The sequence below is a fragment of the Rhizobium sp. BK008 genome, assembly GCF_014197345.1.
Classification (GTDB): Bacteria; Pseudomonadota; Alphaproteobacteria; order Rhizobiales; family Rhizobiaceae; genus Rhizobium; species Rhizobium anhuiense.
Genome location: NZ_JACIFK010000006.1, coordinates 204,796 through 262,466 on the forward strand (window position 1 = coordinate 204,796; position 57,671 = coordinate 262,466).

51 protein-coding genes (2 of these 51 only partly in view) are annotated in these 57,671 nt (G+C 59.9%); 16 read left to right on the top strand and 35 right to left on the bottom strand.

Features of this window, described 5'->3' with window-relative positions; all coding sequences use genetic code 11:
• On the bottom strand, positions 1-652 hold the 5' portion of the coding sequence (locus FHT69_RS23220) for a YeiH family protein (protein ID WP_063473749.1). 374 nt of this gene lie to the left of the window's left edge; the window shows 652 of its 1,026 coding nt (coding positions 1-652); it begins with the start codon at positions 650-652; its stop codon lies beyond the left edge, outside the window.
• 100 nt (positions 653-752) lie between these two features.
• Between FHT69_RS23220 and FHT69_RS23225 the strand changes: the two genes are divergently transcribed.
• The gene (locus FHT69_RS23225) at positions 753-1,676 is read left to right on the top strand and encodes a LysR family transcriptional regulator (protein ID WP_063473750.1); all 924 of its coding nucleotides are present in this window, start codon (positions 753-755) and stop codon (positions 1,674-1,676) included.
• A gap of 82 nt (positions 1,677-1,758) precedes the next feature.
• Here the strand turns inward: FHT69_RS23225 and FHT69_RS23230 are convergent, their stop codons facing one another.
• The 9 genes from FHT69_RS23230 to FHT69_RS23270 form a co-directional block, all read right to left on the bottom strand.
• Complete coding sequence (locus FHT69_RS23230) at positions 1,759-3,384, bottom strand: GMC family oxidoreductase (protein ID WP_063473751.1); 1,626 nt, start codon at positions 3,382-3,384, stop codon at positions 1,759-1,761.
• On the bottom strand, positions 3,381-4,907 hold the full coding sequence (locus FHT69_RS23235) for an FGGY-family carbohydrate kinase (RefSeq protein ID WP_183906020.1): 1,527 nt from the start codon (positions 4,905-4,907) through the stop codon (positions 3,381-3,383). The genes FHT69_RS23230 and FHT69_RS23235 overlap by 4 nt, the downstream gene beginning before the upstream one ends.
• A gap of 31 nt (positions 4,908-4,938) precedes the next feature.
• A complete protein-coding gene (locus FHT69_RS23240; protein WP_063473753.1) occupies positions 4,939-5,781 on the bottom strand; it encodes a class I fructose-bisphosphate aldolase in 843 nt (280 codons plus the stop codon).
• Entirely contained in the window at positions 5,754-7,502 is a 1,749-nt protein-coding gene (locus FHT69_RS23245) for a glycerol-3-phosphate dehydrogenase/oxidase (protein ID WP_063473754.1), read from the bottom strand. The genes FHT69_RS23240 and FHT69_RS23245 overlap by 28 nt, the downstream gene beginning before the upstream one ends.
• 12 nt (positions 7,503-7,514) lie before the next feature.
• On the bottom strand, positions 7,515-8,510 hold the full coding sequence (locus FHT69_RS23250) for an aldo/keto reductase (protein ID WP_047619220.1): 996 nt from the start codon (positions 8,508-8,510) through the stop codon (positions 7,515-7,517).
• The gene (locus FHT69_RS23255; RefSeq protein ID WP_183906021.1) at positions 8,507-9,511 is read right to left on the bottom strand and encodes a sugar-binding transcriptional regulator; all 1,005 of its coding nucleotides are present in this window, start codon (positions 9,509-9,511) and stop codon (positions 8,507-8,509) included. Before FHT69_RS23255 ends, FHT69_RS23250 begins: the two co-directional genes overlap by 4 nt.
• Before the next feature lies 1 nt (position 9,512).
• Positions 9,513-10,505 carry an ABC transporter permease gene (locus tag FHT69_RS23260; protein ID WP_183906022.1) on the bottom strand — a complete coding sequence of 331 codons (993 nt, stop codon included), beginning with the start codon at positions 10,503-10,505 and terminating at the stop codon, positions 9,513-9,515.
• 28 nt (positions 10,506-10,533) lie between these two features.
• Complete coding sequence (locus FHT69_RS23265; protein ID WP_210304325.1) at positions 10,534-12,075, bottom strand: sugar ABC transporter ATP-binding protein; 1,542 nt, start codon at positions 12,073-12,075, stop codon at positions 10,534-10,536.
• A gap of 65 nt (positions 12,076-12,140) precedes the next feature.
• Positions 12,141-13,169, bottom strand: coding sequence for a substrate-binding domain-containing protein (locus FHT69_RS23270; RefSeq protein ID WP_047619177.1), 1,029 nt, complete (start codon positions 13,167-13,169; stop codon positions 12,141-12,143).
• A 392-nt stretch (positions 13,170-13,561) separates the two neighbouring features.
• Here FHT69_RS23270 and FHT69_RS23275 point away from each other — a divergent pair, with 392 nt between their 5' ends.
• Positions 13,562-14,479 (top strand): DMT family transporter, encoded by a 918-nt coding sequence (locus FHT69_RS23275; protein WP_183906023.1) that lies wholly within the window; start codon positions 13,562-13,564, stop codon positions 14,477-14,479.
• A 113-nt stretch (positions 14,480-14,592) separates the two neighbouring features.
• Entirely contained in the window at positions 14,593-15,042 is a 450-nt protein-coding gene (locus FHT69_RS23280; protein WP_047619183.1) for a pyridoxamine 5'-phosphate oxidase family protein, read from the top strand.
• Positions 15,043-15,160: 118 nt separating this feature from the next.
• Here FHT69_RS23280 and FHT69_RS23285 read toward each other — a convergent pair whose 3' ends face one another.
• The gene (locus FHT69_RS23285) at positions 15,161-16,417 is read right to left on the bottom strand and encodes a DUF763 domain-containing protein (RefSeq protein WP_168332687.1); all 1,257 of its coding nucleotides are present in this window, start codon (positions 16,415-16,417) and stop codon (positions 15,161-15,163) included.
• 118 nt (positions 16,418-16,535) lie between these two features.
• Between FHT69_RS23285 and FHT69_RS23290 the strand changes: the two genes are divergently transcribed.
• Positions 16,536-18,032, top strand: a complete 1,497-nt coding sequence (locus FHT69_RS23290; protein ID WP_183906024.1) for a phospholipase D-like domain-containing protein — start codon at positions 16,536-16,538, stop codon at positions 18,030-18,032.
• Here FHT69_RS23290 and FHT69_RS23295 read toward each other — a convergent pair.
• Positions 17,979-18,941 (bottom strand): lysylphosphatidylglycerol synthase domain-containing protein, encoded by a 963-nt coding sequence (locus FHT69_RS23295; RefSeq protein WP_183906025.1) that lies wholly within the window; start codon positions 18,939-18,941, stop codon positions 17,979-17,981. The two genes, FHT69_RS23290 and FHT69_RS23295, sit on opposite strands and share 54 nt — an antisense overlap.
• Positions 18,942-19,095: 154 nt before the next feature.
• Here FHT69_RS23295 and FHT69_RS23300 point away from each other — a divergent pair, with 154 nt between their 5' ends.
• Positions 19,096-19,824, top strand: coding sequence for an endonuclease/exonuclease/phosphatase family protein (locus FHT69_RS23300; protein WP_127431088.1), 729 nt, complete (start codon positions 19,096-19,098; stop codon positions 19,822-19,824).
• 23 nt (positions 19,825-19,847) lie between these two features.
• On the opposite strand, the gene FHT69_RS23305 is transcribed toward FHT69_RS23300, so the two are convergent.
• Positions 19,848-20,369: a hypothetical protein gene (locus FHT69_RS23305; RefSeq protein WP_183906026.1), complete on the bottom strand. Its 522-nt coding sequence runs from the start codon at positions 20,367-20,369 to the stop codon at positions 19,848-19,850.
• Positions 20,370-20,795: 426 nt separating this feature from the next.
• On the opposite strand from FHT69_RS23305, the gene FHT69_RS23310 reads away from it, so the two are divergent.
• On the top strand, positions 20,796-23,303 hold the full coding sequence (locus FHT69_RS23310; RefSeq protein ID WP_183906027.1) for a methyl-accepting chemotaxis protein: 2,508 nt from the start codon (positions 20,796-20,798) through the stop codon (positions 23,301-23,303).
• 38 nt (positions 23,304-23,341) lie between these two features.
• Here the strand turns inward: FHT69_RS23310 and FHT69_RS23315 are convergent, their stop codons facing one another.
• The 3 genes from FHT69_RS23315 to FHT69_RS23325 all read right to left on the bottom strand — a co-directional run bounded on the left by FHT69_RS23315 (position 23,342) and on the right by FHT69_RS23325 (position 27,043).
• Positions 23,342-24,478 carry an FAD-binding oxidoreductase gene (locus tag FHT69_RS23315; protein ID WP_183906028.1) on the bottom strand — a complete coding sequence of 379 codons (1,137 nt, stop codon included), beginning with the start codon at positions 24,476-24,478 and terminating at the stop codon, positions 23,342-23,344.
• 96 nt (positions 24,479-24,574) lie between these two features.
• Positions 24,575-26,113 (bottom strand): amino acid ABC transporter permease/ATP-binding protein, encoded by a 1,539-nt coding sequence (locus FHT69_RS34590; RefSeq protein ID WP_028757529.1) that lies wholly within the window; start codon positions 26,111-26,113, stop codon positions 24,575-24,577.
• Positions 26,114-26,215: 102 nt separating this feature from the next.
• The gene (locus FHT69_RS23325; RefSeq protein WP_028757530.1) at positions 26,216-27,043 is read right to left on the bottom strand and encodes an ABC transporter substrate-binding protein; all 828 of its coding nucleotides are present in this window, start codon (positions 27,041-27,043) and stop codon (positions 26,216-26,218) included.
• Positions 27,044-27,226: 183 nt separating this feature from the next.
• On the opposite strand from FHT69_RS23325, the gene FHT69_RS23330 reads away from it, so the two are divergent.
• Both FHT69_RS23330 and FHT69_RS23335 read left to right on the top strand, forming a co-directional pair.
• The gene (locus tag FHT69_RS23330; RefSeq protein WP_097543755.1) at positions 27,227-28,297 is read left to right on the top strand and encodes a LacI family DNA-binding transcriptional regulator; all 1,071 of its coding nucleotides are present in this window, start codon (positions 27,227-27,229) and stop codon (positions 28,295-28,297) included.
• A gap of 163 nt (positions 28,298-28,460) precedes the next feature.
• Complete coding sequence (locus FHT69_RS23335) at positions 28,461-29,564, top strand: helix-turn-helix transcriptional regulator (RefSeq protein ID WP_183906068.1); 1,104 nt, start codon at positions 28,461-28,463, stop codon at positions 29,562-29,564.
• Between the two features lie 105 nt (positions 29,565-29,669).
• Here the strand turns inward: FHT69_RS23335 and FHT69_RS23340 are convergent, their stop codons facing one another.
• The 4 genes from FHT69_RS23340 to FHT69_RS23350 form a co-directional block, all read right to left on the bottom strand.
• Positions 29,670-29,930 carry a hypothetical protein gene (locus tag FHT69_RS23340; RefSeq protein WP_029868066.1) on the bottom strand — a complete coding sequence of 87 codons (261 nt, stop codon included), beginning with the start codon at positions 29,928-29,930 and terminating at the stop codon, positions 29,670-29,672.
• Positions 29,931-30,052: 122 nt separating this feature from the next.
• Positions 30,053-30,283: a hypothetical protein gene (locus tag FHT69_RS34345; protein WP_028757534.1), complete on the bottom strand. Its 231-nt coding sequence runs from the start codon at positions 30,281-30,283 to the stop codon at positions 30,053-30,055.
• A gap of 181 nt (positions 30,284-30,464) precedes the next feature.
• Entirely contained in the window at positions 30,465-30,713 is a 249-nt protein-coding gene (locus FHT69_RS23345) for a hypothetical protein (protein ID WP_097543809.1), read from the bottom strand.
• 118 nt (positions 30,714-30,831) lie between these two features.
• The gene (locus tag FHT69_RS23350) at positions 30,832-31,122 is read right to left on the bottom strand and encodes a hypothetical protein (RefSeq protein ID WP_029868068.1); all 291 of its coding nucleotides are present in this window, start codon (positions 31,120-31,122) and stop codon (positions 30,832-30,834) included.
• Between the two features lie 207 nt (positions 31,123-31,329).
• On the opposite strand from FHT69_RS23350, the gene FHT69_RS23355 reads away from it, so the two are divergent.
• Entirely contained in the window at positions 31,330-31,773 is a 444-nt protein-coding gene (locus FHT69_RS23355) for a DUF5086 family protein (protein WP_183906069.1), read from the top strand.
• Positions 31,774-31,853: 80 nt separating this feature from the next.
• On the opposite strand, the gene FHT69_RS23360 is transcribed toward FHT69_RS23355, so the two are convergent.
• The 4 genes from FHT69_RS23360 to FHT69_RS23375 are packed head-to-tail and all read right to left on the bottom strand — an operon-like array spanning position 31,854 to position 36,873.
• Positions 31,854-32,999: a CaiB/BaiF CoA-transferase family protein gene (locus FHT69_RS23360; protein ID WP_183906029.1), complete on the bottom strand. Its 1,146-nt coding sequence runs from the start codon at positions 32,997-32,999 to the stop codon at positions 31,854-31,856.
• A 43-nt stretch (positions 33,000-33,042) separates the two neighbouring features.
• The gene (locus tag FHT69_RS23365; protein WP_183906030.1) at positions 33,043-34,707 is read right to left on the bottom strand and encodes an electron transfer flavoprotein-ubiquinone oxidoreductase; all 1,665 of its coding nucleotides are present in this window, start codon (positions 34,705-34,707) and stop codon (positions 33,043-33,045) included.
• A gap of 43 nt (positions 34,708-34,750) precedes the next feature.
• Positions 34,751-35,638, bottom strand: a complete 888-nt coding sequence (locus tag FHT69_RS23370) for a 3-hydroxybutyryl-CoA dehydrogenase (protein ID WP_029868072.1) — start codon at positions 35,636-35,638, stop codon at positions 34,751-34,753.
• Positions 35,639-35,697: 59 nt separating this feature from the next.
• Entirely contained in the window at positions 35,698-36,873 is a 1,176-nt protein-coding gene (locus tag FHT69_RS23375; RefSeq protein ID WP_029868073.1) for an acyl-CoA dehydrogenase, read from the bottom strand.
• A gap of 116 nt (positions 36,874-36,989) precedes the next feature.
• Here FHT69_RS23375 and FHT69_RS23380 point away from each other — a divergent pair, with 116 nt between their 5' ends.
• From FHT69_RS23380 to FHT69_RS23395, 4 genes are all read left to right on the top strand, one after another.
• A complete protein-coding gene (locus tag FHT69_RS23380; RefSeq protein WP_183906031.1) occupies positions 36,990-37,916 on the top strand; it encodes a LysR family transcriptional regulator in 927 nt (308 codons plus the stop codon).
• A gap of 181 nt (positions 37,917-38,097) precedes the next feature.
• The gene (gene ppc / locus FHT69_RS23385) at positions 38,098-40,854 is read left to right on the top strand and encodes a phosphoenolpyruvate carboxylase (RefSeq protein WP_183906032.1); all 2,757 of its coding nucleotides are present in this window, start codon (positions 38,098-38,100) and stop codon (positions 40,852-40,854) included.
• Positions 40,820-41,905, top strand: coding sequence for a C-terminal binding protein (locus FHT69_RS23390; protein ID WP_246780753.1), 1,086 nt, complete (start codon positions 40,820-40,822; stop codon positions 41,903-41,905). Before ppc ends, FHT69_RS23390 begins: the two co-directional genes overlap by 35 nt.
• Positions 41,906-41,941: 36 nt before the next feature.
• The gene (locus FHT69_RS23395; RefSeq protein ID WP_176707321.1) at positions 41,942-42,922 is read left to right on the top strand and encodes a phosphotransferase family protein; all 981 of its coding nucleotides are present in this window, start codon (positions 41,942-41,944) and stop codon (positions 42,920-42,922) included.
• Between the two features lie 333 nt (positions 42,923-43,255).
• Here the strand turns inward: FHT69_RS23395 and FHT69_RS23400 are convergent, their stop codons facing one another.
• From FHT69_RS23400 to FHT69_RS23440, 9 genes are all read right to left on the bottom strand, one after another.
• Positions 43,256-43,807, bottom strand: a complete 552-nt coding sequence (locus tag FHT69_RS23400) for an NADPH-dependent FMN reductase (protein WP_029868078.1) — start codon at positions 43,805-43,807, stop codon at positions 43,256-43,258.
• Between the two features lie 53 nt (positions 43,808-43,860).
• Positions 43,861-44,979 (bottom strand): alcohol dehydrogenase catalytic domain-containing protein, encoded by a 1,119-nt coding sequence (locus FHT69_RS23405; protein ID WP_176707323.1) that lies wholly within the window; start codon positions 44,977-44,979, stop codon positions 43,861-43,863.
• Between the two features lie 108 nt (positions 44,980-45,087).
• A complete protein-coding gene (locus FHT69_RS23410; RefSeq protein ID WP_029868081.1) occupies positions 45,088-46,302 on the bottom strand; it encodes an amino acid ABC transporter substrate-binding protein in 1,215 nt (404 codons plus the stop codon).
• A 59-nt stretch (positions 46,303-46,361) separates the two neighbouring features.
• Positions 46,362-47,363, bottom strand: a complete 1,002-nt coding sequence (locus tag FHT69_RS23415) for a VOC family protein (RefSeq protein WP_047618948.1) — start codon at positions 47,361-47,363, stop codon at positions 46,362-46,364.
• A 99-nt stretch (positions 47,364-47,462) separates the two neighbouring features.
• On the bottom strand, positions 47,463-48,818 hold the full coding sequence (gene eno, locus FHT69_RS23420; RefSeq protein ID WP_246740093.1) for a phosphopyruvate hydratase: 1,356 nt from the start codon (positions 48,816-48,818) through the stop codon (positions 47,463-47,465).
• A gap of 6 nt (positions 48,819-48,824) precedes the next feature.
• Positions 48,825-49,268 carry a cupin domain-containing protein gene (locus FHT69_RS23425; protein ID WP_245294526.1) on the bottom strand — a complete coding sequence of 148 codons (444 nt, stop codon included), beginning with the start codon at positions 49,266-49,268 and terminating at the stop codon, positions 48,825-48,827.
• A gap of 139 nt (positions 49,269-49,407) precedes the next feature.
• Positions 49,408-50,115, bottom strand: coding sequence for an ABC transporter ATP-binding protein (locus tag FHT69_RS23430; protein WP_047618937.1), 708 nt, complete (start codon positions 50,113-50,115; stop codon positions 49,408-49,410).
• Positions 50,105-51,847: an ABC transporter permease subunit gene (locus FHT69_RS23435; protein WP_183906033.1), complete on the bottom strand. Its 1,743-nt coding sequence runs from the start codon at positions 51,845-51,847 to the stop codon at positions 50,105-50,107. The genes FHT69_RS23430 and FHT69_RS23435 overlap by 11 nt, the downstream gene beginning before the upstream one ends.
• 2 nt (positions 51,848-51,849) lie before the next feature.
• Positions 51,850-52,695, bottom strand: a complete 846-nt coding sequence (locus tag FHT69_RS23440) for a branched-chain amino acid ABC transporter permease (protein ID WP_176707320.1) — start codon at positions 52,693-52,695, stop codon at positions 51,850-51,852.
• Between the two features lie 379 nt (positions 52,696-53,074).
• On the opposite strand from FHT69_RS23440, the gene FHT69_RS23445 reads away from it, so the two are divergent.
• Positions 53,075-54,076 carry a LacI family DNA-binding transcriptional regulator gene (locus FHT69_RS23445; RefSeq protein WP_047618932.1) on the top strand — a complete coding sequence of 334 codons (1,002 nt, stop codon included), beginning with the start codon at positions 53,075-53,077 and terminating at the stop codon, positions 54,074-54,076.
• A 200-nt stretch (positions 54,077-54,276) separates the two neighbouring features.
• On the opposite strand, the gene FHT69_RS23450 is transcribed toward FHT69_RS23445, so the two are convergent.
• Together FHT69_RS23450 and FHT69_RS23455 are read right to left on the bottom strand one after the other, a co-directional pair.
• The gene (locus tag FHT69_RS23450; protein WP_245294525.1) at positions 54,277-54,867 is read right to left on the bottom strand and encodes a carboxymuconolactone decarboxylase family protein; all 591 of its coding nucleotides are present in this window, start codon (positions 54,865-54,867) and stop codon (positions 54,277-54,279) included.
• A 118-nt stretch (positions 54,868-54,985) separates the two neighbouring features.
• A complete protein-coding gene (locus FHT69_RS23455) occupies positions 54,986-55,759 on the bottom strand; it encodes a fumarylacetoacetate hydrolase family protein (RefSeq protein ID WP_047618929.1) in 774 nt (257 codons plus the stop codon).
• Positions 55,760-56,313: 554 nt separating this feature from the next.
• Between FHT69_RS23455 and FHT69_RS23460 the strand changes: the two genes are divergently transcribed.
• Complete coding sequence (locus FHT69_RS23460; RefSeq protein WP_246780754.1) at positions 56,314-56,715, top strand: hypothetical protein; 402 nt, start codon at positions 56,314-56,316, stop codon at positions 56,713-56,715.
• 346 nt (positions 56,716-57,061) lie between these two features.
• On the top strand, positions 57,062-57,671 hold the 5' portion of the coding sequence (locus FHT69_RS23465) for a hypothetical protein (protein WP_132574987.1). It continues 578 nt past the right edge of the window; only the first 610 of its 1,188 coding nucleotides appear in the window; its start codon is at positions 57,062-57,064; its stop codon lies off the right edge, out of view.

The following is a 57,671-nucleotide window of genomic DNA, read 5'->3' on the forward strand; positions in this document are numbered from 1 at the left end:
TGCTGACGGCGCCGGCGGAGGCCGTCGCCGCCAATACCTGCGGCACGGCATAGGCTGTCAGCCCTGCGAAAACGCCATATTGTACGGCGCTGAGACCCAGGAACAGATGCAGAAGCGGCAAAGTCAGCACCGCACCAACGCCGAGCAGCGCGGTAAAGGCTATCGAGGCGGCGATATCGTCCGGTTTGGCGCCGATCACAGGTGCTGCCGCGGCGATCGCAGAATTGCCGCAGATCGAGTTGCCGCAAGCAACCAAGGTCGCCAGGCTGGTCGACAGCCCGAAGAGCCGGCCAAGCAGAAAGCTGCCGGCCAAGGACAGCGCAACCAGGACGGCAATTCCACCGACAAGCGGCAGTCCGGCCTGCCGGATGGCGGCCGTGCTGAGCGAGGCGCCCAGCAACACGACGGCAATCTCGAGAAGCGTCTTGGCGGCGAAGTGAATGCCGGGAGTGAAGGTCTGCGGCAGGCGGACCGAGGAGCGCATGGCAATGCCGATCAGAATGGCCAGCACGAGGCTCTCGATCCAGTGCGCGCCGAAAATCATCAGCTGCAACTGCTCAACCAACTGCGCAATGAGCGTGACCGCCACACAAAGGACAAGTCCCGGCAGGACGGCAGGAAGCGACGGGGAACGGGAGGCGGAAACGAGCATCGGCAAGACCTTGCGGAATGCTTCACTGTCCCATACTCAATTGTCGACTTCCATTGAATAGTTTAATATAGTTCATTCGGTAAAATCGAACGATTGCATCATGACTTTCGAACAGCTCTCCATTTTCGTTGCGGTTGCGGAACGCGAGCACCTGACCAATGCCGCCGCGGCGATCGGCCTCACGCCGTCGGCCGTCAGTTCGGCCATCCGCAATCTCGAGGCCTCCTATGGCGTCGAGCTTTTTCACCGTGTCGGACGCCGCATAGAGCTGACATATGAAGGGCGGGTGTTTCTGGGGGAGGCACGAGCCACACTCGCGCGCGCAAAAGCCGCAGCACTCGTCTTGTCCGATCTCGGCGGCTTGCAAAAGGGTGAGCTCGTTGTTTTTGCCAGCCAGACGATCGCAAGCTATTGGCTGCCGGCGATGCTGATGCGTTTCAAGGTCCGCTACCCGGGCATCGACCTCAAGCTGATGATCGGCAACACGACCACGGCGGCGAAAGCGGTTCTCGATGGATTGGCGGAAGTCGGTTTCGTCGAGGGCAGCGTTGACGAACCGGCGCTGAATATTCGGCCGCTCGCCGAGGACGAACTCCTTATCGTCGTCGGTCCGCGCCATCCCTGGGCGCGTGGCAAACCGATCGCCCCGGCGGAGCTGGTTTCGGGCACGAAATGGGTCATGCGGGAAAAAGGGTCCGGAACCCGGTCGGCTTTCGAGGCGGCGATTTCCAATCTCGGCATCGGCCCCGCAGATCTGACAGTCGCGCTTGAGCTGCCGTCGAATGAAGCAGTCATATCGGCAGCAAGAGAAGGCCTCTGCGCAACGGTCGTTTCCGGCGCCGTGGCCGCGCCGCTCTTGACGCAGGGTCTGCTGGTTAAGGCGCGCTTCCCTTTGCCGTCCCGCCAATTTGCAATCCTGCGGCACAAACAGAGACACTCCAGTCGTGCCTCGTTGGCGCTGGAAACGATTTGCAGCGAGGACAAAGCTGCCGAGGTCCAAAATCGGGATGACTGGGCGCTTTAGATCGAAAGCGGTTCGGCCGAACCCCCTGTTATGACGCCGATTCCCGGCAAAACCGCTTCGCGCTTCGCCTGGGAAAACCGCGTTAAGCCTCTGATAGAATGCTTTCCGCGGCCTTTTCGGCAATCATGATTACTGGCGAGTTGGTATTGCCCGAGACGATCGTCGGCATGATCGAGGCATCGACCACCCGCAGTCTCGCAAGCCCATGCACCCGCAATTGCGGATCGACAACCGCCATGGTGTCGCTGCCCATCTTGCAGGTGCCGACCGGATGGAAAATCGTTGTGGCGATATCGCCGACCCGACGGATCAGGTCCTCGTCACTCTGATATTCCGTGCCCGGCAGCATCTCCTGCGGCCGGTAATTGCGAATGGCATCGGCCTCCATCAGCCGGCGGGCATGCCGGATCGATTTCGTCGCAACCATCCGGTCGCCGGCTGTCGAAAGATAGTTCGGGCGGATTTCCGGCGCCATGCAAAGGTCCGGGCCGCCAACATGCACGCTCCCCCGGCTTTCCGGCCGCAGATTGCAGACGGAGACGGTGACAGCGGGATATTTATGCAGCGGCTCGCCGAGCCGGTCTGTGCTCAAGGGCTGCACGTGATATTCGAGATCGGCGGTCGCAACAGCCGGATCGCTCTTGGCAAAGATACCGAGCTGGCTCGGCGCCATCGACAGCGGACCGGACCGGCGCAGCATATATTCAAGCCCCATACCCGCTCGGCTGAACAAGTTGTGATAGAGCTGGTTCAGCGTCTTTGCGCCCTCGATGCGGAAGACCGTACGGATCTGCAAATGGTCCTGCAGGTTTTCGCCGACACCCCGAAGTTCGTGGGCGACGTCCAGTCCGGCAGCGGACAACACATCCGGGCGACCGACGCCGGAAAGCTCGAGGATTTTCGGCGAATTGATCGCACCGGCAGACAGGATGATCTCGCGATCGGCGCGAGCCAGATGTTTCTGCCCGTTCAGCCGGAACCGCACGCCGGTCACCATCCTGCCGTCGAATTCCAGCCGCTCGGTTTCGGCGCGGGTCAGCACGCGCAGATTGGGCCGCTTCATCGCCGGGCGCAGAAAGGCCTTTGTCGTGTTCCAGCGCAGGCCGCCGCGCTGATTGACCTCGAAATAGCCGGAGCCCTCATTGTCGCCATCGTTGAAATCGTCGGTTTTTGGAATGCCGAGCTCCTCGGCCGCATCGCGAAAGGCATCGAGGATCGGCCAGGAAAGCCGTTGCTTTTCCACCCGCCATTCGCCGCCTGCCCCGTGCATCGGCGACTTCCCGCGATAATTGTCCTCGGATTTCAGGAAATAGGGCAGCACGTCATCCCAGCCCCAGCCGGAATTGCCGGCTTGCCGCCAGCCGTCGTAATCGGCCGCTTGGCCGCGCATATAGATCATGCCGTTGATCGACGAGCAGCCGCCCAGCACTTTTCCACGCGGATAAGGCAGTGACCTGCCGTTCAGTCCGGCTTCCGCCGCCGTCTTCATCATCCAATCGGTGCGCGGATTGCCCATGCAATAGAGATAGCCGATCGGCACATGCACCCAGTGATATCGGTCGCTGCCGCCGGCTTCGAGCAGCAGGACACGAGTTTTCGGATCGCGCGACAGCCGGTTGGCCAGAACGCATCCCGCCGATCCCGCGCCGACGATGATGTAGTCGTAGCTTCCCGCATCGATGGCCCCATCATTCACCCGCATGTTCATGCCGCCGCTCCCGCTGCCAGCGGAACCGCCGTCAGACGCCGCCAGAGCGGTGCCATTGCCTCGGCGATATCCTGATAGAGAGCGTAGCGCCGCGCATAATGTGCCTCAAGCGAGACATCCGGACGATAATGCCGCTCGGTCCGGACCATGGCCGCAGCACCGGCGCCGAAGTCTGCGAAGACACCGACGCCGGTTCCGGCTGCAATCGCCGCTCCCAGCGCACCGGTTTCACGCGAGCGGGCAACGCTGACCGGAACGCCGAGCACATCGGCAAAGATCTGAGGCCAGATCAGGCTGCGCGAGCCGCCGCCGGACAGCACGGCTTCGTTGAAGACCGCGCCGGCCTTTCGGATCGCCTCGATGTGCTGGCGGTGACCGAAGGCGACGCCCTCAAGAAGCGCGCGAACGAGATGCCCCTTGGTGTGCCAACCGGCAAGACCGTAGAAGCCGGCGCGTGCATGGCCATCCTGCTGGGCGCCGTAGAGATACGGATGGTAGAGCGGGTCGTCTGCAGCGGGTTCGATCGCCTCGGCCAGCGCGCAGCAGGCATCGAAGGGCGAAACGTCTTCCGCATGCTCGCCTTCGAAAAACTCCCGCACCAGCCATTCGAGATTGGCAGCCGAGGTGGCGCTGTTCTCCATCGCCATGTAGCGGCTGCGATCGAAGGTCGACGACATGAACACCGGCCCGTCGAGGTCGGGGCCATCGATGATGACCTGGTTGATACTCCAGGTGCCGGCGATGATCGAGGCGCTGCCGGTGCGTGAAACGCCCGAGCCGAGCGCCGAGGCGACGACGTCGAACAGCCCGCCGACCACAGGAGTACCGGCGGCGAGCCCGGTCTGCGTCGCCACTTCTTCCGTTACCGTGCCGGCAATGTCGGCGCTTTCGATGAGCGGCGGCAAGAGGTCCATGCAATCTCCCAGTCCATAGGCCTCCATCAGCGCCTTGTCGTAGCGGCGCGCGGCAAGATCCAGCAGACCGGCACCCGACATATCGGACACCTCGCTGACGCGGCGGCCGGTCAGGCGGTTGACGACGAAATCCTTGGAGAAGAACACCGTACCGATGCGGTTGAACAGATCCGGCCGGTGACGCTTGAGCCAGGCAAGCAATGTCGGCGTCTGGGATGGCCACGGACGCTGGCGGGCAATCGGATAGGTCCGGTCACCAACGCCGGCCTCTCGCCATTCATCGACCAGGCCGGCGGCCCGCGTGTCGAGTGACTGGATGCCGAGCAGTGGAGCGCCGTCGCGATCAAGCGCATAGAGACCGTTGCCATGCCCGGCGCAACCGATCGCGGCGATTTCCTCCGGCTGGATCTCCGCCTTTTCGATGCAGGCGCGGATGACCTGCCGTGCATTCGTCCAGAGTTCGTCAAGCCCTCCCTCGACATGCCCCGGGCTCGGCATGCGGCTGCGCCCTTCTTCCCACGCAGCCGCGATCTCGTTGCCGCTCAGGTCGAAAATCACCGCTTTGATGACGGTGTTTCCGGCGTCGAGCCCCAAAAGATAGTTTCCCATGCTGAACCCCTCCCAAGGTTCGAGATCGCATTCAACCCTGCTGGTAGAGCGCAAACGCCTGATCGCCGCTCGCATCCTCGTGCACGATCGCCATCAGTCCGCGCACCACGGCCCTCGGATTGGCGTGCTGATAGATGTTGCGGCCATAGACCATGCCTAGAGCGCCTTGTCGCATCAAGGCCGCCGATTTGTCGAAGACGGCACGAAGATCTTCCTTGCCGCCACCGCGGACGAGAACCGGGCAACGGGCTGCTTCCACCACCCTGTGGAAATCCTCGGCATTGGTGGTTGGGTCGGCCTTGACGATATCTGCGCCCATCTCACGGGCGAGCCGCGTCAACGTCACAATCTTGTCCGCGTCACCGTCGACCATATAACCCCCTTTTTCGGTGACCGGCTGCATCACCAGCGGCTCGATCATCAGCGGCATGCCATACTTGTCGCAATCGGCCCGCACGCGGGAAATATTCTGCACGCACTGGCGGAACAGATCCGGCTCGTCCGGCAGCATGAACAGGTTGACGACGACGCAGGCTGCATCCATCTCGATCGCGCCGATCAACGGTTCGGCGTCGTTCTGCAGCACCGCCCACATGTCGCGGTGGCGGATTCGGTTATAGGGATTGCCCATGTCGATGCGCATGACCAGCGCCGGCTTGTCCTTGCCGGGCACGTCCTGCAGCAGGTCCGCTTGGCCGTAATTCATCTGGATCGCATCCGGCGCGGCAGAGACCAGCGCCTTGACGACGGCCTGAATGTCCTCCAGCCCGTTGAGGAAGGACGGCTCGTTGCAGACGCCGTGATCGATCGCCACATCGAGGCAGCGGCCGCCGCCGAACAGCCGGTTCATCCGGACTTTGCTGTTGTGTCGCATTCTGTGCTCCTTGGTTCGTTCCTTGCGGAAAGCATGTCTTCGTCGACGCCGTGGCGTTCGTTGAGAAGGGTGAGAAAGCGGACGCGCTCACTGGCGCGATGCGCGAGCGTCCAGTTCTTATCCTGCGCCAGCAGGTCGAGTGCGGCGTCCATCATGTCGAGTGAAAGCTCGCCCGAAACGGCAAGCGTCGTGCGCCGCAAAAGCAGGTCGTCGAGATGTTCCACCGCTTCCTCGCGGATCAGGAACTGCAATTCGCGCACCGAGTAGGCGGCGTGCGGCAGCGCTTCATCGGGGCTTGGCGCGATGAAGCCGGCAATCGCCTCGGCATCCGTGCCATATCGGGCAAACAGCTCAGCCATGCGCCCTGCGGAAAGGCCTTTGCTGGCTGCCATCTGCGCTAGCCAGGCGGGCGTGTTCGCGGGAAAGGCCCGACCGCCGCCGATCGGCCGATCGGTTGTCGCAACGCGGCGCCGCCTGCCGAGCCTTTCCAGAGCCATGTCGGCCGCCAGTTCCCCGAAGGACCGGAATGTCGTCCACTTGCCGCCGATCATGCAGAGCACCGGCGCACCGCCATCGGGAGGCTCCAGCATGGTGCAGAAATGATCGCGCGGGATGCGTCCGGTAAAGCTGTCGGTGCTCGCCGGCAGCGGCCGCACGCCGGAAAACTGAAAAACGATTTGCTCCGGCCGAATGGTGATATCGGGCAGGACGAAGGCAAGCGATTGCAGGATATAATCCCGCTCGTCCGCCTCGCAGCGCACCGTTTCCGGATCATCGACGCGGATATCGGTGGAACCGACGAGAACCTTACCGAGATAAGGAAAAGCGATACAGATCCGCCCGTCCTCGTTCTCGTAGTAGATCATGTGATCGGCAAGTGCGTCGCGCAGCTCCGCATTGTCGATGATGAGATGCGAGCCCTTGGTGCCGCCCATCAGTGGTGACGGCCGTGCTTCTGGCGAAAACAGGGTTTGATTGGCAAGGTCGATCCAGCCACCGGTGGCGTTGATGATCAGCGCCGGTTCGACGGCAACGGACGCGCCGCCGATCTGATCCTCGACGTGATACTCACCATTTTCGGTACGCCGCAGTTCGGCATAGTTCAGCGCCATCACTCCGAACTTTGCCAAAAGACCATCCTGTAGGAGCTCGATGCCCAACCGCTCCGGATGGCTGACCCAGGCGTCGAAATAGGTGGCGGAACTCTTGATGTCGGGATTGAGCGCCGGCCACTTGGCAAGCGTTGTGCGCCGGCCGCGAAACTGGTGGCGCGGCATCAATGCCCGTTTGCGCGTCAGGAAATCATAGATGCTCAGGCCCGCCTTGATGGCGACGGCGCCACGTCGGCTCGGACGGCGGCTGAGGCCAAGGAAGCGGACAATGCCATTGCCGAGGCCGGAAAAGATATCGAACACCGGCACCGTCGTCGGCAGCGGCGCGACGTAATGCGGCGCGTTGCGCAGCAGCCGGTCCCGCTCGACCAGCGATTCCTGCACCAGCTTGAATTCGCCGTTTTCAAGATAGCGAAGCCCGCCATGGACCATGCGCGACAACGCCGAACTGGCACCGGAGCAATAGTCGTGCTTCTCGACGAGCAGCACGTTCAGCCCCTGCAGGGCCAGTTCCCGAAAGACGCTGATGCCGTTGATGCCGCCGCCGACGACGCAGACGTCCACCTTCGGGCTCTGGCGGAGCCCGTCCAATATTTCTTGCCGTTTCATGATGGCGATCCGCTACCTGTCCATATCAGTCAGTTTCGCCGCTATGGCCGTATCGATGGCCGCAAGATCGGCCGTATCCAGCCGGATGGTCCCGGCCCGCGCATTGTCGAGCGCTTGTGCCGGATTGCGCGCCCCGCAAAGTGCAAAGGTGACGCCCGGCTGCGCCAGCGTCCAGGCAATCACGATCTGGGCGATGCTGGCGCCGTGTTTTTCTGCGAGCGGCCGGATGGCGTCGGCGAGCGCCGCTGCCTTCTGGCGGTTGTCGACTGAAAAGCGCGGATTGTCCTTGCGCTGGTCGTCGCCGGAAAACACACGGTCCGGGCCGATGGTGCCGGACAGCAACCCCAGCGCCAGCGACGAGTAACTCAGCGTCGCTATGCCGTTGGCCTTGGTCAGCGGCAGAAGCTCTGCCTCGATCTCGCGGTCGATCATGCTGAACCGCTCCTGGATCGCGTCGAGACCGCCGGCAGCGAGATAGGCATCGAGGTCGTCGGAACTGACATTGCTTGCGCCGATCGCCCGGATCTTGCCCGATGTTCGCAGGTCTTCCAGCGCCCGCATCGTTTCCTCGATCGGGGTCGTCGGGTCCTGCCAATGGGTGATGTAGAGGTCGATATAGTCGGTTCCGAGCCGCCTCAGGCTTTCCTCGACCTCATGCAGGATCGCATCGCCGCCGAGATAACGGTGGACCGGCTTGCCGTCTTGGTCGAAGAAATGACGGCCCTTCTGCGTATGCCAGACAAGGCCGCATTTGGTGGCGATCACAGCCTTGTCGCGTCGCCCAGCCAACGCTTTGCCGACGATCTCTTCGGAACGTCCAAGCCCATAGGCTGGCGCCGTGTCGATCAGCGTTACGCCGGCGTCAATCGATGCCTGGATTGCGGCGATGGATTCGGCCTCGTCGGTCCCGCCCCACATCCAGCCGCCGATCGCCCAGGTGCCCAGCCCGACCGCCGAGGCGGAAACGCCGGATTTGCCGATCTCACGTGTCAATTGCTGTCCATTCATGCCCATTTTCCTTCGCCATTCGCCAGTGCCAGCACCCGCGCACCTGTCGCCTCATCGGTCACCAGCGTATCGAGATGATTGCCCCTGAGAACGCTGAGGATCGGGCCTGCCTTGTTCGGCCCGCTCGCCACGCCGATCTTGGTGGGGATCGAGGCGAATTCCGGCAGCGTCAGCGACACCAGCGACCGGTTGAGGCTGTAGTCGCAGACCTGGCCATGATCATCGAGCAGATGCGCCAGCAATTCGCAGGAGGCGCCGGACCGCTCGATCGCGGCGCGGTCGGTGCTCGAGGAGGGATGCAGGTCGTAATAGCTAGAATCGTCCGACAGGATCGAGCCGATGCCGACCACCGCGACCTTCGCCTCGCGCGCCCGTTTGAAAACGTCGGCGACGGCACGCATGTTGATCAGCATTGCCCGCTGCTCGGCATCGTCGGCAAAGAGCGGCGCGTGAATCTGGTAGGAACATCCCCCAAGCCGGTCGGCCATCAAGGTCGAGACATGGTTGACGTCGGTATAGTGCTTACCCTGCACGCAGCCCGTTGCTGGAATGACCTCGACATTGAAACGACGTGACGGCTGCAAGCCGGCGACGACGGCGCTCACGCCTTTGCCTCCCGTGATGCAGATCGTATCGCCATCGATGATCTCTTCCAGCAGCAACCGCGCTGCCGCTTCGCCGACGGCCTGAAGCGCCGTTTGCGGATTGTCGGACACAGTCGGCACCACCACGGCGCGGCCGATGCCGCCAAGCGCTCGCAGCTGTTCCTCCATATCGACCAGCGGCTCGACCGGCGACTTGATCTTGATCTCGACCAGGCCGAGTTGCCGGCCGCGCTTGATCAGGCGGTTGACGGTAGCATGCGAGATGCCGAGTTGATCGGCAATCTGCGCCTGTGTCAGTCCCTCGAGGAAATGCAAGACCAGGGCCTGGTGCATCTGCCGGGCGATGACGATTTCCTCGCGCGGCGCGTTTGCGGGTTTGAGTTTGGCTATCGGCATGTCAGGCAGCCTTCCGCTTGTGCAGGAAATGGTCGATCGAGACGGCAGCAAGCAGAATGCAGCCTTTAATCATGTCTTGCCAATAGACGGACACGTCGAGCAAGATCAACGAGCTTGTAACGACCGACAGGAGGGCAATGCCGAGAATTGCCCCCAAGATCGTGCCGGAGCCGCCATTCAGCGACGCGCCGCCAATCACCGCGGCTGCGATGATATTGAGCTCCATGCCGACGCCGAAGGTCGGGGTCGCGGCGCCGAAGCGGGACATGTAGATCACCCCGGCAACCCCCGACAGCGTGGCGCAAAGCACCGTCACCCAGAACTTCACCTGGTTGGTCTTGATACCGGAATAGAGCGCCGCCTTCTCGTTGCTGCCGGTGTAGAACACCTTGCGGAAGGCGGTTGCCCGGCGCAGCAGGAAATCGAACAACACGACGACCGCAACAAAAATCAGGATCACATAGGGGACGCCGTAGAACGTGCCTTGCCCGACCGCCTTGAACGAAGGCGGCAAGGTGAACAGCGACAGCGGCGTGCCCTTGGTGATGATCAGGCAGATGCCGCGCACGATGACCATCGCCGCAAGCGAGGTGATGAAGTGGTTGAGCCCGACGACCGTGACGAAAAAGCCCATGACGCAGCCGATCAGGCTGCTGGCTATGATCCCGATCAGGGATGCGCTCCACGGATCGAGCCCCATCAGGAACAGCGAGCCAGACAATACCATCGAGAAGCAGACGACCGAGCCGACCGACAGGTCGATGCCGCCGACGATCAACAGGATGGTCATGCCGACGACGACGATTCCCTCCACCGAGAACGACATCAGCATCGCCCGGAAATTGCCGAGCGTCAGAAAATGCGGCGAGGCAAAGCTCATGACGATGCAGAGCGCCAGGATGATCGCGATCAGTCCCGCCTCGCGCATTGTCCCCAGCCGTTTCCAGCCGGGCGCGCGTGCCTGATGTACCGTTGCCAATATAGCGTCCGCCATGACCTTGTCTCCCGCCCCTGCGTTTTCTTTATGCGGCATGCTCTGATGCCTTTGAATTGTTAAGACCGCCGATACCCGACGCGAGCCGCATGATCGCTTCCTCCGTCATCGTCTCGTCCTCGACCTCGCCTGCAACGGTGCCCTCGTGGATGACCAGCACCCGGTCGCATAGACCGAGAAGCTCCGGCAGTTCCGACGAGATGACGACAATGCCGATGCCGGAGCGCGCGAGATCGCGCAGCAGCCGGTGGATTTCCGATTTGGCGCCGACATCGATACCGCGGGTTGGCTCGTCCATCAGGATGACCTTCGGATTGACCGCCAGTTGCTTGGCAATCGCTACCTTCTGCTGATTTCCGCCCGACAGCGACGAGACCGGCATGTCGATGCCCCCCATCCGCACCCCGAGCCGCCGGACCAGCTCGTGGGCACGATCCGCCTCGGCTTTGGAATTCAACAGTCCCAGGGGTCCGGTCAGCGATTTCAAATCGAGAACGGCAATGTTCTGGGCGATGGAAAGATCGAGGAAGATGCCGGAGCCTTTCCGGTCTTCCGACAGGTAGACGACACCCGCCTGCGCGGCCTTCGCATAGGAGTGCGCCGGCAGCCGCTGTCCATGCAGTTGCACCTCGCCGGCGATCACCGGCCGCAACCCGCAAATGCCTTCGGCTATCTCGGTGCGCCCGGAGCCGATGAGCCCGCCGACGCCGAGAATTTCGCCCTTGCGCAGTTCGAAGCTCACATCCGTAAAGCGGCTGCCGTCGCCGAGATCGCGGACGCTCAGAATGATCTCGCCGGTCCGCTCCGCCGGCGCTTGCTTTTCTGGATAGAGCTGGGTGATCTCGCGCCCGACCATGCGGCGCACGACATCATCCGGCGTCAAGTCCGCCACCGTCTCCGTCGAGACATAGCGGCCATCGCGAAAGACGGTGACCCGGTCGCACAGGCTGAAGATTTCGGCCATGCGGTGGCTGATATAGATGATCGAAATACCCTGCGCCTTGAGGTCGCGGATGATCCCGAACAGGACCTGCGCCTCCGCTTCCGTCAGAGCCGCCGTCGGTTCGTCGAAGATCAGCACCCGGCAATCGAGCGTCAGTGCCTTGGCGATCTCGACAAGCTGCTGGCTCGATATCGACAAGTCGCCGACTTTGCGGCGAACATCGATCGGCGCCAGACGGTTCATCACGACCTGTGCATCCCGTTCCAGCTTGCCATAATTCATGAAAGGCGAGCGGCGACGGTTGGTCGCGGCCATGAACATGTTCTCGGCCACCGTCGCATCCGGGCAGAGCGCGATTTCCTGATGCACGAGGCCAAGCCCGAGCGATTGCGCCACCGCCGGCGACGTCACTTTTACCGGCGCGCCATCGACAAGGACGTCCCCCTCGGTCGGCTGCAGCACGCCGGCAATGATGTTCATCAGCGTCGACTTGCCCGCGCCGTTTTCGCCGCAAAGTGCATGAACCTCGCCTTTTTCCAGGGTGAAGCTCACATCCGTCAACGCCTTCACTGCACCGAAGTGCTTGCTGACATTGCGGATTTCCAGAACCGGCACCGACGCCACCATAATCTCCTCCTCACGCTCGCGATGGCTGCCCGGAGCTTGAAGCCCCGGACAGCAGGCACAAAGGTTTATTCCTCGATGCCCTTGGTGCCCCGCCGCTTCAGGTACTTGTCCCAGTAGAAGTCGTCGGCATTATTGGCCGTGACGATCGACAGGCCGTTGTCGACGAACGGAATGCTCATCGGGTTGAAGCTGGCGCGCTTGGCGTCGTTCATCGGGTCGATGAGTTCGGGATGCTTGGCGAGCCACAGGAGCATGAAGCCCATGTAACCCTGCATGCCCTGGTTCGGGTTGATCGAGCCGAACACTTCGCCCGCCTTGATCATGTCGAGGATGTTGGCGTTGACGTCGGCGCACATGACGAGGATCTTGCCGCCGCTTTCCTTGTTGGCCTGCGAAGCGCCGATGGCCGAGTTGGCTTCCGGCATGAAGACGGCGCCAAGGTTCGGATGTGCCTGCACCAAGCTCATCAAGCCCTGATAGGCCTTGTTCGGGTCCTGGTTGGACGCAGCGCGGCCGACCAGCTTCATATCAGGATATTTTTCGTCCATTCGGGCGATGAAGGCGGCGATACGCTTGTCGTGATTGTCCTGGCCCGGATTTTCCAGAACGGCATATTCACCCTTGCCCCCCATCTTTTCGGCAATCGCGTCGGCCGCATAGGTGCCTTCGCGGGTATTGTCCGACGTGATGAACGAGATGCGCTTGGAAAGCGGCGCGTCGGCTGCGAAGGTGACGACCGCCGTGCCCTGATCGATGGCCCGGTTGATCGGCTCGATGAACGGATCGGAGTTCATCGGATGAACGAGGATACCGGCCGGGTTCTGGGCCAGCGCCTGGTCGAAGGTGGCGATCTGCTTGTTGACGTCATATTCCGGCGTGCCGGTATAAGCCGTCTCGCAACCGAGCTGCTGACCGGCCTGCTTGAACATTTCATAGACCGGGAACCAGTATTCGACGCCCGAAACCATGACATTCATGACGTATTTTTCACCGGGCTTGCAGCGGAACGGATTTTCCGCGTCCGCGCTGGCCACGCCGGCATAAAGCGTCGATGCGAGGACCGCCAATGCGGTCGTGCTTAGAAATCTGCGCAAGTTTCCTCCTCGAGGCCGAAGCCCCTCCCAAATATCCGGCGGCGCCTCAGCGGCTGCCGATGATCCATTGAAGACCGGAGTTCCTCCTCGAAGTCCGGTATGGGCAGATAATCGCAACGGCGGAGCGGTGTCAATATAATTCATCATGTGAAATATATTTCACATGTCGGTGTCCTGCATGGCGATTGATGCCCGCATTTGGCGCTCGAAGGCACCGCTTCATGAGAGGCACTTGATGCGGCGGCTGATGAAGCCGTGGGTCGACAGGCCCGAAGACGGTCGTTTGCGGGTTCGACTGCAATCTCTTCAACCGGCCCATTGACATCGGCAGGGTTAAGGTCGAAGCCGCACTCGGCCGCGTATTCGCGGCCGCTTTTGCAAGGATGTCTAAAATGAAGACCGAGACTGGTGTAGCCAATGCCGGAAACCTGATCATAACAGGCGTCGTGCTGATGCTGCTTGGCGATCTGCTTTTTGCGCTGAACGATGCGATGGGCAAGTGGCTGGTTGCGAGCTTTGCCGTCGGCCAGGTGCTGGTGATCCGCTCGGTTGGCGCTTTCATCGTGCTCGGACCAATGATCCTGCGGCAAGGACCGATGGGTTTGTTCCGCGCCGAGCAGAAGGGCCTCCAGTTCATACGCGTTTTCATGGCGACTTGCGATGTCGCGCTGTTTTACGCCGCCGTCGCCTATCTGCCGCTCGCAGACGTCATGACCTTCTATATGGCCGGGCCGATCTACATTGCGGCGCTCTCGCATTTCTTTCTCGGAGAAAAAATCGGTTGGCGGCGTTGGCTGGCCGTTCTGATCGGCTTCGCCGGCGTCGTCATCGCGCTGCGTCCGTCGACCGCAATGCTGTCGCTTCCGTCGCTTTTCGGCCTTGCGGGCAGCCTTGCCTTTGCATTGTCGCTGGTGATGAGCCGCTATCTGCGCTCGACCAGCGACACGACGCTCGTGACATGGCAGACGGTCGCCGCGCTCATCACCGGCATCGTTTTGAGCATCGGCCATTGGCAGCCGGGGACGATTGTCGACTGGTCCGGCATGCTGCTCCTCGGCATCGTCGCCACCTGCGCGCATCTGCTGATCACCCGCTCGCTGAAGCTTGCACCGGCATCGCTGCTCGCGCCGCTGCAATATACGCTGCTGCTCTGGGCGATCATCCTCGGCTACCTCTTCTTCAATGATGTTCCCGACATGCAGGTCGTCATCGGCGCCGCAATCATCGTCGTTGCCGGGCTCTTCATCTTCCACCGGAAGAATCTGAAAGAAACGGTTCCGATTGAGGCCGTCCCGCCCGACGGCCATTGACGCTACAGCGCTGCTTATCTTCAGAGGGATAGAGACATAGTCACGTGGACTTTCCACGGAACAATCTGGACGCTTGCACGCTACTCCCGAGCATTCAAACACGGGAGATCACAATGGCGTCCATGACCCTCGAAGACCTATCCTCGCAACTGAAGAAGATCGATTTCTGCATGCTGTCTACGAACGCCGGGTCGGGCCGCATCTCGGCCCGACCGATGAGCAATAACGGCGACGTCGAATATGACGGGGATTCCTGGTTCTTTTCGTATGAAGACAGCAGAAAAATCACCGAGATCGAAGGCATCGACGCCGTCTCGCTGACGTTCACGGCGCCTCCCAGCCTCCTCGGCAAGCCGGGGATTTTCATCGCTGTCGAGGGCTTTGCCTCACTGGTACGGGACAAGGCGACATTCGAAGAACATTGGGTCCCCGATCTCGAGCGGTGGTTTCCTGAAGGAGTGGACACTCCTGGTATCGTTCTCATCAAGGTTTCGGCGTCCTCCATCCGGTACTGGGATGGAGAGGAAAACGGTGAGATCGCCCTGCCTGGCTCCGCGCGTTAAGGAAAGCATGGCCGCCCCTGCTCTCTTGCCTGTTTCGATGATGCACGCGGCCCGTTCTATGATCTAATGGCCCGCCCCGCATGACGTGAGGCTGGCGCGCATTCGTCGGCAGATCACGTCAATGACCACTCTCATCCACCGGCGGCGGCTCCCAGCCGAACACGCTGCGGCCGCCGAAATCGGCGGATTGGCGGAATTCGCCGGCGATGATTTCCTTGAGGTCGGGGCCGGTCACATAGCGTTCCATCTGCCTGGATTGGTCGTCCAGGCGCCGCAGCGCCTGCAACTCCTCCTCCCGCCCCAGCTTGCCCTTCTGCACCGCCGATTTCATCACGGCGATGGTCTCGTCATAGACCTTGAGCGGAACCGGAAAGGGATGTCGGTCCTTGCCGCCATGGGCGATCGAGAAGCGCGCCGGATCGGAAAAGCGGCAAGGCGCGCCGTGGACGACTTCCGCCACCATCGCCAGCGCCTTCACCGTGCGGGCGCCGACGCCTGGAACGAGCAGCAGCTGTTCGAAATCCGCCGGTCCGCGATCGGCCGCGGCGGCCAGATTTCCGTGCAGGCGCCGCATATTGACGTCGCTCTCGCGGACGTCGTGATGGGCGGGCATGATCAGGTGCGGCAGCATCGGCTGTTCGGCAGGTTCGGGCGCGGGTTCTTCGGCACGCAGCAGCGCGGCGGCCTCGCGGATGATCCGGTCGGGGCCGAGCGTCGCCAGCAGATCGAGCTGGCCGCGCCGCGAGCGCTCGGCGCGCCTGTCGGCCAGATTGACGATCTCGCCCTGGCTCCTTCCCTCGATTGCCGCATGCGGCGAGTCGACGAAACTCTCCAGCCCTTCCGACAGCCAGTGATAGCGCCGGGCCTGCCGCCTGTCGCCATTCATACCCTGCTGCACCACCACCCAATGGCCGTCATCGGCAACAATGAACCCGTGGAGATAAAGATCGAACCCGTCCTGAAGGGCAGCACTGTCGACCTTGGCGATGAGACGGCTCGTGGTCGCCAGCCCCTCTCCGTCGAGACCGACACGCTCGCCGATCGAGACAAGCTCCTGCGGGGTCTTGCGCGAATGCGCGCCGCGACCGCCGCAGACATGCAGGCCGAGTTCGCCGGCACGCGGCTTCAGCCCACGCTTCAGCGCCCCGAGAACGCTGGTGGTGATGCCGGAGGAATGCCAGTCCATGCCCATGACCGCACCGAAGGACTGGAACCAGAAGGGATGCGCGAGCCTGCGCAGGAATTCGTCGCGGCCATAGTGATGGACGATCGCCTCGGTGATCAGCGTGCCGAGCCGCGTCATCCGATCGCCGAGCCAATGCGGCACACGTCCCCCGTGAAGGGGAAGATCGGCGCTGCCTGCTCGTTGTGACATCTCGTTTCCTTGCACTTTGTATCGCCCGTCGTTGCCGGCATGTTCGCCTCATCCGGCGCGACAGGGAACCCAAAAATATTCCAGGCGTTTGCTCTCCCAGTGAGAGGCCGAGGCAATCATGACGACATTCGAAACCACCTTCAATGACCCGAACTTGCCCCAGACAAAATCACAACGACCAGGCGACCGCCCAAAACAGGAGGGCGGCGCCTTGCGCTTGGAAGGAAGCGCGGCGAAGGCAGCCTTCCTGATCAACGGCAACAGCTATTTCGCCGAACTGGCGCGCGTGCTGCGGCAGGCGCGGCGCACCGTCTGGATCATCGGATGGGATTTCAATCCCGACATCCGGATGCAACCGGAAAAATCCGACGAAACATTGGCCGATCTGCTGCATGCCCTGGCCGCGGCAAATCCCAAGCTTGAAATACGCATCCTCATCTGGACGCTCGGGCCGATCTATTCGGAGAAATCCCTGCAGGTGCTGCGAAAGAAGAACTTTCCCAGGAATGCACGGATCGATCTGCGCTTCGAGCTTCAACCGACATTGCGCGGCTGCCACCATCAGAAACTCGTCTGCATCGACAACGCCGTCGCCTTCATCGGCGGCATAGACCTGACGTCGCGGCGATGGGATACCCGGCGCCATCGCGCCGAGGAGAAACTGCGGCGCGACCCGGAGGGCGTTTCCTACGATCCGCTGCACGACGTTCAGGCAATGGTCACCGGCGATGCCGCCAGGCTGATCGGCGACATCGCCAGGCAGCGCTGGGAAAATGCCACCGGCGAGATCCACCTGCCTTTGGCCGAAAATATCCGCTTCGTCTGGCCGGACGATCTCGCCATTTCCATGAGGGAGGTTGCGGTCAGCTTCGCGCTGACGGAGCCTTCGACCGCACTTCGCCCCGGCATTAGCGACGGCATCGCCATGACATTGGACGTCATCGCCCGCGCGCGGCGGCAGCTCTACATCGAGGCGCAATATCTCGCCTCTTTCCGCGTTGCCGACGCCATTGCCGCGCGGCTGCAGGAGGAAGACGGGCCTGAGGTCGTCATCATCTGTACGCGCAGTTCTCACGGACTGATCGAAAAGCTCGTCATGGGCGGCAATCGCGACCGCGTCATCCGCCGCCTCAAACGCGCCGATCGCGCCGGCCGTTTGCGCGTCTATTACGCGGTCACGCCGGGAGAGGACGGCGAGGTGGAGGTGCTCGTCCATTCCAAACTGATAATCGCCGATGACGAACTGGTCCGCATCGGCTCCTCCAACCTCAACAATCGCTCGGAAGGGCTGGATTGCGAATGCGACATGCTGTTCGAGGCTGGCAATGACGAGCACCGCGGCGCAATCGCGGATTTGCGCAATCGCCTGCTTTCGGAATATCTCGGAACCAAACCCGAAAGCTTTGCCGCAGCCTTTGCGCAAAGCGGCTCGGTCATCGCTGCGGTCGATGCGCTCAATGACGGGCCTCGGGGCTTGCGAGAATTCACCGTTGCGCTGTCGGGCAGCATTTCACCGATTACAGGCACAGGGCTCTTCGACCCGGTTCGACCCTTCGCACCCTTAGACCGACTGGGCCTCGGCGCGCTCGTCCGCCTCCTCATCCGGCCGGCGTGATCTCCGCCGGAAGATCATCTCGCTGATGACGAGAAGCGTGGATCCGAGCGCCAGCGGGATGAAGAAATAGGCGCAGCGGAACGCAATCAGCGCGCCGATCGAGGCCTCCTTCGGCACGGCATAGGAAACGGTCGCCTCGAGCACGCCGAGGCCGCCCGGAACATGTGTTGCGAGAATTGCCGAATTGGCGAGCACGTAAGCCGTCACCGACCGGAAAAAGGCGACGTCGCCAAAGGCCGAGAGCATCTGGTGCAGACAGGCGGAGACGAGCATGAAGTTGAGCGTCCCGACCCCGACCTGCGCGACCGCGATCGAAAATCGCGGCAGCTGAAACGACCAGCGCCACAGCCGCAACGTGCCGCGGATGAAGAACGCCAGGCCCGTATAGACAACCGGCACGACCAGCGCCACCGCGCCGAAGATGCGCACACTTCCCGGATCAATGCGCAGCAGACGCCCAGCATCACCGGGATTGACGATCATCGCGAGACCGCCAAGCGTGATCAGCCCCAACCCCACCGTGACGCCACAAAACAGGATGACCTTCGCCACGTCCTCCGCCGTCAGCCCCCAGCGAGAATAGAAACGATAGCGGAAGGCGCCGCTGCTCAGGCCGGCAAAGCCGATATTGTGGCCGAGCGACAGGCTGATGAATGAAGTCAGCGCTATCCTGGAATAGGGCAAGGATTTGCCGAGCGAACGGATCGCCAGCAGATCGAAACAGGTGAGGCACAGATAGGATGCCGCCGCAAACAGAAGGGCTGTGCAGAAGGTCGAAAAAGGAATGCTGCGAACCGACTGGACGATCTGCTCGAGACTATACTGTTGGAAGATCCGATAGAGGAGAAAGACCGCAAGGCAAAGCGCGGCCATGAGCAGTCCATTCCAGATTACGCTTTTCAAGCTCATCGATTGTCCGTTTCCGAGATGCGAGCGCGACGGCTCGATGATCTGGAACGATCAAACGAGTTCTGTGTTCCCAAGGAGAACACGTTCTATGTTCTCCCTGGGGAGGAACGAGTTCCGTGTTCTCCCGGAGGGAACAAGCTTTTCAGCGGGGCCAATGCCGGATAAATCGATCAAACTTCTGACCTATAACGTGCACAGTTGTCTCGGCAGCGACCGGAAGCTCGATCCCGGCCGCATCGCTTCCGTCATCGCCGAGGCCGGGGCCGATATCGTCGCGCTTCAGGAGGTCGATGTCCTCAGGCGCAGGACCGGCGGCGTCGACCAGGCCCATATGATTGCCTCGCTGCTGAAGATGCAGGCGCATTTCCATCCGGCGCTGTCGGTTGCCGAGGAGCAATATGGCGACGCGATCATCACCGCGCTGCCGACAGGCGCGGTCAAGGCCGGCCCGCTGCCATCCATCGGCGAACAGCGCGGAGCGCTGTCCGTCGAAATACTGGTCGGCGACCGAAAACTGCTGGTCGTCAACACCCATCTCGGCCTTCGCGGCCGCGAGCGTATCCGGCAGATGACGACACTGCTGAATTCCGGCTGGCTGCGCGGCACGGCGGACGAAGCGCTTCCCAGCATTCTTTGCGGCGATTTCAACGCCATTCCGTCGTCGGCGGCTTACCGACTTGCCGCGCGCTCATTAAAGGACGCCCAGCTCGCAGGCAGCAACGCGCCGAGAGCGACCTTTCCATCCCGCTACCCGCTGATGCGCCTCGACCACATCTTCGTTACCGAGGATCTGATCGTCAAACAGGCGGCGGTCCTGGAAAACCGGCTGACAAGAGTCGCCTCCGACCACCTGCCTCTGCTAGCGGAAATCGGTTTCGCGTGATCAGTCGTCGACGCTGACAGACGTCACCTGGCGAACTTCCGGTTCATCGCCGCCGCCACCAACGGCACCGCCGTCGTCGCCACGGCTCCCAGAGGCAGCCGCCGGATGCCCCGCGTAACGACGAATGCTGCCGCCATCGCGCCTGCCAGCTTGAGCCAGGGCTGATTGCCGAGCTGTACATGGGCGCTTGCATCGGCCCAACGGACGTTCTCCGCAACGACGGTCGCAGCCTGATGCTGGATCACGTGAAGGCGCGCGCGGAGGTTTTCGATCTCTTCTCTCAGTTCTCGCAAGCGGCCTTCCAGGGCATGACCATCGGAGACATCACCATCAGAGACCAGGAGAGGTTCCTCGACGATGTCGCCAACCGGAACATGACCACGGAGTGTTGCAATATACGCCCGATAGTCGGCCTCGCTCGCGAAACCCTCACGTCTGATGAGATCGGGATTGATGGTGGCTTCTTCCAAAGCCGCCGGTGCGGTGCCGGCACCGCCGGGCATACCCCTATTTGTGCCGATCTCTCCGCGTTCGTCCTTCAACATGATGCGTCTCCAGTTGTTTCCTGGCGATAGAACGTCTGACGGCTCAGAAGGATGCATCGGCCGCCGCTTCCCAGGCTGGACAAAATGCTGGTTTCGGCGAATATTGAAACGAATATTTCACGAGTCGTGCAGTATGAAATATCTATTCCACTGATGCGTCATGCGTCCGACAGGGATTATGTGCAGAACCGGTTCGAGGGGATCGGCATCTTCACCCGAGATTGATTGTTCTTCTTCAGGCATTTCCTTCCGACGGATCCAGGAATTTCGGAAGGTCAAGAGGAAGGGGCGAACGGCCGCTGGTTGCGAGCAAACCTGTGCGCCGACCGCCTCAGGCGGAAGAGGATTTTCACTCGACGGGAGGCGAACTGCAACAGCCCCTGCGCCCGGCGCCGTAACGAGACGCTGTGAGCCGAGGAGGGACTCATGTTGGGAAGGCTATTGTCACGCGTTCGAATCCAGACGCAGGTAATGGTGTTCATCATTCCGTTCGTCTTGAGCATCATGGCCGTGGGCGCGACAGGTTTTTATGCGTCGAGCCTGCTCCAGGGGCGGATGGATATTTCAAATTCCGTCCTGCAGTCCTTGAGCGGCTTTCGGGATTTGTCGGCCGCGATGGGCGAGTTCCTCGCCAATGCCACGCAAGAAAACCGGGATGTCGTCACCCGAAAACTTGCCGATCAACGCACCCTTCTGAAAGCCGGCATCGATAAGCTCGCCGCCGATCGCAGCGGTCAGCAGGAACTCCAGCAGGCGCAATCCTCCATCGACGGAATTTCAACCCGCATGGATTCGCTCTGGCGACTTCAGGAGAACCGGGCGGCGCTGCTCATCGATCTTCAGAAGGCATTGAGCGTCGTCGTGTCGTCCCAGACGGATATCGTCGAAGGTACCAAGGTTCTTCAGCGGGCTGCCGACAGCCAGGAGGACGAAGCACGCAACATGCTGGGCGACGCGCAGCGTATTTCCGATTTCTTATCCTTCGCCCAGGCGTTTAACGACAAGGTTCAAGCCGCCGCCGGTATCGGCGGGCCTGACATGGAAGAACTCGGCCGGCAGCAGCGGGTCCTGGCGATGGCGCTGGCCGGCGAAGCGCCGGAGGCCAAAAAGGCGATCGACGACGCCATTGTTTCCTTGAAGCCGCTTGTCGAGGCCACCGGTCAAACCGAGGAACGCGCAGCCGGCCTCAGCGATGCGATGGGCCAGATCGTCGGCAGACTGCCTGAATTGCAGGCGGCCGCCGCACGGCGGGTGAAGGCGGCAACGGAAAAGGCGGCCGAGATTGCCAAGCCGGTCGAGCGCGCCAAGACCAGCCAGAGAGACGGCCAGAAACTGATCACGTCGGCTTACGTGATTCAGATCGTCATGGCCAAACTGACGCTCGCGCCGACGGACGCCAATCTTCAGAGACTCTCGCAGGAAATTACCGCTGTCAGGAAAGGCCTGGACATGCTGATTTCCAACGCCGGCAGCGTTGCGCAGTTCGACAAACTCAAATCGAAGCTTCTGCCGGCGCTGGACAAGATGCAGGAGGCTGCCGCGGACCTCGTCCACATCAGCGCACAGCGCCAGGAGGAATTCCGTTCGGCCGCCGCCGACGTGGACGGGATGTGGTCTCAACTGACGGCTTTCGCCGAAATGCAGCGGCAGAACGCGGCCGACGAACGCACGGACGCCAACTCGATGTCTCTCGGCACGACGATCCTCGGCGTGGTGATCGCGATCCTCGCAGGCGTCGGGCTGACCGTGACGCTCAAGGGCCCGATCAATCAGATCACCTCGGCCATGAGGCGCCTGGCGGATGGCAAGCTCGAAACATCAATCGTTGGCGAGCGCCGGGCCGATGAAATCGGCGATATGGCCCGCGCGCTCGGCGTATTCAAGAACAATGCCATCGCCAAGGTCGAGATCGAGGAGCGCAGCGAGATCGAGCGATCGAAGGCCGAAGAGGAAAGGCATCGCAACGATGAGGAAAAACGCGCGGTCGAAGAGCAGATAGACTTCGCGGTGACGGCACTGGCGCAGGGTCTTGGTCGACTGGCGCAGGGCGACATTTCGCAGACGATCGCGACACCCTTTTTCGGACGGTTGGAGCAGCTTCGCAACGATTTCAACGCGTCGCTGCTGCGGCTGCAGGAAACGATCGACCAGATCCGCACGAACACCCGGATGATCGAAGGCAATGCCGGGCAAATGGATCTCGCCGCGGGCGATCTAGCAAGGCGCACGGAACAACAGGCCGTCGCACTCGAGGAGATTGCAGCAGCCATCGAAGAAATCACCACGACGGTTCGTTCGTCTGCAGCCTGCGCCGATGACGCCCATCAGATCATCACCGACACCAAACAGGCGGCCGATTCGTCATCCCAGGTCGTCGCCAGTGCTATCGATGCGATGAGCAAGATCGAAGCGGCGTCCGACGAGATCGTTCAAATCATCGGCGTCATCGACGAAATCGCGTTTCAGACGAACCTGCTTGCGCTCAACGCCGGCATCGAAGCGGCCCGCGCCGGCGAGGCCGGAAAGGGCTTTGCGGTCGTGGCCCAGGAAGTGCGCGAGCTCGCCCAGCGCTCCGCGGAGGCCGGCCAAAGGATCAAACAGCTCATCGGACGTTCGCAGACGGAGATTGCCAATGGAGCGCGTGTCGTGCGCGAAACGAGCGAAGTCCTCGAAAGCATTTCGGCGAAAGTGGTCACAGCCTCCGAGCAGATGGACGTGATCGCCCGCTCGAGCAGAGAGCAGTATAACGCCCTTCATGAAGTGAATTCTTCCGTCAACCGGATGGACCAGATGACGCAGCAGAATGCGGCCATGGTCGAGGAAACCAGCGCGGCGACGAAGGAACTTGCCGACGAGACGAGGATACTCCTCCAATTGATCGATCAGTTCCAATTGGCGGAAACGGACGCGCTTCGTCGAACCGCTGCGGCATAGAACCGTACCCCCGGCCAGCGGCTCGAGCTTCGCGACCTTCACTGTCGCGATGCGCTGAAACGCTCCGGCCGAAACTCCGCCAGCAGCGGATGGCGGCGTCCAGTGACGATTTCGTCCGCCAGCAATTCGCCGGCAATCAGGCCGAGGGTGGCGCCGCTATGGCTGAAGGCAACGAAATAACCAGGGATTGACGACAGCTCGCCGAAGACCGGCTCGCCATCGCCCGGGATGGGCTTCGGCCCGACCCCATAATCTTCGATCTCCAGTCGCGGATTGCCTTCGAGAACCCTTGATGCCTCGAGCAGCAGCCCGTCCAGCGTCGATTGCCTGACTTCGTAGCTGCCGTCAGGCTTCACGCTCACCTCTTCCTCGGACCAGGCGGAATCGAGCGCAAAGCCGCCGCTGGGCGTCGGCCGGATGGCAATGCGGGGGGTATTGAGTACGGCCTTCAGCGGGTGGCGGATCGGTTTGGTCCTGACGAGAAGGGCGACAGGCGTTGCATCCTCGATATGCTGGCCTGCCTCGGCCACGATTGCGGGAACATCGCCGCCCGCAGCAAGCAGCACGGCATCTGCATCGCGGCGGATGCCGTCGGCCGTGATCACGCCGCAGGCCCGCCCGCCTTCGACATCGACCGTCGCGCGCCCGGCATCGGTAATGATCTCACCGCCCAGCGAGCGGAACTCTTCCGCGAGTGTGGCGATCAAGGACGGAAGATCGATCCAGCCCTCCCCGGGGTTGAAGATCGCGCCTTGCGGCGTCACGGCGCTTGCGTCGACACCTGGCGTCGTCCCGGCAATTCCTTCCCGGGCGAGCCATTGCGCGTGATAGCCGCGATCGCGCTCATAGTCGAAGATCTCGGCGATCTCGTTGCCGGCATCGTCCGCATCCCATGTCAGGCCGCCGTCGAAACGCAGCCACGGCGCATTGGGATATCGGGCGGCCAGGGTGCGATAGCGATCTATGCCGGCCAAACGCAGCCGGTGATAGGCATCGGAGCGTTTACGCGCCGAGTTGAGCCAGGCAAGCGAACGGCCGGAGGCACCGTTGGCAAGCGGGCCGTCATTGACGAGCACGGTGCGGACCCCGAGCCGCGCCAGATGAACGGCCGTCGAGACGCCAAAGATCCCGCCGCCGATGACGATGACCTTCACGGGTTTGGTGGAAGCATTCATGTCGATAACCTTGTTTCCTGCTCTTTCTACATCGGGTGAAAAATCCGGTGCATCCGGCGTGCGGAAGACCGGCGCCCATGCCTTGCCTCGGGCGCTTTACAGGACCTCGGCAAGGAAGCGCTTCAATCGCTCACTTTGGGGATTGTCGAATATCTGCTCCGGGCAGCCGGCTTCGACGATGCGGCCCTCATCCATGAAGACGACCTGGTCAGCCACCCTGCGGGCAAATCCCATCTCGTGCGTCACCACGGCCATCGTCATGCCCTGGCGGCCGAGAGCGGCCATCAGGTCGAGAACGCCCTTCACCAGTTCGGGATCGAGCGCACTGGTTACTTCGTCGAACAGGATGAGTTCCGGATCCATGGCAAGCGCACGCGCGATGGCGACGCGCTGCTGCTGCCCGCCCGATAGACCTGCCGGGCGATGATCCTTGCGCTCTGCGAGACCGACCTCGGCCAAACGCGCCTCGGCGATGCGTCGCGCCTCCTGTCTCGGCATCTTTTTGATCTTCGTCAGCGAAAGCATGACGTTTTCAAACGCCGTGTGATCGGGAAACAGGTTGAAGTGCTGGAACACCATGCCGACACGCCGGCGCAGCCTCTCCGGCTTCATCGCCAGGATGCTTTCGCCATCGAGCAGGATGTCACCGCCTTTCGGTTCGACAAGCCTGTTCATGCAGCGCAACAGCGTCGATTTTCCCGAGCCGGAGGGGCCGATGATGCAGGTGACGGTCCCGGCGGCAATGTCGAGATCGACCCCCTTCAGGACGTCGAGATGGCCATAGGCCATGGTCAGGTCCCGGATATTGAGGGCCCCACCCTTGAAGCGCGGTTCCATCTCCTCGACAGATTTGGCCGCGGACTGCGGACCGGCAGCGGCCTGCAACTCGCTCACCTCGAGCAGCCCACTTGCCGTGCCGGGGCCGTGGCCTTGTTTTCCCAGGCGCAGTCGCGCATCGATATAATTGACGAAGTGGGTCAGCGGCACGGTGATGACAAGGTAGAAAACACCCGCTAGCAGCAGCGGCGACAGATTACCTGTGACGACGGCCTGATCCTGCCCGACACGGAAGATCTCCCGCTCGGAGGCGAGCAATCCGAGGAAATAGACAAGGCTGGAATCCTTGACGTTTCCGATGAACTGGTTGACCAGCGCCGGCAGAACGCGCCTGATGCCCTGCGGGATGACGATCAGGCGCATGCCCTGCCCGTAGCTCATACTGAGCGCCCGACAGGCTTCCATCTGACCGCGCTCGACGCTTTGGATCCCCGACCGGAAGATTTCGCCGATATAAGCACCGGCGATCAGGCTGAGCGCCAGGATGCCGAGCGGAAATGGCGACGGACCGAAGATCTCCCGGCCGATCCGGGCAAAACCCTGACCGATGATCAGGATCGTGACGATCGCCGGCAGCCCGCGGAAAACATCGGTATAGAGGCGTGCCGGCAGCCGCAGCCAGCGGGACTGCGAGATGCCCATCACGGCAAGAACCATGCCGATGACGACGCCGAGCACGGTCGAGGCAGCGGCCAGGATCAATGTGTTTTTCAGGCCGACGCTGATCATGCTCGGCAGCACTTCCGCCATGGCATCCCAGTCGAGGAAGCTGCGGCGCAGATTTTCAAGCCAGTTCATCGAGATCCCCATTGGAGCCCTTGCCGGGCACGCTGCCGCTCGCAGGCTGCGATCGGCAGCGCCATTTGTCAGCCGTCCGCTCTGAACGGCCGGCCTGCGGCCTTACTTCTTGGGAAGATACTGGTCCGGCATGGGCGAGCCGGGAAACCACTTTTCATAAAGGGACTTCCAGGTGCCATCCTGCATCGCGTCGTGAAGCGCGCCGTTCAGCGCCGTCCGAAAGGCATCATTTCCCTTCTTGACTACGAAGCCCGCCGGCGCATCGAAGGACGGGATGTTTACAGCAACCTTCAGCGCGGGATAGCGCTCGCCATATTGCTTGGCGGCCTCGTAGTCGAGAAAGTGCGCATCGATCGTTCCGTTGTTGAGGGCGGCCACGGCGGAATTGTTGTCGGGGAATTTCACCAGATCGGTCTCACCGAAATTCTTGGCCGCATAGACTTCCTGCAAGGTCCCCTGCACGACGCCGAGACGCTTGCCCTTGAGGCCACTGGCATCCTTGATGGCGGCATCCGCAGTCAAGACAGAGAGATAACCGGCAAGATAGCCGTCGGAAAAGTCGACCGTCTTCTTGCGGGCTTCGGTGGTTCCGATCGCCGCAACGGCAACATCGAACCGTTCGTTAGCGACCGACGGCAGAAGGGCTGAAAATTCCTGGCCCGTGAACGTCACCTTGTCCTTTGGAAAACCGAGGCGGGAGACGACGTTGAGAAACAACTCGATATCGAAACCCGTGAACTGGCCGTCCGCCGTCGCAAACGTATAGGGCTTGGAATCGCCCATCGTGCCAACGCTGATCACCCCGGGCTCAATTAGCTTATAGGGATTGTCAGCCGCCGCCGCGGATCCTGCACCCACTGCAAGAAGGCATGTCAAAAGGCCGGCCCGCAATGGGGCGAGGGTGGCCGCAAATGATTCAAAAGGCTTCATGTTCGTTCTCCGCTCTGAAAGGAATGCTCTTGTCGGCATTGTCGCGTCGCCCCGCCCCCGTCGCATAGTGCGGCAGAGTCTTCTGGACAAGACACCGGTCTCCTGTATAAAGAGACCGGTCTCACAACATATTTGATATCCGTCAATTGACCGGCCGTCAACAACTCTTGTAGTCCTCGGCTTATGGAAGATTCCGCTCATTCGAAACGTTCAGTCACGGTCGCCGATGTCGCGAAGGCCGCAAAGGTCTCGAAGGCGACGGCCGCCCGCGTGCTCGGCGGCTACGGCGTGGTCAGCGCCAAGATCACGGATCAGGTCATGGCGTCGGCAGCCGCGCTCGAATACCGCCCGAACGAGCTCGCCCGGAGCATGAGCACCGGAAGATCCGGCATCATCGGGGTCGTGGTCGGCGATATCGAGAACGCTTTCTTCAGCCTGGCGGTGCGCGGCATCAGCGATGCTGCCCGGCTTGCGGGCTTCAACGTCATCATCGCGAATTCGGGCGAACAGCTGGATGCGGAAAAATCGGCCGTCGACCTTCTGATCGGCAAACGCGTCGATGGCCTGATCGTCACGCCCGCTCGCTGCGACAACATCGATCACCTCCGAGATATCCGCCGCGCCGGCGTGCCGCTGGTCCTGTTCGACCGGGCCATTCCGGAACTCGATGTCGACGCCGTGACCGGGGACGACCAGGATGCGGCAGTCACCGCGACCCGGTATCTGATCGGGCAAGGGCATCGCCGCCTCGCTTACGTCTCCGCCATGGATGCCGAAGGCGGCGGGCTCACCGATGTCGGGCGAATATCGAATTCCGCCGTGCGCGAACGCGTGGAAGGCTTCGTGAGCGTCCTGACCGAGGCGGGCCTGCCGAACCCTCTTCATTATGTCAGGCTCGGCGCCACCGACCAGCAACAGACGGACGGCGTGATCAAACGCCTGGTCTCGGAGGGATCATCGCCAACTGCACTCTTGGCATCCGACAGCCTCGTCGGCTTGCGCATCTTCAAGTCGCTGCAGTCGCTCGGCCTGTCAATCCCGAGCGACGTGTCGATGATCTGCTTCCTGGATGCCGACTGGACCAGCGTCACCGTTCCACCGATCACCATCATCGACCAGCGCGTCTACGAGATGGGCAAGCTCGCGAGCGAACGTCTGGTCGCCCGCATCGAACGCACGCCTCTTGCCGTCGAACGTCTGCGCGTCAGTACGCGCCTTGTCGTACGCGGCTCCGTCGCGACGATCGGCCGGTGAGACCGCAGATCCAGGCGGAATCAATCGGTCGCACAGCAGCATTGTGATCGGCCGTGTTGTATCGATGGCCACCGATTTGTTATTGCATATAGTTCCTGTTGTCTTTGCCTGGCCTACGTTATTTAATACTGAAAATACTCGTCATGGGATTTTCAGAAAGATCATGCTCCAGTCAAATGAGGTTTCATCTGAGCTGATAGATTTGATCTATGGAAGTCTCTTCGGTGAGTGCAACTGGCAAGATTTTCTGGATCGAGTTGCGCAAACTTCGCCCAATGGAAAAGCTGCACTCCATTACCACGATCTGGCCTCGCCTATTGCTCATGTTCCTTACGTATCGGGCTTCTCGAGGACCGAGGTCGACCAGTTCAGCAGCCACTTTGCCTCGGTGAACCCTTGGATTCCGAGATTGAGCGTCGTGCCCGTCGGCCAGGGTGTCTGTGGAGACGAAATCTTTCCACGCAAAGACTTGCTCAAATCGGAATTCTACAACGATTGGCTGAAGGGGCAGGCCGGCTGCGAGACCAGCATCGGTGTCTCCATCATCCGGGAGGAAACCCGCACCTTCGTTCTGTCGACCTGCACGTCGTCGGCAGACCCCGATTTCAACAAAGCGGCAACCGGGCGCTACACGATCCTCGCGCCGCATTTGAAAAGGGCTTTCGACTTCATTCGGAAGCGCGATCTGCTGGCACCGGAAAAACAGGCAACGCAAACCCTGTTTGATAGTATCGGCGCCGGACTGATCTACGTTTCCGAGCAAGGGCGAGCACGCCAATGGAATAGGAGTGCGGAAGCGTTCGTGGAAGCTGGCTTCCCTGTGCATATCGCGCCGGATGGCAGGCTCGCACTTCAATGCGAGACATCAGCTGCCGTTCTCGATTTCCTGACGTCCAGAAAGGGTGTGCAAACAAAGCCGCATACGGCGATTGTAAAGGGGAAGAACAAGGCCAATTACCGCATCACCCTCGTCCGACTGCAGTCCGACGCGTTCACCGAATTCCTGGAGGGGCCGACCGTGGCCGTGATCATCGAGCCGATGATCACGACACCATTCAATGAGCGGCGAGACTTCCTGATGGAAACATACAAACTGACTGCGACGGAAATCCGGATCGCATCCAGCATTGCCTCAGGCCGTTCTCCAAAGGAAGTGGCCGTAGCCGATCACATCAGCTACGAAACTGTCCAGACTCATCTCAGAAACATTTATTCCAAGCTCGGGGTCAATTCCCAGGTTGGTTTGGTGGCCCTGCTCATGCGCTGAGCATCGACGCGGCGGTCAGTTCGAGCAGAAAACCAACCCGTTTAGATCTTTGTTTTCATGCATGTCGTTGCCCAAAACCGCTGCACGCTTTTTGGGCGACATGCATCAATCGTAGAGCTCACCACGACCGATCTGTGCCCTGGCAGGTTCATCGCTGATGGCGGGATCGTCGGCCGGATCGGGATCTCTCTTGTTGGCGTCGCTCAGAAACTGCGCAGCCTTCAGGAGCGCTGAGGTTATCTCTTCGGTGCCCCATCCGGCTTCATTGGCGGCTGCAATCAGCCTTTCCAAAGCCTCGCGCGCAGCGGCGGTCGCCTCTTCGAAGCGCTGCGCAGGAGCTTCGGCCTTCGGTGGTGGAAAGGTCATCGGCATTCCCTCCATGGATTGGCTGTTGGAGATGAACGCAGCCCGCGCGAAATGGATGCATAACCGCGCTGATTTAACAAGCGAACACCCGCGGCGCGACAAGGGCCGACGACGCCTCTGCGTCAGATCACCGTCTGCAACAGAAACGGAGAGCGCTCCAATGGCTGCTGGGCGAGGATCCGCAGCATGGCGGGACCTTGTATGCCTGACGTCGTGCACGAGCGACCGTCGTGATAGACCACCGTCATCACGCGGCTGAGACTATTGTACCTGATCTCTGCGATCGTGCGCGTGTGAACCGGAAAGATAAATTCGTGGGGCTGTGATTTTCGCCCCGAAGTCTTCAAGGTCATTGCGACGCCCCCGCGAAACAATAGCATTTTGGCCCGACCGTGCCTTAACCCGAGCCTAACGACGCCTATCAAGCACATATTGCTGCGACGGTCGCGTGACATCGGCGTGACACGCAGAATCGACATTCCCAACTCAAAACCGACTTCGTGACACGTCAGTTGCAAAAGCGGCGATCAGCCGTCAATGCAATGTCCTGCGGATCTCGTGTGCAAGAACCGGCTGCGGCCAGCCTTCGACCGTGCGTGCCAGCGATCGAACAGCTTCGTCCATGTTGAAAACCATGTCCCCGAGCCGCTCGATCTCATAATCGAGCTCGTAGACCTCGACTTCGTCAAGACCTTTGCTCTGGAGCAGTCGCCTCATTGCTTCGATAAGCCGCTCAGTCCGCCCAACGATATCAAGAGCGCTTCGGATAATAATATCGACCATGCACATCCCCTCGCTTCGATAACGGAGCGTCGGCCATAATCGCGATGCTGACAATCCTGAAATCTTGTCAGACGCGGCCTCGGATCGTGTCGTAGAGAGTACTCGACTGACGCCGCGCTTAGTCGTCGTCGAGCGAAAAGACCGGCCGGTAGTGGCGCTCGGCGATCAGCAAGCTCCGGTCGGGCCGGATGATGTAGATCTCCTCGACCTGGCGTCCCCATTGATCTGTGAAGGTATGCGGGAAGGAAGAGCCGACGGGCGACTTCGTCAACTTCGTGCGCGGTTGACCATTATAGGTGATGCTGCCGGGAATGGGGGCCAGCCCCGCCGACGAATAATTGCCTGCGCCGGTGGTGCAGCCTGTCAGCACAACGGCAAGTATCAACCCAAATCCTATGCTCCGCTTCATCGAGCCCTCCAACTGCTTCGTCCTTCACGTAGCACTCGTCTTATCGTCAATGTAACAGGGGACGATAGACATTGTTCCAGAATCGGTCGGAGCACACGCAGTCGTCCATCCCTCGTGTTGGCGTTGAATTTTTCAGAAAAAGGCGGCATTAAAAATTCATTCAAAGCGTGGCAGTGATTTAACTCTTGGATGGAACGCTGTTTACCCATGCGAGTAGTTCCTGGAGCTATCCTTCTGGCTGTCGCGACGATATTGGCCGCACCGGTCTTCACACGTGCCGAACCGGTGAAATCCACGGATGTTTCCACGGTCATTCTCTCCGTTTCACCACGGACAGTTCGTTGGGCCACCGTCTACAAACATCCGGATCCCGCCGATCACGATCCCTATTACCATGTGGAGGTGATCGAGAAGGAGCAAGGTTCGCCGCCATGGCAATTCAAACGGCTTGCCGCACATCTTGTCGTAACGGCAGACGCTTTGGACAGGAGCCGTCTGAGACAAAAGGCCAAGACCTATTTTTACAAGGACCTCGAATTCCGGATCGCCCACCGAGCCTGGCGCACACAACCTCTCATCCAGCGGGACACCGGGGTTTGCCGCACGACAATTCTTGAATGCGTTGGGGCTGCAGGCAATAGGCGCCCATAATGCATGTGGATACGGTGAAGGGATGGCCGTATCAATGCGGGAGGATGAACGAAAGGAACGTTCGGCGATGCTAGCAAGCATCAGTCCGTCGAAGACCAGTCTGACCGCACTTTGCCATTGTGCTCGCCAAGCCTTGGCGACTTACGATGCCGGGTCAGCATCGTCTCCGAGAAGATGATAGGCGTCCGGATGCCCGGTATCCCTTCATTCTCCACCGCCATCTGGCGATGCAGCACTTGCGGATCCGAAAATACATCTTCCACGGTGTTGATCGGCCCGGCGGGAACACCCAAGCGCGCAAAGTCGGCTAGCAAATCCGTCCGGTTGAAGAGCTTCGTGCGCGCTTCCATCACCGATGTCAGTTCCTCTCGATGACGCACTCTGTCCGCGTTCGTTTTGAAACGAACATCGGCTGCCACAGCGGATAGCCGAAGGATATCGCACACCCGTGCGAACTGACTGTCGTTCCCGCAGGCGATAATGATATTGCCGTCGGATACCGGGAATACCTGGTATGGCGCGATGTTGGGATGCGCATTGCCGAGTCTCGTTGGTGCCTTTCCCGAGGCCAGGAAATTCATCGCCTGGTTGGCCAAGACGCCCACCGTGCTGTCCAGCAGAGCCATATCGATATGCTCTCCCTCACCTGTGCTGTTACGGAGGATCAAAGCGGCCTGGATAGCGATCACCGAATAGAGCCCTGTGAAGATATCGCCGAACGCCACGCCAATCTTCTGCGGCTCCCGACTTGGTTCACCGGTCAAATCCATAATGCCCGCCATGCCCTGGACGATAAAATCGTATCCTGCGCGCCCGGCATAGGGACCGGTTTGGCCAAATCCGGTAATCGAGCAGTAGATCAGCTTCGAATTGATCGCCTTCAGGCTCTCGTAATCAAGACCGAACTTCTTCAAGGCGCCTACCTTGAAATTCTCGATGACGACATCCGCGTTGGCGATCAGTGCACGAACCTTTTCGACGTCTTCCACAGAGTTTAAATCCGCCGTGATACTCAGTTTTCCGCGATTGCAGCTATGGAAATAGGCCGCAGCGACGTCATCGCCATCCTTGATGAAAGGAGGCCCCCAACGGCGCGTATCGTCGCCATCCGGACTTTCTACCTTGATGACGGTCGCTCCCAGGTCGGCAAGTGTCTGTCCAGCCCACGGACCAGCCAGGATACGCGCCAACTCCACGACCCGAACGCCCTCCAGCGGAAACTGCATCGATAACTCCTGATCGTTCCTAAATCCGCAGATCATCGTTGGACTACATATTCGGATAGACCGGCCCCTCGCCGCCCTGCGGCGGCACCCAGTTGATGTTCTGGTTGGGGTCCTTGATGTCGCAGGTCTTGCAGTGCACGCAGTTCTGGGCGTTGATGACGAAGGTGTCCTGCCCGTCCTTCTCCACCCACTCATAGACGCCGGCCGGACAGTAGCGTGTCGACGGGCCGGCATAGATATCGTGCTCGGAACGCTTCTGCAGGCCCATGTCCTTGACCTTGAGATGCACCGGCTGGTCTTCCTCGTGATTGGTGTTCGACAGGAACACCGAGGACAGACGGTCGAAGGTCAGGACGCCGTCCGGTTTCGGATAGGCGATCGGCTTGTGCTGGGCGGCAGGCTCCAGCGACTGCGCATCGGTCTTGCCGTGTTTCAGCGTGCCGAAGAACGAAAAGCCGAACAGCGTATTGGTCCACATGTCGAAGCCGCCGAGCGCCACACCGAGTGCGGTGCCGAACTTCGACCACAGCGGCTTGACGTTCCTCACCCGCTTCAGATCACGGCCGATGTCGCCCTTGCGCCATTCGTTCTCGATCTCGGTGACCTCGTCATGGCTGCGGCCGGCTGCGATCGCCGCCGCCAGCTTCTCGGCCGCCAGCATGCCCGACAGCACCGCATTGTGGCTGCCCTTGATGCGCGGCACGTTGACGAGACCGGCCGAACAGCCGATCAGCGCCCCGCCGGGGAAGGTGAGCTTCGGCACCGACTGGTAGCCGCCCTCGGTGATGGCGCGCGCCCCATAGGACAGCCGCTTGCCGCCCTCGAAGGTTCCGCGAATGGCCGGATGCGTCTTGAAGCGCTGGAACTCCTCGAAGGGGTGGAGATAGGGGTTCTTGTAGTTCAGGTGGACGACGAAGCCGACCGCCACCAGATTGTCTTCCAGGTGATAGAGGAAGGAGCCGCCGCCGGTCTTCATGCCCAGCGGCCAGCCGAAGGAGTGCTGCACCAGGCCCGGCCGGTGATGCTCGGGCTTGACCTGCCAGAGTTCCTTGATGCCGATGCCGAACTTCTGCGGTTCACGATCCTTCTGCAGATCGAACTTGGCGATCAGCTGCTTGGCGAGCGAGCCGCGCACGCCCTCGCCGATCAGGGTATATTTGCCGAGTAGTTCCATGCCGCGGGTATAGTTGGGTCCAGGCTCGCCGTTCTTCTCCATGCCCATGTCGCCGGTGGCGACACCGATCACCGCGCCCTCTTCATTGTAGAGCACTTCCGCTGCGGCAAAGCCCGGATAGATCTCGACGCCAAGTTCTTCGGCCTTGGTCGCCAGCCAGCGACAGACGTTGCCGAGCGAGACGATGTAATTGCCGTGATTGTTCATCAGCGGCGGCATCAGCACATTCGGCAGGCGAACAGAGCCGGCCGGGCCGAGCAGTAGGAAGTGATCGGCGCTGACCTCGGTCTTGAACGGATGGTCGGCTTCCTCACGCCAGCCGGGCAGCAGCCGGTCGATGCCGATCGGATCGACGACGGCGCCAGACAGGATATGGGCTCCGACCTCAGAGCCCTTCTCCAGCACGACGACCGAGAGCTCCGGATTGACCTGCTTCAGCCGGATCGCCGCCGCAAGACCGGCCGGACCGGCGCCGACGATCACAACGTCGAATTCCATGCTCTCGCGACTTTCGTCTGCGTGTTCTTCGGTCATGATAAATGCCTGACAAATCTCGATGTTGGGGATGAGATGGGGATCAGCGAGTTGGCCGAGCTGGAACGTACCTGTAGTCGTAGAACCCGCGTTGTGCTTTGCGACCGAGCCACCCGGCCTCGACATATTTGACCAACAGCGGGCACGGACGGTATTTGCTATCAGCCAACCCTTCGTGAAGGACCTGCATGATGGAAAGGCATGTGTCCAAACCGATGAAATCCGCCAGTTCGAGTGGCCCCATCGGATGATTGGCGCCGAGTTTCATGCCGATGTCTATGGCTTCCACGTTTCCAACACCCTCATACAGGGTGTAGATCGCTTCGTTGATCATGGGGATCAGGATACGATTTACGATGAAGGCCGGAAAATCCTCGGAGACGGTGACCGTTTTGCCGATGGATTCGGCGAAATCCTTGGCTATGGCAAACGTCTCTTGATCCGTTCCGATGCCGCGAACCAGCTCTACGAGCTTCATAACAGGTACGGGATTCATGAAGTGCATCCCTATAAAATGATTGGGCCTGTCGGTTGACGCGGCGAGCCGCGTTATGGAGAGCGACGATGTGTTCGTCGCCAGGATCGCGTCGGGCTTCAGGACAGTGCACACATCCGTAAAGACCTTCCTCTTGAGGTCTTCATTCTCGCTCACCGCTTCGACAACCAAATCGGCGCTCGCCAGATCCGACAGGGAGAACGCTCCCTTTATTCGGGAGATCGCCTGCTCAACCGCCTCGCCCGGCATTTTGCCGGTTTCCGCTTGGCGCCCGAAATATCCGGCGCTCGCCTCGATGCTCGCGCGAATTCGACTTTTGTCGAGATCGTAAATCAGTGCCTCATACCCGTGTTTCGCCACGACTTCCGCGATCCCAGTACCCATCTGTCCAGCACCGATGACGGCGACGGTAGAAATCTTATCCACTATAGGCATGCTGCCTCGCGTTAATCCGGAGGTTAAAGGACGGCCTGTGCCGAATAGACTATCGGGAATTAGGAAAACGCCTGGAGGCCTGTCTGAGCACGCCCAAGGATCAGGGCATGGACGTCATGGGTCCCTTCGTATGTGTTGACCGTCTCCAAGTTCTGCGCGTGGCGCATGACGTGATACTCGATCTGAATGCCGTTGCCGCCATGCATATCCCGGGCTTGCCGCGCCATCTCAAGCGCCTTTCCGCAGTTGTTGCGCTTGACGATCGAGACCATTTCCGGGGCCATCTTGTGCTCATCCATCAGCCGGCCAACGCGAAGCGAGCCCTGCAGTCCGAGCGTGATTTCGGTCATCATATCGGCGAGCTTCTTTTGATAAAGCTGCATCCCTGCTAGCGGTTTCCCGAACTGTTTGCGGTCCAGGCCGTATTGACGAGCGCGGAACCAGCAGTCCTCGGCAGCTCCCATAACACCCCAGGAGATGCCGTAACGGGCGCGGTTGAGGCAGCCAAACGGCCCCTTGAGACCGGAAACGCCGGGCAGAAGCGCATCCTCGGTGACTTCGACACCGTCCATCACGATTTCGCCCGTGATCGAGGCGCGCAGCGAAAGCTTGCCACCAATTTTTGGAGCCGAAAGGCCCCTCATGCCCTTTTCGAGAACAAAGCCGCGTATTTCATTGTTGTGAGCCTCAGATTTTGCCCAGACGACGAAGACATCCGCAATCGGCGAGTTCGAGATCCACGTCTTCGAGCCGCGCAATCGGTAGCCGCCCTCGATTTTCTCGGCACGGGTTTTCATACCGCCGGGATCCGAGCCCGCGTCGGGCTCGGTCAGGCCGAAACAGCCGATCAGTTCACCCGAAACGAGGCCCGGCAGATACTTCTTCTTTTGCTCGTCGGAGCCGTAGGCGAAGATCGGATAGATGACCAGCGAGGACTGCACGCTCATCATCGAACGATATCCGGAGTCGATACGCTCGACCTCGCGGGCGACCAGACCATAGGCAACGTAGGATGCGTTCGCGGCCCCGTATTCTTCAGGCAGCGTCACCCCAAGAAGGCCCGTCCGCCCCATCAACCTGAACAGCTCCGGGTCGGTCGCTTCTTCGAGATAGGCGTCCTCAACGCGCGGCAAGAGTTCAGATTCTGCGAAAGCCGCAGCGGACTCGCGGATCATCCGTTCATCTTCGGTCAGCTGGTCGTCGAGCAGAAAAGGGTCGTTCCAAGAAAAGGCCAAGATCGTCGTCCTCCCGTTGAGGTTTTGGCAGTTCGAATTTGACGGAATTAAAGCTGTTTTTTCACGACTGAGAAAGCGAGGTTTACTCATCGGCCTATGAGCTATAGTAATAGCGCATGGCAAACCTCTCGCGAAGGCTCCTTCCCTCCACCTCGGCTCTCGCAGCGTTCGATTCCGTCGCGCGGCTGGGCACCTTCTCTGCGGCAGCACAGGAGCTTTCCCTGACGCAGGGAGCGATCAGTCGGCAGATCGCAGCGCTGGAAGAACAAATCGGCGTTTTACTGTTCGAGCGCACTAGCCGTGGCGTCAACCTCACGGAGGCGGGCACAGACTATGCCCGGGCTATTGCCAGCGCTTTGGCGGAAATCCGTTCCGCTTCGCTGCAGGCCATGACCAAACAACATAGCGATCAGCTCAATCTTGCCATCTTGCCGACATTCGGCACCCGCTGGCTGATGCCACGCATTCCGCGATTTGTCGCTAGACACCCGGAGATCACGTTGAACTTCGCCACGCGCATAGGCGTGTTCGATTTCGACCGCGACGACATAGATATGGCGATTCATATCGGCCAGCCCGATTGGCCCGGTACGGAAAGCATATTTCTTATGGAAGAGATGGTTGCACCGATCGCGTCCCCGTCTTTTCTCAGTTCACATCCCATCGTGAGGGCCGAAGATCTGCTTCGCCTGCCGCTGCTGCAGATGGCGTCCCGTCCCGGGGCTTGGAGCCATTTTTTTGAAAGCCTCCAGGTTAACGGCACCCCATCGCAGGCCATGCGGTTCGAACAGTTCAGCAACGTGGCCCAAGCCTGCATTGCCGGACTGGGGCTCGCGTTGATGCCGCTTTTCCTCATCGACTCCGAACTCGCAAATGGCCAGCTCGTTCAAGCCTTTCCACATCAGGTCAAAAGCACCAGCGCCTATTATGCGGTCGCGCCTCTGAGCAGGAAGGACTTCCGTCCTGTCGTGGCGTTCCGCGCATGGCTGCTGGACGAGGTCGCGCGTTACCAGGAAGGCGGATCGGCAGATGGCGGCGGTTGATCAAGCCGCACCTGAGACACCTTCGATAATCTGGAATATCGTCAGGGGCTTCGTCGCTCGTTCGGCTTCTCGCTCATGTTCGTTTGCGCGTGTTGCTTGACTCCTCGGTTAAATCCTGCCAATTTATGCTAACGTTAGCACAAGGAATGCACATTTGCACCTTCAATTACGCAAAGCAAGCATGCAGGGGAAACGCCTGATGGCCAGCAGGGCCCTGGTGAAGGACGTTCGGCTGCTCGGCCGCCTGCTGTGCGAGGCTATCGAAACAAGCGACGGCGAGGAGGCCCGTGAGATCGTGGAGCAGGTCCGCACTCTCTCGGTTGCCGGCCATAGAAAGACCGGCCGGCACTTGAACGACAAGCTCGCCCTCTTTTGTGCAGAAATGCCTCCCCGGACCCTCAAGCGCGTGATCCGCGCATTCAGCCAGTTCTCTCAACTCGTGAACATTGCCGAAGACGCACACCAAGCCAGGATGCAGCGCTTCAGCATCGTCGATCATGAACCTGCCATGCCGGGAACAATTGCCAGATCGCTTTCCGTTCTGGCTGCGGCGGGGGTAGAGGCGGAAGATATCCGCAAACTGCTTCTTGAAGCGGTCGTCTCGCCCGTTTTCACAGCGCACCCCACCGAGGTTCGGCGCAAGAGCGTTATCGAAATCGAGCAGGAGCTTGCACGATGCCTGACTGAGCTCGACCAAGCCGGCCTGATTGAGCAGGAGATAGGTCGGCATAAGGAGGATTTGGAGAGGGCGACGACGACGCTTTGGCAAACGAACAGCCTTCGGGGGCGGCGGCTTCAAGTCGTGGATGAAATCCTCAATGGCTTGTCCTATTACGACAGCACCATTTTCCGGGCGATCCCGGAGGTGTACGAGATTCTCGAAAATCAGCTGCGAGACTCCCCCTGGAGTTTCGGCGAGGGCGCGCTGCCGCCATTCCTGCGCATGGGTTCCTGGATCGGTGGCGACCGGGATGGCAATCCCTATGTTAACGGTGAAACCCTGAGGGAGGCGCTCTGCTTGCAGAGTGAGAGAGTTTTCTCGTTCTATCTCGGCGAACTGCATAGCCTTGGCGCCGAACTTTCCTTGGATGACCGGTATGTGAAAGTCTCGCAGGAGCTTCAGCGCCTCGCGACCGACTCCCCCGACAGATCGGAGCGGCGCCGACACGAGCCATATCGCCTGGCGATATCGGGCATGTATGCTCGCCTGTCGGCCACGGCACGTAAGTTCGGCAGCACGGAACTGGTTCGCGAACCTGTGGCGGCCGCCCCTTCCTACCTGTGCCCTGCCGAATTCGCCAAAGACTTGGCGACGATCAGCAAATCCCTGGCAGCCAATGGCGCAGAAAAGATCGCCACCGGAAAACTGCGCAGGCTCCAACGCGCCGTAGACGTCTTCGGTTTTCACCTTGTCAGTCTGGATTTGAGACAGAATTCCGAGGTTCATCAACGGGTTGTTCATGAGCTTTTCGAGAACGTGCGGCCTGGCACACGTTACGAGGCGTTAGCCGAGAGTGATAAGATCCGCTTGCTCACCGAGGAACTACGGTCTTCCCAGTTGCTGATGACACCGCTCAGGACTTATTCGGCCGAGACGGCGTCGGAGCTTTCCGTTCTGCGGGAAGCTGCCGAAGCCCATAAGCACTATGGCCGCGTCAGCATCCCCAATTACATCATTTCGAAGGCCGGAAGCCCTTCCGACCTTCTGGAAGTCATGGTCCTGTTCCGTGAGGCGGGGCTGTTCCGGCCCGATGAGCCCGAAGCGGCGTCAATCAACATCATACCGCTTTTCGAAACGATCTCGGATCTTCGAAGGTCGCATGACGTGATGCAAACAGTTTTGGCCGTCGAAGCCTATCGGACATATGTGGAAGCGCTCGGCGGCAAACAGGAAATTATGCTCGGCTATTCGGACAGCAACAAGGATGGCGGTTATCTGACTTCGGGATGGGAACTTTATAAGGCAGAAACGTCCTTCATCCAGCTCTTTGAGCGTGAAGGCGTTCGCCTCAGCTTGTTTCACGGTCGCGGCGGCTCCGTGGGCCGCGGTGGCGGCCCAAGCTATGAAGCCATCACCGCCCTGCCCCCTGGCGCGGTTGCCGGATCGATCCGGCTGACGGAGCAAGGTGAAGTCATTGCGGCGAAATATTCCAATCCGGCACTAGGTCGTCGGAATCTCGAACTTCTTATAGCCGCGACGCTGGAAGCGTCCCTGCTGCCTTCCGACGCGCAAGAGCCGGATCCCGAATATCTTGGCGCCATGGAGGAACTGTCCGACCTGGCCTTTGGCGCCTATCGCCGTTTGGTTTACGAGACTGAGGGATTTGAGCGGTTCTTCTGGGAAGCAACGATCATCGGCGAAATCGCAAAACTGAACATTGGCAGCCGCCCAGCCTCACGCAACTCGTCACGTCGCATCGAAGACCTGCGTGCGATACCCTGGGTGTTCGGCTGGTCGCAGAGCCGCATGATGTTGCCGGGTTGGTTTGGATTCGGTTCGGCCGTGCGACAATGGCTGGCCGGACACCGCGACGGATTGCAAATTCTTCAGGGAATGCACCGGGACTGGCCTTTCTTCCAGACACTCATTGCGAACATGGAGATGGTGTTGGCCAAGACCAACATGGCGATCGCGGCGCGGTATGTGGGCCTCACTCCTGATGCATCCACCCATGAGAAAATTTTCGCACGCATAAAAGACGAATGGGAAGCGACGACAGCTGCGCTATTTTCCATAACGGATCAGGCCTCGCTGCTTGAGAATAATCCGGCACTCAAGCAGTCGATCCATCATCGCTTTCCTTGCCTCGATCCGCTTAACCACATGCAGATCGACCTTCTTCGCCGCCACCGTGCCGGAGAAGGCGATCAGGACACTGAAGAGGCGCTGCACCTGACCATCAATGGAATTGCAGCAGGGCTGCGAAACAGCGGGTAACGAGCGCCAATGCGGATGGCGTAAGCCTATTTTTCTTGACCTCGATAAAATTGCCGCGCTAACGTTCGCACAAACTGGGAGGAAATTCATGACACGGACCGTGCTGTTGACGGACTACGCCTGGCCGGATGACAAAGTGGAGCGGGAGGTAATCGAGCGGGCCGGGTTCATCCTCGTCAGCGGTCCGGCCGAGCCATCTCCGCCTGCTGAGATCGACGCTTTGGCTGCAAAGCATCAGCCGGACGCGATTCTGACCTGCTGGGCTCGAGTCAGCGAGACGGCAATTGCTGCGTCTCCTAACCTCAAGATCGTCGCTCGTCTCGGAGTTGGCCTGGACAATATTGCAGTCGAGGCGGCGACGGAGCGGGGGATATGGGTCACGAATGTTCCCGATTATTGCGTTGCAGAAGTGTCTGACCACGCTGTCGGTTTTGCGATTGCCTGGGCCCGTGGCCTGATCCACTTCGATCGCGAAGTTCGCGACGGGCGCTGGGACCCGGCTTCGGCAAATCTCCGCAGGCTTTCGGACCTGGCCTGCGGCATCGTTGGCTTTGGCCGCATCGGTCGTGCGACCGGCGCGAAAATGCAGGCGCTCGGATGCCGGGTGCTAGCCTACGATCCCCATGCCTCGAATATTCCTGCAGATGTGGAGCTCGCCGACTTCGATACGCTTCTGGCCAAGAGCGATATCGTCATCGTCCATGCGCCGCTTGCGCCTGCGACGCACCACCTGATCAACAGGGACGCCATCTCGAAGATGCGCCGTGGAAGCCTGCTGATCAATGTCAGCCGAGGCGGCGTTGTCGAAACTGCCGCCGTGATCGAAGGCTTGGACTCCGGCATTCTGAGCGGCGTCGGCCTCGATGTCCTTGAGGATGAACCACGCGTCCCACCGGAGCTGATCGCTCATCCCGGCGCGATGATCACTCCGCACGTCGCCTTCTCCTCGGATGCTTCGCTGATCGAGCTGCGTCGCCGGGCGGCGGAGGAGGTCGTCAGGGTTCTCTGCGGAGAGAAGCCTGAACAACCCCGCAACAGCCCCCGCCGCTAATACTGCAAGGACACTGGGTTCATGTCTGTATATGAGATGACGACTTTCGATGAGTTCTTGCTGAAGAACGGTTTGAGGAGCGCTTCCGAGGAGGCGATCTACAAGCCGCTGACGGGTGGTGTTTCTTCAGATATCTACCGTGTGGAGCTTCCCGGCCGGCTCATCTGTGTGAAACGCGCACTTGCCAAGCTCAAGGTATCCGCCGATTGGCAGGCGCCGGTGTCGAGAAATGTGTACGAATGGAACTGGATTTCCTTCGTGGCGCAGCACTTCCCTTCTGCCGTTCCGAAGCCTCTCGCACACGACGCGTTGTCTGGCGTCTTCGCAATGGAGTTTCTTCCCGGCGATCAGTATCCGCTGTGGAAGACCGACCTGCTCCACGGGAGCGTTGACCGAAAAGCGGCAGAGCTAACGGGTCGGCGGATTGGACAGATCCATTCTGTCAGTGCCCGTATATCGGGGTTGCCAGAAAAGTTCGACTCCGGATCGAATTTCTATGCGCTTCGGCTTGAGCCCTATCTGGTGGCGACCGCCGCCAAACATCCCTTCGTCAGCGACCGCCTCGCAGAACTGGTTCAGCGCACGGCCGAAACGAAGCTGGCGCTTGTCCACGGCGACGTCAGCCCGAAGAACATCCTTTTGGGCAAGAACGGCCCTGTGTTCCTGGATGCCGAATGCGCCTGGTTTGGCGACCCGGCTTTCGACCTGGCCTTCTGCCTCAACCATCTATTGCTGAAGAAGGTCATCGCTGGAAAGGCGGCATCTGAGCTCGCATCGTCATTCGCGGCGTTGACGGCAGCCTACCTGGATCAGGTCGACTGGGAGGATCGAGACGCTCTCGAGGCTCGGGCCGCAAGCTTGTTGCCCGCTCTCTTCCTCGCCCGGGTCGACGGCAAATCGCCCGTCGAATACATAACCGACGAATGCCAGCGCGAAACGGTCCGCAAAGTCGCCATCCCGCTGATCGCATCGCCTCGGCGAAAGTTGGCTGACGTGGCGCAGGCCTGGTTTCCATAACGGAACCCCACTCCTCAGGCAGCGGCATTTTTCTTTGCCGCTGCGCCGATAACCGCGCGGCCCTTGTGAAATGGTCAGAAGAGCGAAACAACGACTTGCGGGCGAGAATTCCCATCACCACGACAAAACCGACATGATACTCCCGACGCGGCGCTTGTGCGTCACATCGGGCGATCGAGCAGCATACGGCGCTGAGGTTTCGCCTGTCAGCTGAGGCTTCGCCCGTGAAAATACCGGGCTCATCGGGAAAGCGGCGCATTCATTAAAAGAGAGCATAAAAAGCCATCGCGCTGGTCTCGCGATGGCGGATAAAAGCTTCACATCTGCTTCGGCTCAGAACCGAGCGACCCAGCTTTCGAAAGCGACCAGGAAGCTCTCGATGAACTTCTGGGTTCCTTCATTGAGGAACACACCGTGATCGCCCACTAATTTGTCGGCCGTGCTGAGGTAAACTTCAGGCTGGGGCATGGTCGGCACGTTGATGTTGGTCAGGATAACCCTGAGCTGAAGTGCCGCGGCTGCGCCGCCAATGAGACCGGGAGAAGCTCCGGTCACCGCACCGGGCTTGTGATCCCACACGCTTTTCCCGAACGGGCGAGAACCGACTTCGATCGCGTTCTTCAATGCCGCGGGTACGGATCTATTGTATTCAGGCGTCACGAAGATTGCGCCATCGCAAGCCTTGATGCGCTCGCGGAAGGATGTCCATTCCGTCGGCGGCGTCTCCGTCTCCAAGTCCTGGTTATAGAGCGGAAGGTCGCCGATCGGTACGATTTCCAGGTTCAGTCCGTCGGGCGCCACTTTCTGCATTGCACGGGCGAACTTCAGGTTGATCGAGGCCTGACGAAGGCTTCCGACCAGGACCGCGATATCTTTCTTGGACATGTTCTCTCTTCTCGCGTGAGGGACGCGCCGGCGATAGCCGGCGCCGGTGATTGTTATTGATAGGAGGCAGGGACCGGAGGAACGACCACATAGTTGCTGAAGCCGCCATCGCGCTCGCCAATGCCTGATATGGCTTCGTTCACCCGCTCAAGCGGATAGACCTTGTGCTCCAGATACGACAGGTCGAGCACACCGGTGCGGACCATGTCTGCCATTTCCTGCCCCTGCGCAGCGCTGAACCAGTTCGAGCCGATGAGCTGAACTTGCTCGTCCATCAGCCACTTCACGTCGACCGGGACATCTTCTGCGACGCCGCCAACGACAACCACGCGGCCGCCCCGACGAACTCCGCGCATGGAGTCGACCACGGTCGCGGCGGGGGCTCTCGCGCCCAGCGCACTGATAACGAAATCCACTCCCTCGCCACCGGTTTGGGCCTTTGCCCATTCTCCGGTCGAGCCTTCGCCGAGCATGATGGTGTCGATGCGGTCAGGAGCGATGGCTTTTACGCGGTCCAGCAATTCCCTGCTTCTGCCGGTGCCCAGAATTTTGGAGATCCCCATCGCAAGACTGAGCTTGGTTGCCGCGACGCCAAGCGTGCCGGTGATCCCGTCGATGAGGCAAACCTGGCCAGGTCCAGCCTGTGCATTCTTCAGGGCGCCGTAGGATGTACCGAGGTAACCGAAGCGGCCGGCCTGCTCGAAGCTGAGATTATCCGGCAGGCACACGAGCGAGTATTCCGGGGCGGTCATGAATTGGCTGAAGCCGCCGTACGGATAAAGATCAAAGATTCTTTGACCGTCGCGACTGGTGCTGAAGTACCCATTCAAGGTGTAGTAGCGGCATTGGCTGCGGTTGCCTGACCGGCACGCCTTGCAAGAACCGCAGGATCTGAGAGGGCTTACATAGACACGATCGCCAATTTTGACATTGGTGACCGCCTCGCCGACTTCGGCGACGACCCCGGCTGGGTCCAAGCCAAACACTGCCGGAAACTTCGGCAGTGGCTGGTGAGGGAACCAGGTTGGCCAATTGTTGATGACGTTGGCCATGTTGGGCACGATACCGCAGGCCCTGACCTGCACCAGGACGTCGTTGGGCCGGGGCGTGGGAACCGGAATCTCATCCAGCGACATCGGCTGATGCAGAGCATGCAGCCGAGCGGCGATCATAGTCTTAACCATTAACTCCTCCATAGGGACATCGGTCGGACCGTGCCCGACCGAATGCATTTTTTGCAGTTTCAGACAGATGCGCGGCACAGTGCCGAGCGGCATTCGTCAGGGGACCAGGAACTCCTTCCCAGCCGGTCGGAAATCCGCAGGCCAGACAGTCACCCAATCCTTTCCTTGAACTTGCTTGAGCTTCGTCGATTGTTTCCCGGCATTGAACTTGCCGTCGAAAGTCCTTGGCCCGACGACCGTCTCGACGGTATTCGAGCGCAACCACGCAGCCATCGCGGCGTCGTCCAATTTCCCTGCCCCTTCTGCTGCCGCTGCAAGAATTTGCCACGCAGCATATTCGACCGCAGCCTGATACTCCGTACGCGGATAGGGGAAACCCGCCGCCTTCGCCTTGCTGTCATAAGCGCTTACGAATTCCTGGGCGCCGTGATACCTGAGAAACGGCTCGTGCTCTTCAAACCAGGTCAGCGAGGTCAAGCCGTTCGCTTTGGGGTGAGCTGCGGTCGGGCCGGGTGCCGGGAACAGATAGAATTGGTTCCTGGGCTGGTAGTCGATCCGGCCCATTGCATCGAGAAGCTGCACGGCCTCCATGCCGATCGCACCAGACCACAGCAGATCCGGATCAGCCGCTTTGATGCGGTTCGCGATTGCGCCGAAGTCCTTGGTGCCGAACTCGTATTCAAGGTCCAGCACGTTCTTGATGCCACGCTTCTCGGCAACTTGCTGGCCGCCCTTGGCGATCGTGAGGGCCGACGGAAATTTGCTCGTGACGAACGCGATCGTCTTGGGAGGGGTCGGCAGGCTCGCATAGGCATCGAGAACAACCTCGGTATCCGCCGATTGCGGCTCGGCCCCGATTGGAAGAGATGGGAACTGCAGCGGATAGGGCGCGAGACTCGGGTCCCCCAGGCTGCTCTGAACCAGCATCTTCTTGAACCGAGCGGCAACGCCCATTGCTGCGATGATCGACGACGTGCCATAGGGGCCCATCAGCAGATCGACCTTATCGGCGGTCACAAGGCGCTCATAGAGCGTTCGAGCATTGGCGGGCAGCGATTGGTCGTCGAGAAGGACGAATTCCACCTTTCGTCCGAGAATACCGCCTTTGGCGTTGATCTGTTCGACGAACACCTCTGCGGCGAGCTTGTGGATCGCGCCTACGCCCGCAAGCGGGCCTGTTAACGGCAGCGTTCCGCCGACGCGGACCGGCCCTTCCTGGGCAAAAACCCTCGGCATCGAGCTGAAAGCTGCTACTGCGGCTGCAGACCCGAGGAATGTTCGTCTATTCAGTATCATGGAATTCGCACTCATCTCATCCTCCCAGATGCTTCCGGCATGTCATCATCAGTCTCTGCCGCCGGCGGCAGGTCTCAGCTCTTCGCCAGCCCCTCTGCGTAGCGTTCCAGCGTCATGGGGTTCGGCATTGTCTCGGGGTGCTCCAGCGGTACTCCCGTAAATTCGCTTGCCTCGAAGAACCACTTCGAGACGGCCGGCATTCCCCAATGGACATTGGTGCTAAGGGCTGCCGCGTCCCAACGAATGGGCTCCAATTCCGCGTCTATCGTGGTGTAGTGATTGTTGAAGAACTCCACCCGGTGTCCATCGGGATCGCGCAGGTAGACGAACAGGACTCCGGAAGGGCCATGGCGTCCGGGTCCGCGCTCAACGCTGTCGCCATATCCATAACGGCTGGCAAAATCGCACACGGCGAAGATGTCGCTGCTTTCGGGAACCGTATAAGCGAAATGATGCAATTGGGGGCCGATGCCCGGCACCAACGCCAGATCGAGGCAGACACCTTTGCGATACATGAAGTTCGCAATGAGATTGTCGCCGGCCGCGATATATTCCGAAGTCCGGAAACCGAGTTCGCCGTAGAACGCGCTTAGACCCAACGGATCGGCGACCATGATCTGGCAATGATCAAGCCCCTGGGCTCGGGCGCCGCGATGTTCATGCACCTCGAGGAACTTACGGGGATGAACACTCATGCTGGAGCAAAGCTCGATGCGAGCGCCCGACGGGTCGCTGACGAGCAGGGTCCGCCCTTGATTTCGAACTTCGACCCATTCCGCCGGGAGCCCCTTTTCATCGAAGAAGAACTTGGCCTTGTCGAGGTCCTCCTCCAGAAACACCCGGTAACCGATCCGCCTGCACGTCGGCTTCCCGCCGGCAGGTGCGAGCACGAGACTGTGATGGCAGGCCTCGGACAATCCGCGAAGGTATGAAACACCTTCCGCGAATTCTGTTTCAATCAGGCCGCCGACATTGAGGTAGAAATCTCGGCTATGCTCCACATCATTGACTTCAAGCACGACGTGGCTGAAGCGCGTGATGTTGAAGGGAGGTTTCAAATTAACAGCCGGAAGCATGTCATCCTCATCTATTTATTGCTAACGTTAGCATAAAAGGGCCGGCGCTTTTGTCAACGCCTGTTATTGAGCGAGACCCGCAACCGGCCCATCCAAAATCTAACCTACAGCAGCAACCGCGGCTGGCTTTTCAGCCAAGTCTAGCGCCGACCAGCCGGCGAACGAAGCCTCTTTTCCAAGGGCCTCCTCAATACGGAGAACCTCGTTCCACTTGGCCATCCGCTCGGAGCGTGAGAACGATCCGACCTTGAGCTGCCTGGCATCCCAGCCGACCGACAGATGGGCGATCGTCACATCTTCCGTCTCACCGGATCTGGCCGAAACAATTGTCCGAAAGCCCGCTTTCTTGGCAACGGAGAGCGCGTCGAACGTCTCTGTGATCGTGCCCGCCTGGTTCGGCTTGATCAGAACCGCATTGGCGCTCTTATCCTTGATCGCTTCGGTTACCCGCGCCGCGTTCGTCACGAAGAAGTCGTCGCCGATGATTTGGCATTTGGAGCCGTAGCGAGCGGTAAACGCCTTGAATCCATCCGGATCGTCCTCAGCGAGCGGATCCTCGATAGAGACGATTGGATAGGTCTTCAACCAGCCGCCAAGCATGTCGATCATCTCGGCCGTATCGAGCTGCCGATCTTCCAACGCCAGCGAATACTTACCCTCACGACCGAATTCGGAGGCCGCAATGTCGAGCGATATGACGACTTCGCCGCCTGGCTTCAGGCCGGCGGCCTCGATCGAACGCACCAAGGCATCGAGGGCTTCTTCATTGCTGGTGAAGGCAGGCCAATAGCCTCCCTCGTCCGCCACGCCCTGGAGCTTTCCGGCACGTTTCATAATGTCGCCTGCCGCGCGGTAGACTTCAGCGGTCCACTCCAAAGCCTCCGCGAAAGTCGAGGCAGCAGGGCACATGACCATGAAATCCTGGACGTCTACCCGGCGTGCTGCATGCGCTCCACCTCCAAAAATCTGGATTTCCGGCAGTGGCATCGTAATCCCCTTGCCGGAACCCGCGAGATACCGCCAGATCGGTTGGTCGGCCGCTGCCGCTGCCGCGTGAAGCAACGCCATCGATGTTGCCACCGATGCATTTCCACCCAGTCTGCTCCGGTTCGGGGTGCCATCCAGCTCGATGATGGCATTGTCCAGCTCGGCTTGATCATTGGCATTCCGGCCAACCAGCAATTTGGCTATTTCTCCGTTGACGGCAGTGAGGGCCTTGTTGATCCCCAAGCCGGCAAAGGCGCTGCCGCCGTCACGAAGGTCGAGCGCCTCGCCGGTGCCGGTCGATGCACCAGCAGGTGCAATGGCCCGGCCGGTCGCACCGGAGGCCAGCTCGATCTCTACCTCAACGGTGGGCCTGCCACGGGAATCCCAGACGCGACGGCCCTGCACTTTTCGGATTTCGGTGTTGGTCATGTTCAGTTGGTCCACAAGGTCAGATTGAAATTGGATCATCAGGCCTCACAGGCCGTCATCATAATCCGTCAGGTCGGGGGTCCGTGCGCCAACCAGCACCACGGCGATGGTTGCCGGTTTGTCGCTCTTGTTTCGCCAGGCGTGACGCGTGCCGTTCTGTACGAAGGCGTCGAACTGGCGCAGACGGGTCTCATTGCCACCGTCGAGTTCCATCCAGATCTCGCCGTCGAGAACAATTCCATAATCGACGGTGGGCGTTTGATGTTTGCCATCCGGCTCGAAGCGTTCGGCCAAACCTGGACTGACCGCCAGATTCTCCGCGAGAGCGGCCGGACCATCGAAATCCGGAGATATAAAAACAGCATCTGGTGGGAACGTTAGCACTAGAAAGCGCGTTTCGCCGGGCTCCGGAACGAAGCTTGCGACCAGCGGAGTCGGATCGGTTCCGTTGAATGGGATGGCCGTGGAGGCGGAAGTCGACCAGATCATCCGCGACACCAATCCAGGGACCGTCCTGAATATGTCCGTGCGGGGAACGGCGCCGTCCCCAGCGAACCTGGCAGCACCCTGACTGCCGTGTTCCGTCACGACGCGCCGAAGATGTACGGGAACTCTCCCGCTGGAATTTTCAGATACCAAGATACGCCTCCCTGATGCTTGGATCATTGATGAGAACCTCCGGCGCTCCAGAGGCCGTCACGCGACCTTGCTCGATCACGTAGGCCTGATGGGCAATTTCCAGCGCCTTGTTCACGTTCTGCTCGACGAGCAGCACCGCTACGCCTCGCTCATTGATCATCTGGATGATTTTGAACATTTCCCCGACGATCAAAGGCGACAGCCCGAGCGACGGCTCGTCCATGAGAAGCACGCGCGGCTTGGCCATCAGGCCACGGCCGATCGCAACCATTTGCTGCTGCCCACCCGACAAGGAACCCGCCAATGAATCCTGGCGCTCTTTCAGGATAGGGAAAAGCTGAAATACCTCAGCGAGCGTGGCGTCGCGCTCCGTACGAGCGACCGAGCGGTACGCACCGAGCAACAGATTGTCGAGGACCGTCATCATCGTGAAGAGACGGCGCCCTTCCGGGACAACCGCAATGCCGTAATCGCAGACCCGATGGCTCGGCACCTTGGAAACATCGTTACCCTCGATAACGATCTTTCCTTTGTGCGGGCGGAGAATTCCGGCGATGGCATTGACCAGCGTGCTCTTGCCTGCCCCGTTCGGACCGACGACCGAAACGATCTCGCCTGGCTTTACACCGATGGACAGGTCCCACAGAGCAATCGCATCTCCATAACCGACCTCGATCTTATCGACCTCAAGCAGCATGACTGGCCCCCAAATATACGCTGACCACAGCCGGATCTCTCATCGTTTCGCTTGGATGCCCAAGCGCCAGAACTTTACCCTGATCCAGCACAGCGACACGGTCCGCCAAAGCGACAACCGCCCGCATGAGGTGTTCAACGAAGATGATCGTCGTACCGCCAGCCTTGATCCGCTTGATCATTTCAACCGCGTGGTCGACCTCGGCCGGATTCAAGCCACAGAGCACCTCATCGAGCAGGAGCAGACGCGGTTTTGCGGCCAGCGCTCTCGCGAATTCGACAAACTTTCGGTCATGCAGGTTCAATGCTGCGGGGAGCACGCCGGCCTTCCCAGCCAGGCCGGTAAAGGCCAGCGCCTCCCTGGTAACCGCGTCGACCGCAGCCGCGCCCATGCCATCTGCGCTACCAAATTTCGCGCAGAGCTGAACGTTTTCGAGGACCGTCAGATTATCGAACAAGCGCGGGATCTGGTACGTCCGCGCCACGCCCTGCTGCGCGATCAGATGGGGTGACCGACCGGAAATCTCCTCGCCTTCCAGTATTATCGTACCTGAGGTCATGGCGTAGTGGCCGCTGATCATGTTGATCAGTGTGGACTTGCCGGAGCCATTCGGCCCAACCAGAGCCAGGATTTCACCCCGCCAAACGTCCAGCGTGACGCCGGTCAGGGCGCGGATACCGCCGAAGGATTTGGTAACATTCTCGCATTTGAGAAGCACCGGATCGGAACCTGCCGCGGCTAGAGGCGCGAGTTGAGTACCGGCCTGGGCAGCCGTCTCCGGTGCGCCAATTCCGCCGCGTCTGCCGGCAAAGCTGCGGATAAGGCTGGGGACGATGCCGGACGGCAGCACGAGGATTACAACGATCAGCGCAAGAGCGACGCCGGCACGGCCGAATTCCGCATGAGCGCCGCTGACGATAGCGCTCTGCAGCACGGTGATGATGACCGCGCCGATCGCAGGCCCGGCCCAATGGCGAGCACCGCCGAGAATGCTCATAAGCACCACATAGAGAGGAACGGTCACCGCAAACGTCTCGCCAACAGTGACGTAGCCTACATATACGGCGTGAATCGCACCCATTCCGCCTGCAAGTGCCGACGAAACCGCAAACGAGATCAGCTTATAACGAAATGTCGGAACGCCTTTCACCTCTGCAACGTCTTCATCGTCGTGGATTGCGAGCAAGCCCTGACCGAATTTGCTGTGAAAGATGAAGTATGACGTCGCCAGCGAAGCAAGAACCGCGATAAGCCCGAACATGTAGAGAGAGCCGGACGCCGTCACACCGATCATCGGGATTTCGATCCCCGAGAGGAATACGCCTGTGCCCGAGTCCAGCGAGGTATTTGACACAATGGCCGCGACAACGAACGTCACCGACAGCGTCAACAGCGCGAAGAATTCACCGCGCAGAGTTCCGGAACGGAAGACAACCAAGCCAATCAGAACGGCGATCGCGGCCGCCAGCAGTGCTGCAGCAGGTATCGTCGCGACGAAAGGCCACGACAACTGCGTCGCCAGCGTGGCGGTTGTGTAGACGCCAATCCCGAAAAACGCGGCGTGACCAAAACTCCAGTAACCCGTATAACCGCTCAGGATGCCCCAGCTCGTTGCCAGCACGACCCAGAAGAAGATGATATACAGATAGGAAAGGTAGTAATCCGCCATTCCCAGGTAAGGCAGCAAGGCCAGGACCGCTACGATAGGCGCCGTGATCAGAAGCTTTTTCATTGTCAAATCACCGGTTTGCGCAAGAGGATGACGATGAGCACGCTGAATGCTACGAGCGGCGCCCAAGCGGGATTTACAACGGACATTGTAAGGCTCTCGGCCACGCCAATCAGCATTCCGGCGCCCAGCGCACCGATGGGGCTGCCCAATCCTCCAATGATGGCGACGGCAAATACGACCCCTATCCAGGCCTCGATTTGAGATGGTGCCAAAGTTCCGATCAGGGCGATGAAGACACCCGCGATACCCGCTGTCGCCGAGCAAAGGCCAGCCAGAATATATGACACGCGAGCAGAGTTGATGCCGAAAGCTGACGCTACGGGGGCGTCATGGGCGGCCGCACGCAGCGCCTTGCCGAGCATGGTCTTGTTCAACGCGTACCAGGCCGCTCCAGCAAGCACCCCGGCGCAAACAAAGGCGGAAAGATCCAGCACGGGCACAAAGATCGGACCGAGCCGGATGGTGGTCTGGGCATAGGGTGTTTCATAGCGCAGGAAGTCAGCCGACCAGATCCATTGGATCAGCGACTCGATCAGGATCGTGACGCCGAACGTCACCAGGAGAGACGCGAATTCCTTCACCTGAAAGCGCACGAACACGCTGTGCAGCGCAACGCCGAGCGCGAAAAACAGCGGCACGATCACCAGAACGCTCAAATATGCCGGGACGCCGTAAACGGTGCCAAACTGATAGGTCAGGTAAGCGCCAAGGAAGGCCAGCGCGAAGTGACTGAGGTTCACCAGCTTCAACAAGCCCCAGCTCAGGCTGAGGCCCATCGCCAGCAGGCCATACATCCCACCCAGCAAGACGCCACCGACAGCCGATTGCAAGAAAAGAGCAAGGGTCATCAGGATCCACGTCCTTCTGTGGATACGATGATCGGCTCCAGGAACACCGGAACATCCATACGTTATGCCTCCTCCCGTTTGCGCTAACGTTCGCACAATATTCGTCTCATAGCGAAGCCTGCCTGTCAACGGCGTTCAACAGGTTAATTCGCTGCCGAAGTTCGCTTCAGGCGCAGCGACAAGGACAGAGAAGTTCCGGAACGTAAGATCAAGCCTATGAGAAATTTGGAATTTTTATGACTACATCTCGTCGCCGAGCCGAAGCATTGGGGCGAAAATTAGATCGCATCGATTTGGCGAAATCGATTGTGATTTCGGAGTTTGACAACTGCGACGTCAGTGCTATCGTTGGCGAAAGTGATCATTCGAGCCAAGCACAATGGTAACAATTAAAGACATCGCCGCCACACTGCAAGTTTCACCTTCAACCGTGGGTCGCGCCCTTGCCGACGATCGACGCATCAGCGCCGAGATGAAGCGAAAGGTGAACGAAGCTGCAACTCAAGCGGGGTATATTGCCAATCGTGCCGCACGCATGATGCGTGGGGTTCAGAGTAATCTCGTTGGGCTGATCGTTCCAGATATCCGGAACAGCTTTTATTCAACTATTGCCCATGCTCTCTCGCGGTGCCTTCTTTCAGCGAATTACCAGCTGACCCTGTGCGAAACCGATGACGACAGAATGCACGAGCTTCGTCACATCAAGGAGCTCACAAGCGTCAACGTCGCCGGGATCATTCTGGTCCCGAGCGCAAAACCTCATCCCGATTCTGCGCGAATCCTGAAGATGACGCCTCACATCCAACTGCTGCGAAAGGCGCCGCTGCTCGGCGACCAATGGTTTGGGATTGATGACAGACGGGCGCTTTACGAAAGCACTGAACATATCATCAATGAAGGTCACAAACGGATCGCTTATATCGGCGGCACGGAAGAGCTGCCCACTGGCGCAGCCCGCGTGCAGGGTTTCCGGGACGCGGTAAAGAGCTCCGGCCACACGATCACCGTTCATGAGGAACTGGGCGCGCCTTCGTCCACCGAATTCGGACGGGAGGCCGTGCGTCGCCTTCTTTCCTTAAAGGATCGACCGACGGCGGTTGTGATCGGTGCGGTACAAAACACTTCCGGAGTCATTGATGAAATACAGGATCAGGCTTTGCGCGTCCCCCACGACATTTCCGTCATCGGGTTCGGCGATGAGCTTGGGTATCGGTGGTGGGGGCCGGGACTGACGACAGTCCAGTTGCCTGTTTCGGAGTTGGCAACGGCTTGCGGGCTTTGGTTCCTGCATCATCTTCAGAACAAGGGTGACCTAAGCAAGCCCTACAGCTTCATCTCTCCGCCCCAGTTGGTCATTCGCGGCAGCACGAGCGCTCCGTGAACGCCGGCAGGATGTCGATCTCCCGCAGCAAGCCTCCGAATCAGAGAGAGGCGCCCGCCCTGCGACGTGCACCTCTCTTTGATTGGCTGCGATTCATATCCCAAGGCCGGACGCTGAAAGCTTTGGAATAATCTTGATGAGACGCCGCCAAAACTATGCGGCAAGCCGAGGCGGACGCAGCTTCCGCGCCGCCCGCTTGCTCACCGGTATCCCTCTTCAAGATCGATCTTCAGCGCGCCCATGAGGCGAACGCCGGAATTGTACCAGGCGACGTTGATTGCGAGTTCGACAAGCTGCTTCTCCGACAGGAACTTTGCGACCCCGTTCCACACTTCATCGGAAACATCAACGTTCAGCGTGGAGTCCTTGGCAAAGGCCATCACAGCCTTTTCCTGCTCGTTAAAAAGATCCGAGTTTTCGAAATTCGGAATGGCATGGAATTGCTCCTCCGTCAGGCCCGCCCTGAGGCCATGAGAGTGATGATGCTTCACTTCGTACTCGGAGTTTGTACAGTAACCGACCGTCAGGATCGCCATTTCACGCAGCTTCGGGCTGAGGTCAGCCGCCCGGACCGCATTTGCATAGGTCAGGAAATCGTTGAGGACTGCCGGAGCATTGGCGAGCGCGAGGAAGATATTTCCGGTCGGAACCTTCCTCTCCTTAAGCAGGCGCTCATTGAGTGCGGGTTGCTTCTCGGCCAGTTCGGTATTCGAGATATATTTTACTCGTGCCATTTCTCCACCTTCAGCTTGTCTTCGCAAATCTTCCTGCCCGAAGGTCGCCCGGTGCAAACGAGCTCACAGGCAAGTGCTAACGTTAGCATCAATAGCACTCGAGAACTTAAGGTCAACCGAAATCTTTGCCGTGAAAATGCAAGCCGTTTAGAAACAATCTCCGCTCGTGCGCCGCTTAATGCAGCGCAGGAACCACGGGATTCTTCAAAACACCGATACCGGGGATTTCCACCTCAAGATCGTCGCCGGGAACGATCGGCCCGACACCCGCAGGCGTACCGGTCATGATGACATCGCCGGCCAGCAATGTCATGAAGCGGCTCAAGTAAGCGACAATGTCAGCAACTGAATAGACGAGGTCTCGCGTATTCCCCGATTGTTTGACGGTGCCGTTCTGACGAAGGATGACGTCAAGGTTTGTCGGATCGAGATCTGTTATAATAGCCGGACCCATCGGCGCAAAAGTATCGTAGCCCTTACCCGCCAGCAGGCAACCGAACTTGCTCTCCTGCCGCTGTATGATGCGGTCGCTGATATCATTACCGCATGTGTAGCCGAGGACGTGTTGCAAGGCATGTTCCTTGCGAATGTGGCGTCCGCCTTTGCCTATGATGGCGACCAGTTCAGCCTCGTAGTGGACGATTTCGCCATCACTTGGATATTCAATCGCATCTCCGTTGCCGCTCGCAGCCGTGCTTGGCTTCATGAACAGCACCGGGAGCGTTGGCTGTTCTTTTCCGGACTCGTCGGTGTGCTGCCGGTAATTGTACGCGACCCCAAATATGCGAGGTCGCTCTATCGGGCATAGTATGCGGACGTCGGAAAGATAATCCATCTGCCCGGTTAGCTCGACTGCTTGGAAGGGATCGCCAGCAATCCGCTCGATCCTGCCCTCGCTTTCGACCCCGTAGTGAATTCCATCGGCTGACTGGTAGCGCACAATCTTCATCTTAGTCTCCAATTTTTGCTAACGTTAGCGCAATTGCAGAGGCTTCGTCAACGTTATCTCGCCTTACGGCTTTAACTAGATCACCCGCAATAAAACGGTTGCGACACCGTCAGTCGTTCGGGCCTTGCGACTTTCTCGCCGAACCCCTCAGTCGGCTATTGCCGAGAGATAATCCGCTCCTCGCCCCCAAGCCGGATCTCGACGAAATCCTCCATGCCGCTCAACTGTCGCACGCAGCACAAGCAGCAGAACCTCCGACAGCGGATAAGCCCACCCGCTCTGTGGACCGGCAAGTCATTCAGCATATGCTGAGCTACATCACAGCAGTTCGCTGCCCATGAGGTTAGCTGTCAGCAACACCGGATGCACGCAAAGCTCCACTGAATCCCTCGACGACGCTCTCGCTCCGTCCCGTCGCAATCCGCACATTGCAGATCAGAAACACCAAAATGGAAGGGGCACTCCTCGAAGCGCTTTCCTCCGACGGGCACGTCGTCCTAGCCTAGGCAAAAAACACTAAGACATCGGGCAATGCATGTGGATACGGTGAAGGCATGGCCGTATCAATGCGGGAGGATGAACGAAAGGAACGTTCGGCGATGCTAGCAAGAGCAGCGGGATATGCAGGGGCGGCAATCGCCGCTCTGTGGGCGGCCCGTCAACTAGACCGAATTTATTCATTCCCCGAACCGCTTGATGCTGAACTCATGAATGTTGCAAGAAATTTTGGCATTTTCATTCTGCCGGCGCTCGTTCTGCTGTTGGCAGGACCGTTCAGGATGTGGTTCGACAGATTTGCGCCGCTTTATCCCTTGGTGCTCGGCGCCGGCGTCCCCAACATCTATCTGCAGAATGACGCGCTTGCCGCCGGTCTGCCGATCATCGTGCTCGTTTATCCCTTTCTGGTAATCTTTGCGCTCGCCTATCTGTTGCGCGGGCGAGTGCCGCGGGCTTAGAAAAGCTGGAACCCCCATTCCGGTGCATCTGACAACAACAAATGCCGACCCACATTTCCGGTTTGGCATCCGAATTCAAAGGGTTGCAAGAATCGAAGAAATACACTTTATGTGTGAGAATGAATCGCAAAACTACCCCTGCTAGAGAAAATGCTGCCGCCCACGGCCGGCGTAGGGATGGCCATTTTTCGTCAGCCCTGGGGTTGAGGCTGATCCAAACCTTATCGCCCCCCAATTAGCTTACCTCACCGGGACATGCATTCGCCTCTCCGTTCTCAGCGTGGGAGAGACACGTCCGGATAATGTTCACAAACCTCGCATCTACTTTCTCCATAAGGACATCTCGATGAAGCCCATACGCAATCTCCACATGATGATGGCAAGCGCCGCATTCCTGACGCTCGCCGGCCCGGCGCTTGCCCTTGATGGCGCCGACATGATGAAGAAGCTCAATGCCGCAACCAGTGCCGGCGGTACGGTCATCACTTTTGAGAAGGCGGATGTCGACGGCGACACGGTAACGGCGACAGGCGTCCAGGTAGGATATGCGAACCTGCCCGGCGACACGCTGAAAATCGGCGACCTCACCTTCGAGGGCGTCGAGGAAACCGAAGGCGGCGGCTACTACGCCAAGGGCGTCTCTTTCCCGGATATCGATATGAGCCAGGAGGAAGGTCGTTTTTCCGCAAAGGACATCCTGATCGTCGGCCTCACGATCCCCGCCAATGCATCAGGCGACACGCTGAACGACATCCTCCTCTATGAAACCGTCAGCACCGGCCCAATCGCTCTCAACATCAAGGGCAAGGACGTGCTTGCTATCGAGAGTATCGAGTCAAACCTCGGACGCCAGGACGGCGGCTTTGCCTATGACGCCAATGTCGCCGGCATCAAAGCCGACCTGTCGCAGGTCGAGGAGGCGAGCGCGAAGGAGGCCATCGCGAAGCTCGGGCTGA

Coding starts and splice junctions, on each gene's coding strand:
- FHT69_RS23225 (WP_063473750.1), top strand. CDS start 753: ATGACTTTCGAACAGCTCTCCATTTTCGTTGCGGTTGCGGAACGCGAG.
- FHT69_RS23230 (WP_063473751.1), bottom strand. CDS start 3,384: ATGAACATGCGGGTGAATGATGGGGCCATCGATGCGGGAAGCTACGAC.
- FHT69_RS23235 (WP_183906020.1), bottom strand. CDS start 4,907: ATGGGAAACTATCTTTTGGGGCTCGACGCCGGAAACACCGTCATCAAA.
- FHT69_RS23240 (WP_063473753.1), bottom strand. CDS start 5,781: ATGCGACACAACAGCAAAGTCCGGATGAACCGGCTGTTCGGCGGCGGC.
- FHT69_RS23245 (WP_063473754.1), bottom strand. CDS start 7,502: ATGAAACGGCAAGAAATATTGGACGGGCTCCGCCAGAGCCCGAAGGTG.
- FHT69_RS23250 (WP_047619220.1), bottom strand. CDS start 8,510: ATGAATGGACAGCAATTGACACGTGAGATCGGCAAATCCGGCGTTTCC.
- FHT69_RS23255 (WP_183906021.1), bottom strand. CDS start 9,511: ATGCCGATAGCCAAACTCAAACCCGCAAACGCGCCGCGCGAGGAAATC.
- FHT69_RS23260 (WP_183906022.1), bottom strand. CDS start 10,505: ATGGCGGACGCTATATTGGCAACGGTACATCAGGCACGCGCGCCCGGC.
- FHT69_RS23265 (WP_210304325.1), bottom strand. CDS start 12,075: ATGGTGGCGTCGGTGCCGGTTCTGGAAATCCGCAATGTCAGCAAGCAC.
- FHT69_RS23275 (WP_183906023.1), top strand. CDS start 13,562: ATGAAGACCGAGACTGGTGTAGCCAATGCCGGAAACCTGATCATAACA.
- FHT69_RS23280 (WP_047619183.1), top strand. CDS start 14,593: ATGGCGTCCATGACCCTCGAAGACCTATCCTCGCAACTGAAGAAGATC.
- FHT69_RS23285 (WP_168332687.1), bottom strand. CDS start 16,417: ATGTCACAACGAGCAGGCAGCGCCGATCTTCCCCTTCACGGGGGACGT.
- FHT69_RS23290 (WP_183906024.1), top strand. CDS start 16,536: ATGACGACATTCGAAACCACCTTCAATGACCCGAACTTGCCCCAGACA.
- FHT69_RS23295 (WP_183906025.1), bottom strand. CDS start 18,941: ATGAGCTTGAAAAGCGTAATCTGGAATGGACTGCTCATGGCCGCGCTT.
- FHT69_RS23300 (WP_127431088.1), top strand. CDS start 19,096: ATGCCGGATAAATCGATCAAACTTCTGACCTATAACGTGCACAGTTGT.
- FHT69_RS23305 (WP_183906026.1), bottom strand. CDS start 20,369: ATGTTGAAGGACGAACGCGGAGAGATCGGCACAAATAGGGGTATGCCC.
- FHT69_RS23310 (WP_183906027.1), top strand. CDS start 20,796: ATGTTGGGAAGGCTATTGTCACGCGTTCGAATCCAGACGCAGGTAATG.
- FHT69_RS23315 (WP_183906028.1), bottom strand. CDS start 24,478: ATGAATGCTTCCACCAAACCCGTGAAGGTCATCGTCATCGGCGGCGGG.
- FHT69_RS34590 (WP_028757529.1), bottom strand. CDS start 26,113: ATGAACTGGCTTGAAAATCTGCGCCGCAGCTTCCTCGACTGGGATGCC.
- FHT69_RS23325 (WP_028757530.1), bottom strand. CDS start 27,043: ATGAAGCCTTTTGAATCATTTGCGGCCACCCTCGCCCCATTGCGGGCC.
- FHT69_RS23330 (WP_097543755.1), top strand. CDS start 27,227: ATGGAAGATTCCGCTCATTCGAAACGTTCAGTCACGGTCGCCGATGTC.
- FHT69_RS23335 (WP_183906068.1), top strand. CDS start 28,461: ATGCTCCAGTCAAATGAGGTTTCATCTGAGCTGATAGATTTGATCTAT.
- FHT69_RS23340 (WP_029868066.1), bottom strand. CDS start 29,930: ATGACCTTTCCACCACCGAAGGCCGAAGCTCCTGCGCAGCGCTTCGAA.
- FHT69_RS34345 (WP_028757534.1), bottom strand. CDS start 30,283: ATGACCTTGAAGACTTCGGGGCGAAAATCACAGCCCCACGAATTTATC.
- FHT69_RS23345 (WP_097543809.1), bottom strand. CDS start 30,713: ATGGTCGATATTATTATCCGAAGCGCTCTTGATATCGTTGGGCGGACT.
- FHT69_RS23350 (WP_029868068.1), bottom strand. CDS start 31,122: ATGAAGCGGAGCATAGGATTTGGGTTGATACTTGCCGTTGTGCTGACA.
- FHT69_RS23355 (WP_183906069.1), top strand. CDS start 31,330: ATGCGAGTAGTTCCTGGAGCTATCCTTCTGGCTGTCGCGACGATATTG.
- FHT69_RS23360 (WP_183906029.1), bottom strand. CDS start 32,999: ATGCAGTTTCCGCTGGAGGGCGTTCGGGTCGTGGAGTTGGCGCGTATC.
- FHT69_RS23365 (WP_183906030.1), bottom strand. CDS start 34,707: ATGACCGAAGAACACGCAGACGAAAGTCGCGAGAGCATGGAATTCGAC.
- FHT69_RS23370 (WP_029868072.1), bottom strand. CDS start 35,638: ATGCCTATAGTGGATAAGATTTCTACCGTCGCCGTCATCGGTGCTGGA.
- FHT69_RS23380 (WP_183906031.1), top strand. CDS start 36,990: ATGGCAAACCTCTCGCGAAGGCTCCTTCCCTCCACCTCGGCTCTCGCA.
- ppc (WP_183906032.1), top strand. CDS start 38,098: ATGCAGGGGAAACGCCTGATGGCCAGCAGGGCCCTGGTGAAGGACGTT.
- FHT69_RS23390 (WP_246780753.1), top strand. CDS start 40,820: ATGGAATTGCAGCAGGGCTGCGAAACAGCGGGTAACGAGCGCCAATGC.
- FHT69_RS23395 (WP_176707321.1), top strand. CDS start 41,942: ATGACGACTTTCGATGAGTTCTTGCTGAAGAACGGTTTGAGGAGCGCT.
- FHT69_RS23400 (WP_029868078.1), bottom strand. CDS start 43,807: ATGTCCAAGAAAGATATCGCGGTCCTGGTCGGAAGCCTTCGTCAGGCC.
- FHT69_RS23405 (WP_176707323.1), bottom strand. CDS start 44,979: ATGATCGCCGCTCGGCTGCATGCTCTGCATCAGCCGATGTCGCTGGAT.
- FHT69_RS23410 (WP_029868081.1), bottom strand. CDS start 46,302: ATGAGTGCGAATTCCATGATACTGAATAGACGAACATTCCTCGGGTCT.
- FHT69_RS23415 (WP_047618948.1), bottom strand. CDS start 47,363: ATGCTTCCGGCTGTTAATTTGAAACCTCCCTTCAACATCACGCGCTTC.
- eno (WP_246740093.1), bottom strand. CDS start 48,818: ATGATCCAATTTCAATCTGACCTTGTGGACCAACTGAACATGACCAAC.
- FHT69_RS23425 (WP_245294526.1), bottom strand. CDS start 49,268: ATGATCTGGTCGACTTCCGCCTCCACGGCCATCCCATTCAACGGAACC.
- FHT69_RS23430 (WP_047618937.1), bottom strand. CDS start 50,115: ATGCTGCTTGAGGTCGATAAGATCGAGGTCGGTTATGGAGATGCGATT.
- FHT69_RS23435 (WP_183906033.1), bottom strand. CDS start 51,847: ATGAAAAAGCTTCTGATCACGGCGCCTATCGTAGCGGTCCTGGCCTTG.
- FHT69_RS23440 (WP_176707320.1), bottom strand. CDS start 52,695: ATGACCCTTGCTCTTTTCTTGCAATCGGCTGTCGGTGGCGTCTTGCTG.
- FHT69_RS23445 (WP_047618932.1), top strand. CDS start 53,075: ATGGTAACAATTAAAGACATCGCCGCCACACTGCAAGTTTCACCTTCA.
- FHT69_RS23455 (WP_047618929.1), bottom strand. CDS start 55,759: ATGAAGATTGTGCGCTACCAGTCAGCCGATGGAATTCACTACGGGGTC.
- FHT69_RS23460 (WP_246780754.1), top strand. CDS start 56,314: ATGGCCGTATCAATGCGGGAGGATGAACGAAAGGAACGTTCGGCGATG.